Source organism: Gemella haemolysans, assembly GCF_012273215.1.
Classification (GTDB): domain Bacteria; phylum Bacillota; class Bacilli; order Staphylococcales; family Gemellaceae; genus Gemella; species Gemella haemolysans_A.
Window position 1 is genome coordinate 169,906 of the sequence record NZ_CP050965.1, and the last position, 57,671, is coordinate 227,576.

Below are 57,671 nucleotides of genomic sequence, written 5' to 3' on the forward strand. Positions count from 1 at the left end.
AGAGAATAGCTCAACAATTAACGAATAAAGAAGTAGAGGTTGTTGAAGCAAAAGAAACTAATAATTATATATTAGATAAAGAAACTAAACGTCGTGTAAGAAAACTAGAAAGAACACGTGATGAGTTGATGGAAAAGATCGAAAGTTTGGAAGAAGAAATACTATCGGTTAATAATGAACTTGCAAAAGAGGAAGTCTATACTGATATGGTAAAAACACAAGAGTTTAATGAAAAACTAAAACAATTAACGGAAGAAGTTGATGAATTAAATAATTCTTGGTTAGAAATTGAAGAGGAATTAGAAAGTATTAATGAATAGTAAAATTAAAATAACAACATATGTTGATGTCGAGAAAATCCATGAAGATTCTCATATAGGGACACATACTGAAGAAGCTACAAGTGAGAAAATAACTTATAGTGATAAAAATAACAAAAAAATAGAAATTTTTATTGACAAAATAAAAGAAAGTGTTAGTATAGAAAAAGACGATTCAAAAATGTACTTAGCATATACGAAAACAAGTAATGACTACAGTACACAATATGGTCAGATGAAATTGGAAACACAACTTATAAAAATAAGTAAGATGGCAAAAAATAGTTTTACTTTATTTGAGATAGTGTACAATATACATTTCGGAAAAAATGACAAACAGCAAAATAAATTGAAAATATTAGTGAAAAACATTTAGTAGGTAATTAGGAGGAATTTTTGGTGAAAAATAAAATAGTAGAATTATTACAAAATTCTTTAGCCAAATTAGAAATTGACGGAGTAGATATACATGTAGAAACTCCAAAAAATACAGAAAATGGAGATTTTTCTTCAAACGTAGCGATGCAATTAACAAGAGTTTTACGTAAAAACCCTAGAGTTATTGCCGAGGAAATAATCAGTAATATAGATGAAGATGAAGCGGTAGAGAAAATTGAAATAGCTGGACCAGGATTCATTAACTTCTTTGTTAAGAAATCAAGTCTAGGTAGTGTTGTTGGTAAAATATTAGAAGATGATTTTAAATATGGTGAAAACAACATTGGTCAGGGTAAGAAAGTATTATTAGAATATGTATCGGCTAACCCAACAGGGACACTACATGTAGGTCATGCTAGAAATGCTGCTTATTCTGATTCATTAGCAAGAATAATGAAAAAATCAGGATATGATTTATCTCGTGAATACTATATCAATGATGCTGGTAATCAAATTAATAACCTAGTTATTTCTGCAATCGTTCGTTACAAACAAGCGCTAGGTATGGATGCTGAGTTGCCAGATGATGCATACCACGGTGAAGATATTAAAGTTCTAGGTCAAAAACTAAAAGATGAATTTGGAGATTCATTATTAGAAAGAGAAGACTTAAATGAGTTTATTCGTGAGTATGCAGTAGCGTATGAAATGGAAAATATTAAGAAAGACTTAGGAGATTTTGGATTAGAGTATGATGTGTTCTTTAGTGAAAAATCTTTATATGAAAATGGTCTTGTGGATAAAGCTTTAGAATCTTTAAGAGAACAAGGATTCGTTTATGAGAAAGATGGAGCTTTATGGTTAGAAACAACAGCTTTAGGAACAGGTGATGATAAAGACCGTGTATTAATTAAAGCGGATGGATCACTAACATACTTAACTAGTGACATAGCTTATCACAAAAATAAATTAGATCGTGGATTTGATTTATTAATAGACGTTTTAGGTGCAGATCACCATGGATATATTGCAAGATTAAAAGCAAGTATCGTAGCGATGGGATATAAAGCAGAGCAACTTGAAGTTCTAATTATGCAAATGGTACAACTACTTAATAACGGTGAAGTTGTAAAAATGAGTAAGAGAACTGGTAAAGCAATTACACTTCGTGATTTAATCGATGAAGTAGGAGCCGATGCTGCACGTTACTTCTTAGTAATGAGAAGTGCAGATAGTCACTTAGACTTCGACTTTGCGGTAGCAAAAGAACAATCAAGTGATAACCCACTATATTATGTTCAATATGCTCATGCTAGAATTTGTTCAATCTTACGTCAAGCAGCAGAACAAGTAGAATATGATGTGAAAAATTGTGATTATGAATTATTAACTGATGAGTATTCGGTAGACTTACTGAAAAACTTAGCATATTATCCAGAAATAGTAGCACAGGCTGCTAAAAACTATGAACCACACAGAATTTGTAATTATTTACAAAGTCTTGCAAGTTCTTTCCACAAATTCTATAATAATAATAAAGTAATAACTGAAAATAAAGAGCAAACTCAAAGTTACTTAGCATTAATTACAGCCGTTAAAATAACTTTAAGAAACGCTTTAGACTTAATCGGAGTATCTGCTCCAGAGAAAATGTAATAAATAAAAAAGAAGGGAATCTAATATAAATGGTAAAGTTAAAAGATTTAAGCGCAGAAAAAATTAAGGAAATGTCACTAATAGATTTATGTTATGCATATATGGTAGAAGAAGGAATTGAAAAATTAAATATTTATGATTTCCTAGACTATATTAAACCATTAAGAAGTGTTGATGATGAAGAGTTTACAGCACAAGCAGCATACTTTTACACTGACTTAAACTTAGATGGAAGATTCGTATGTGTTGAAGATGGAAGCTGGAAATTAAGAGATAGTTTATTTGTTGAAGACATTAAAAACTTTGTTGAACCAAGTGTTCAAAAATTTGAAATTGATGATGAAGATGATATTGAAGAACTTGGTGATGAAGAACAAGAAGATATCCATGATGAAGTAGATGCTCTAATCGAGGAAGAAGATATGGAAGAAACTGAAGATGTCTACGATTTTGACAATGATGGAATTGTATCAAAATTCAATATCTCAACTGAAGAAGAAGAGTTTTAATAAAAGAGCCGAAAGGCTTTTTTATTTTATAAGTCTTATTAGTTGCATATACTTTTTAAATAGAGTATAATGAAGAAAGTCAATAAAACATATAGTAAAAATTGTAATACAGGTTCTAAGTTTTTTAAGTGAATAACACAATATCACATTTATTTTATTTATTATCTTTAACAGCAAGAATACGATTGATTATTGATAATAAAAAATATAAAGGAGATTGTAACTTATGAAACAAGGTACAGTAAAATGGTTTAACGAGGAAAAAGGATTCGGATTTATCGAAGTAGCAGGAGAAAAAGATATCTTCGTTCACTTCTCAAGCATTAAAAAAGACGGATTCAAAACTTTAAAAGAAGGCGATAAAGTTGAATTTGAAGTAGAAGATGGTGCTCGTGGACCACAAGCAGCTAACGTAGTTGTTCTTTAATTAGAAATATGAGAAAGCTATAATTAGATTTTTATATCTAGTTATAGCTTTTTTTTAATTATACGGTGAAATTATAAGAAAAGAAAATATGAAAACGAATACTATAGTTATTGAAAAATACTTCATTATATTTTATAATTGAATTGCAAGGTAAAAAATAAATGGAAATCAGGAGGATAATTTCATGAAAGGAGTAAATACTAATTTATTGCATGGATATCCTGTAATAGATGATTATACTGGTGCAGCATCGATTCCTAAATATCAAGTTACTACATTTGACCAAAAAGAAGGATATAAAGATTGTGGTAAGTATTCGTATAGTCGTTTCGGGAATCCAACGATATTAGCCTTGGAAGCAGCTGTTGCTAATTTACATAAAGCGAAATTTGGTTTTGCTTTCGCTTCAGGTATGTCAGCAATAACGACTGTTTTGATGCTATTGAATTGTGGGGAACATATAGTATTACCCAAAGATGTTTATGGAGGAACATTCCAATTTAGTTCAAAAATTTTGAAAAAATATGGAATAGAAGTTAGTTTTATTAATTATCAAAATTTAGAAGAATTAGAAGCTACTATTAAAGATAATACTGCAATGATTTATATCGAAACCCCATCTAATCCTTTGTTAAAGGTATCGGATATTAAGGCAATAGTAGAAATTGCTAAGAAACATAATATAAAAACTGTTGCAGACAATACTTTTATGACTGCTTTATATCAAAAACCTTTAGATTTAGGATGTGATATAGTAATAGAGAGTTTAACTAAATTTGTTAACGGTCATAGTGATGTTACAGCTGGTTGTGCAGTTACGAATAATGAGGACATCGCGAGTGAAATTTGTTTATTACAAAAGAATTTCGGTGGTATTTTAGGAGTAGAAGATGCCTGGTTAATCTTACGAGGAATGAAAACTATGGGATTACGAATGGAGAAATCTGTAGAGAATGCGAGAATTCTTACTAAATTCTTAGAAACTCAAGATAAAATTAAAAAAGTATACTACCCTAATCTTACAAGTTGTAAATTTTATGATATTCATACAGAGCAAGCTAGTTCGGGGGGAGCTGTCTTTTCATTTGAATTTTTCGAACAAGATGATTTAAAAACGTTCCTTAAAAAAATCAAAATTCCGATTTATGCAATTAGCTTAGGAGGGGTAGAATCTATAATTTCTCATCCAGCAACTATGTCTCACGCATGTATGAGTGAAGAAGAAAGGTTAGCTCAAGGAGTAACACAAACTTTATTAAGATTTTCTTGTGGGGTAGAAGACTCAGAAGACTTAATCGAAGATTTAAAACAAGCGTTAAATAATTAATATAAAAAATTATAATATAAATAAAGGAGATTTATTAAATGAAAATAACAGAAGTAAATACACCAAAAGCGCCAAAAGCAGTAGGACCATACGTACAAGCTAATAAAGTAGGAAATCTAATTTTCTGTTCAGGACAATTAGGTATTAATCCTGAAACTGGAAAGATTGTTGAAGGTGGAGTTATCGAGGAAGCTAAACAAGTTTTCAAAAATATTGAAGCAGTATTAGAAGAAGCTGGAAGCTCTATGAACCATGTAGTGAAATCATTAGTATTATTAAAAGATATTGCTGATTTTGCTGAAGTGAATAAAGTTTATGCAGAACAGTTTAATGATGTTCTTCCTGCAAGATCAGCATTCCAAGTAGCTGCTTTACCGTTAGGTGGAAATATAGAAATAGAAGTTATCGCTGTAGAAAAATAAAGTTATCTTATAGAACTAGGTGCTAGAAATTTTCTATAAGCTAAATCTGTAAATAAATAAAAAGAATCAAGGATACAATTTGCTATCCTTGATTCTTTGCGTTATAACTTGCTATTGCAGCATCTATTTCTTCATTTGTAAAGTTAGAAATATCACCTTTTAGCTCATTTTCTATTATACTTCTACTTGTTGCTCCCTCTTGAGTATATCGGATTGTATTGTAAGTTTCTGGAACTTGTTGACCGATAATTTGTGGGTGGATTTTTGTATTAGGTATAGAAGATGTCTTTTTAGAATCAGCTGAAGTTTGTTTTCCAGTAGTGCTTCCTTTATTCTCAGATGATTTTTCTTTTTTAGAATCTTCCTTATTGCTTAATTCTTTTTTCTCTTCTTCTTTCTTAGTAACATTAGTTTTGTGATCTTGTTCTAATTCTGAAGTTTCTGAATTTAAAAGTTTGTCTTTTAACGCACTGTATTTAAATTCATATTTTGCTAAAATTGTTTTCACTTGATCCGCATAGTTAGGAGAAGTCGAATCTAATTTTAAAATTTCGATAAGAGCATTATCGTAGTTTTCTAACTGTTCTTCTAAGTAAGTGATAGCCTTAGTAAAGGTATGACCTGTATTAAGCTTTTTAGCATGTTTTAGATGATTGTGTGCTTCTTCAATATTAGCATTGTTTAACGCTGTATCAATTTTTACTAATTCACTAGCGATGTTAATTTCGTTATCTATATTTCTTAATGTTTCTTTTGCTTTTTCAGTAGTTAGTGTCTCAAGACCTTTTAAACCAGAATTGAAATCATGAGAATCATTTATTAATGATATATATTTTGAATGTTCTTCTTTAAAATTTTTATTTTCTGAAGTAAGATAGTAATATGTTCCTCCTACTAAGAAAAAAATCACTAATATAGGCATTAAAATAGAGATTATTTTTTTCATAAAGAGCTATGCTCCTTTCTTTAATGTCTTTAACTATAATTAATTGTATAATGTTAAGAAAAAAAAATCAAGTGAATTAAATTATAAGTAATTAAACTAACTACATGAAATGTGTATATAAAGGGAGTATAAAATTATATTATGGTGAAATAATTAGTAGCTATTAATGTTGAATTTTGTAGAAAAATAATCTAATAAATATCGGTAAATATACTGATTAAAAATAAAAAGTATAATAATTTCTTGACAAGGATATGAGTTTGGTATAATATATTTAAAAGAACCGTGACAAAATATAGTAAAAAGAATTTTACTTTATGTTTTAATAGAAAGAGAGTTTGATCCTTAGGCTGAAAGATTAAATATTAATGATTAAAGTAAAGAACACTTTTTGTAAAATTTAATAAATAGAAAATAAGGTATCGGTATTCCGGTATGAATTAGGGTGGCACCACGAAGTATGTTATCGTCCCATGTAGTTAAAAGCTATGTGGGGCGATTTTTAATTTATATTGGATGCACAGGATGATTAAAAATCGAAAGGAGAAAGAAATGGTAATTAGTATGCCAAGAGGGACTCAAGATATACTACCAGACGAAAGTGTGAAATGGCAGTATATTGAAGGGAAACTAAGAGAGATTAGTAAAAACTTCTGTTATGAAGAAATAAGAACACCTATGTTTGAATCAACAGAATTATTTAGTCGAGGTGTTGGGGATACAACAGATATAGTTCAAAAAGAAATGTATACTTTTATGGATAAAGGGAATAGATCTTTAACGTTAAGACCAGAAGGTACAGCTGGAACAGTTCGTTCATATATTGAAAATAAACTTTTCGCTAAAACTATTCAACCACAAAAATTATACTATGTTGGGCCGATGTTTAGATATGAAAGAAAACAAAAAGGTCGTTATCGTCAATTTGTTCAATATGGTGTTGAGGTCATCGGTGAGGAGAGCCCAAAAATTGATGCTGAAGTTATTAGTTTAGCTTATAACATTTATAGAATGTTTGGGATAGAAAATATTAAAGTAAGTATTAACTCTTTAGGAAATCCCGAAGAAAGACAAGCCTATAATGAAGCGTTAGTTAAGCATTTTGAACCTAGAATAAATGAATTCTGTGAAGATTGTAATAATAGACTTTATAAAAATCCTATGAGAATATTGGATTGTAAAGTTGATGCTGAACACGAGCTTATTAAATCTGCACCAAGATTATTAGAGTACCTAGGTGAAGAGTCTAAACAATACTTTGCAGAAGTACTTAAACACTTAGATGCGCTAGGTGTAAAATATGAAATTGATCATAATTTAGTTCGTGGATTAGACTACTATACTCATACTGCATTTGAGATTATGATAGATAATCCAGAAGTAGAATTAAAAACACTTTGTGGTGGTGGTCGTTATAATGGATTAATTAAATTGTTAGATGGACCGGAAGATAAAAAAGGTATTGGTTTTGCTTTAAGTATTGAAAGATTATTATTAGCACTTGAAAGTGAAAATATTGAATTACCTATAGATGATACAATCGATGTGTTTGTAGTTGCTATGGGTGAAGAAGCTTCAAATGCTGGAGTCAAACTTACTAATGATTTAAGATTAGCTGGATATAGTGTACAAAATGATTATTTTGATAAAAAAATGAAAGCTCAAATGAAGATTGCAGATAGATACAATGCAAAATATTCTATAATAATTGGACAAAGTGAACTAGAAAGTGGAACACTTGTCGTAAAAGATATGAAATCATTTGAACAAGAAACAATTAAGTTAGAAAACATAGTTGATTATTTACAAGAAAAATTGAGAGGAGAAAAATAATGAGCGCATACGGAAGAACGGAATACACTGGTCGTATAGATGAAAAATATGTAGGGAAAAAAGTAACGTTAAAAGGTTGGGTTAGTAAACGTCGTGACCTTGGTAACTTAATCTTTATCGATGTAAGAGATAGAATGGGTGTAGTTCAATGTGTATTTTCAGGAGAAAAAAATGCAGAATTACATGAACTAGCAGGAACTTTAAGAAACGAATTCGTAGTTTCTATTGAAGGAGAAGTAGTATTAAGAAATGAATCTACTGTAAACGAGAAAATTGCTTCAGGTAAAGTAGAAGTTATCGCTGATAAATTAGAAATTTTATCAAAAGCAAAAACATTACCATTCGTATTAGACGATGCAAGTTTATCAAGTGAAGAATTACGTCTGAAATATCGTTACCTTGACTTAAGAAGAACGGAACTTGCAGAAGTATTACACTTACGTTCAAAAATTACTAAAGCAACAAGAGATTACTTAGACAACAACATGTTTGTTGATGTTGAAACACCAATTTTAACTAAGTCTACTCCAGAAGGAGCACGTGACTACTTAGTACCAAGTAGGGTTCACCCAGGTGAATTCTATGCTTTACCACAATCACCACAATTATTTAAGCAATTATTAATGGTTGCAGGATTTGACAGATACTATCAAGTAGCTCGTTGTTTCCGTGATGAAGACTTACGTGCAGATAGACAACCAGACTTTACACAAATCGATATGGAAATGAGCTTTATGTCACAAGAAGAAATTCTTACTATGATAGAAGGTTTAATTGCTCATGTAATGAAAGAAGTTAAAGGTATCGATGTAGTATTACCATTCCCACGTCTTGACTATGAAGAAGCAATGGAAAGATTTGGTAGTGATAAACCAGATACTCGTTTTGGTATGGAGTTAAAAGATGTTAGTGATCTTGTGAAGAACTTAGACTTCAAAGTGTTCTCTAATGCAGTAGAACAAGGTGGAGCAGTAAAATGTATCGTAGCTAAAGGATGTGCAGAGCAATATTCTCGCAAAGATATTGATGCATTAGGTAAGTATGTTGCAAACTATGGAGCTAAAGGATTAGCTTGGGTTAAAGTAACAGAAGAAGGATTAAACGGAGCGATTGCTAAATTCTTTACAGATGAAGTAGCTCAAGAATTAGTAGCTCGTGTAGATGCAGAAGTTGGAGATATTATCTTATTTGCTGCGGATAGTAAAAAAGTATGTTACGCATCATTAGGGGCACTACGTCAAAAATTAGCAGCTGATTTAGATTTAATCGATAAAAATAAATATAACTATCTATGGGTAGTAAACTGGCCTTTATTAGAGTATGATGAAGAAAAAGGGCGTTACAGTGCAGCTCACCACCCATTCACAATGCCGAAAGTAGAAGATGTAGAATTACTAGAAACTGCACCAGAAAAAGCTTATGCACAAGCTTATGATATAGTACTTAATGGATATGAACTAGGTGGAGGAAGTATCCGTATCTACGATAAAGAAGTACAATCTTCAATGTTTAAAGCATTAGGATTTACTCAAGAACAAGCTCAAGAGCAATTTGGATTCTTATTAGATGCATTCGAATATGGAGTACCACCACATGGGGGATGTGCTTTAGGATTAGATAGATTTGTTATGTTACTAGCAGGGCGTGATAACTTACGTGACACAATAGCATTCCCTAAAACAGCTAATGCTGCAGATCCAATGACACAAGCTCCATCACCAGTAGATTTAGAGCAATTATTAGAGCTAAATATCTCTTTATTAAGAAAATAGTTTACTAATAGAAAGATTCAAACTGAGGAAAAGAGAAACTTTTCCTCAGTTTTTTTTAAAAATGTATTGACATAATAAAAGACTGATGATAGAATAGTAAAAGTCTTCTCAAGAAGAAGACGAACAATATAAGATTTCTAATAATTAAAAGTTAAGAAAATATAAAAAACTTCTTGACAAAATAAAAAAGAAATGATAAACTTATAAACGTCTTGAAACAAGACAACGCTTATTATTTCAACGAAGTAAACGGTTAACAAGTTCAAAAAAATATAAAAAACTTCTTGACAAACATTCGAAGAAATGATAAAATAATTAAAGTCTTCTAATGAAGACGAAAAAACATTTTTAAAAAAAGTTCTAAAAAAGACTTGACAAAGAAATTTAAAAATGTTAAAATATAAAAGTTGTTAATCGCAACGATTTGAACATTGAAAACTAAACGAATTAAGTCAACGTTAATTCCAAAAAAGGACAGTTTTAAAAAGAAACTATAAAACTTTTTAATGAGCTAATCAAGCTAACAAATTTATTTGGAGAGTTTGATCCTGGCTCAGGACGAACGCTGGCGGCGTGCCTAATACATGCAAGTCGAGCGAAGTTTTTCTGGTGCTTGCACTAGAAAAACTTAGCGGCGAACGGGTGAGTAACACGTAAAGAACCTGCCTCATAGACTGGGACAACTATTGGAAACGATAGCTAATACCGGATAACAGCATTAACTGCATGGTTGATGTTTAAAAGTTGGTTTTGCTAACACTATGAGATGGCTTTGCGGTGCATTAGCTAGTTGGTGGGGTAAAGGCCTACCAAGGCGACGATGCATAGCCGACCTGAGAGGGTGATCGGCCACACTGGGACTGAGACACGGCCCAGACTCCTACGGGAGGCAGCAGTAGGGAATCTTCCGCAATGGGCGAAAGCCTGACGGAGCAACGCCGCGTGAGTGAAGAAGGATTTCGGTTCGTAAAGCTCTGTTGTTAGGGAAGAATGATTGTGTAGTAACTATACACAGTAGAGACGGTACCTAACCAGAAAGCCACGGCTAACTACGTGCCAGCAGCCGCGGTAATACGTAGGTGGCAAGCGTTGTCCGGAATTATTGGGCGTAAAGCGCGCGCAGGTGGTTTAATAAGTCTGATGTGAAAGCCCACGGCTCAACCGTGGAGGGTCATTGGAAACTGTTAAACTTGAGTGCAGGAGAGAAAAGTGGAATTCCTAGTGTAGCGGTGAAATGCGTAGAGATTAGGAGGAACACCAGTGGCGAAGGCGGCTTTTTGGCCTGTAACTGACACTGAGGCGCGAAAGCGTGGGGAGCAAACAGGATTAGATACCCTGGTAGTCCACGCCGTAAACGATGAGTGCTAAGTGTTGGTCTCATAAGAGATCAGTGCTGCAGCTAACGCATTAAGCACTCCGCCTGGGGAGTACGACCGCAAGGTTGAAACTCAAAGGAATTGACGGGGACCCGCACAAGCGGTGGAGCATGTGGTTTAATTCGAAGCAACGCGAAGAACCTTACCAAGTCTTGACATACTGTGAGGACACAAGAGATTGTGTTGTTCTGACCTTTGGTTAGACACAGATACAGGTGGTGCATGGTTGTCGTCAGCTCGTGTCGTGAGATGTTGGGTTAAGTCCCGCAACGAGCGCAACCCTTATATCTAGTTGCCAGCAGTAAGATGGGGACTCTAGATAGACTGCCAGTGATAAACTGGAGGAAGGTGGGGATGACGTCAAATCATCATGCCCCTTATGACTTGGGCTACACACGTGCTACAATGGATAGGAACAAAGAGAAGCGAGCTCGCGAGAGTAAGCAAACCTCACAAAACTATTCTCAGTTCGGATTGTAGTCTGCAACTCGACTACATGAAGCTGGAATCGCTAGTAATCGCGAATCAGAATGTCGCGGTGAATACGTTCCCGGGTCTTGTACACACCGCCCGTCACACCACGAGAGTTTGTAACACCCGAAGACGGTGGCCTAACCTTTTAGGAGGGAGCCGGTCACGGTGGGACAGATGATTGGGGTGAAGTCGTAACAAGGTAGCCGTATCGGAAGGTGCGGCTGGATCACCTCCTTTCTAAGGATAAGGAATACGTTGATAATTCGTTTAGTTTTGAGTGTTCAAAGAATACTCAAGCACAATGAAAACTGAATATATATATTAGATCAAAAATAATTTTCTATAAATTAAAAACAGATTTACAAAACCGAGAAAAAAGTAAGTAAGTTGTAAAACTTATTCACAAAGAGTTCAAGGAAAAGAACGAAGCGTAAAAGCTACACACGATTAAGTAGTAAAGGGCGCACGGAGGATGCCTTGGCACTAGGAGCCGATGAAGGACGTGACAAACGACGAAATGCTACGGGGAGCTGTAAGTAAGCAAAGAGCCGTAGATATCCGAATGGGGGAACCCACCGTTTTTAAAAGGGCGGTACGCGAAAGCGAGGTAACGCAGGGAACTGAAACATCTAAGTACCTGTAGGAAGAGAAAGAAAAATCGATTTCCTTAGTAGTGGCGAGCGAAAAGGAAGGAGCCCAAACCAATGTGCTTGCATATTGGGGTTGTAGGACTCTCAACAAATCGTATGACGAAGTATAGTAGAACAAGCTGGAAAGTTAGACCGTAGAAGGTAAAAGTCCTGTATACGAAATGCTAAGTTGGCGAGAGAGAGCACCTGAGTACGGCGGAACACGAGGAATTCCGTCGGAATCTACCAGGACCATCTGGTAAGGCTAAATACTACCTAGTGACCGATAGTGAACCAGTACCGTGAGGGAAAGGTGAAAAGAACCCCGGGAGGGGAGTGAAAGAGAACCTGAAACCGTGTGCTTACAAGTAGTCAGAGCCCTTTCGGGGGTGATGGCGTGCCTTTTGTAGAATGAACCGGCGAGTTACTTTATCATGCGAGGTTAAGTGGAAGACATGGAGCCGAAGCGAAAGCGAGTCTTAATAGGGCGAAATAGTATGATGGAGTAGACCCGAAACCAAGTGATCTACCCATGGCCAGGTTGAAGTTTAGGTAACACTGAATGGAGGACCGAACCAGGACACGTTGAAAAGTGTTTGGATGAGCTGTGGGTAGCGGAGAAATTCCAATCGAACTTGGAAATAGCTGGTTCTCTCCGAAATAGCTTTAGGGCTAGCCTCGTTGTGAGTTTACTGGAGGTAGAGCACTGTTTGGACTAGGGGCCCATCCCGGGTTACCGAATTCAGACAAACTCCGAATGCCAGATAAATATCAACGGGAGTCAGACTGCGGGTGATAAGGTTCGTAGTCGAAAGGGAAACAGCCCAGACCGCCAGCTAAGGTCCCAAATTGTATGTTAAGTGGAAAAGGATGTGATGATGCACAGACAACCAGGATGTTGGCTTAGAAGCAGCCACCATTTAAAGAGTGCGTAATAGCTCACTGGTCGAGTGACATCGCGCCGAAAATGTACCGGGGCTAAACATACAACCGAAGCTGCGGATATAACTAATGTTATATGGTAGGAGAGCGTTCTAACATCATAGAAGCTGAGCTGTAAGGCGAGGTGGAGAGGTTAGAAGTGAGAATGCCGGTGTGAGTAGCGAAAGATAGGTGAGAATCCTATCCACCGAATGACTAAGGTTTCCAGAGGAAGGCTCGTCCGCTCTGGGTAAGTCGGGACCTAAGGTGAAGCCGAATGGTGAAGCCGATGGACAACAGGTAGAAATTCCTGTACCACCAAATATCGTTTGAGAGAAGTGGGGACAGAGGAGGCTAATTGATCGTCCTGATGGAATAGGACGTCTAAGCACAAAGGTTGAGTAGTAGGCAAATCCGCTGCTTGTAAGACTGAAGTGTGATGGGGAGCGAAATATAGTAGCGAAGTCAATGAAGCCAAACTCTCAAGAAAAACCGCTATCGAGATAAGAGGTGCCCGTACCGCAAACCGACACAGGTAGTTGGGAAGAGAATTCTAAGGTGAGCGAGAGAACCATCGTTAAGGAACTCGGCAAAATGACCCCGTAACTTCGGGAGAAGGGGTGCCTACGAGAGTAGGCCGCAGTGAATAGGCCCAAGCGACTGTTTAACAAAAACACAGGTCTCTGCAAAACCGTAAGGTGAAGTATAGGGGCTGACGCCTGCCCGGTGCTGGAAGGTTAAGAGGAGTGCTTAGCGTAAGCGAAGGTATGAATTGAAGCCCCAGTAAACGGCGGCCGTAACTATAACGGTCCTAAGGTAGCGAAATTCCTTGTCGGGTAAGTTCCGACCCGCACGAAAGGCGTAACGATTTGGGCACTGTCTCAACGATGGACTCGGTGAAATCATAGTACCTGTGAAGATGCAGGTTACCCGCGACAGGACGGAAAGACCCCATGGAGCTTTACTGTAGCTTGATATTGAATTTTGATGCAGTATGTACAGGATAGGTAGGAGCCTAAGAATCATGCACGCCAGTGTATGAGGAGGCGTTGTTGGGATACTACCCTTGCTGTATTGAAATTCTAACCCTCGGCATAGAAAACCGGGAGACAGTGTCAGGTGGGCAGTTTGACTGGGGCGGTCGCCTCCCAAAGAGTAACGGAGGCGTTCAAAGGTTCCCTCAGAATGGTTGGAAATCATTTGCAGAGTGTAAAGGCACAAGGGAGCTTGACTGTGAGACTTACAAGTCGAGCAGGTGCGAAAGCAGGACTTAGTGATCCGGTGGTTCCGCATGGAAGGGCCATCGCTCAACGGATAAAAGCTACCCTGGGGATAACAGGCTTATCTCCCCCAAGAGTCCACATCGACGGGGAGGTTTGGCACCTCGATGTCGGCTCATCGCATCCTGGGGCTGTAGTCGGTCCCAAGGGTTGGGCTGTTCGCCCATTAAAGCGGTACGCGAGCTGGGTTCAGAACGTCGTGAGACAGTTCGGTCCCTATCCGTCGTGGGCGTAGGAAATTTGAGAGGAGCTGTCCTTAGTACGAGAGGACCGGGATGGACGTATCAATGGTGTACCAGTTGTCACGCCAGTGGCATAGCTGGGTAGCTAAATACGGAAGGGATAAGAGCTGAAAGCATCTAAGCATGAAGCCCCCCTCGAGATGAGATTTCCCACGGATATTAAGACCCCTTGAAGACGACAAGGAGAATAGGTTAGGAGTGTAAGCACGGTAACGTGTTCAGCTGACTAATACTAATAGGTCGAGGACTTAATCAAGTGAAAGTTCTTTGAAGGTAACTGTTGACAAAAAGAAAAAAGATGATATAATATGTATATGAAGTTTTCGTCTGGTGGCGATAGCGAAGAGGACACACCTGTACCCATACCGAACACAGAAGTTAAGCTCTTTAGCGTCGAATGTAGTTGGGCTTACGCCCTGTGAGACTAGAACGTTGCCAGGCTTTTGAGGTCTTTAGCTTATGCTTTAGGCTTATTATTCCACAGTAGCTCAGTTGGTAGTAGCATCTGACTGTTAATCAGAGGGTCGCAGGTTCGAGTCCTGCCTGTGGAGCCATTTTTTTGGCCCGTTGGTCAAGTGGTTAAGACACCGCCCTTTCACGGCGGTAACACGGGTTCGAATCCCGTACGGGTCACCATTTGAACGGAGGTTTAGCTCAGCTGGGAGAGCACTTGCCTTACAAGCAAGGGGTCAGCGGTTCGATCCCGTTAACCTCCACCATTTTAAATAAGTCGGGAAGATAGCGAAGAGGCTAAACGCGGCGGACTGTAAATCCGCTCCTTAGGGTTCAGTGGTTCGAATCCACTTCTTCCCACCATTCTAATATTGGGATATAGCCAAGCGGTAAGGCAACGGACTTTGACTCCGTCATTCCCCTGGTTCGAATCCAGGTATCCCAGCCATGAGCCATTAGCTCAGTTGGTAGAGCATTTGACTTTTAATCAAAGGGTCGAAGGTTCGAGTCCTTCATGGCTCATTAATTGAATAAAAGGCTAAGTTAATTAGCCTTTTATATTTTTGGCCCGTTGGTCAAGTGGTTAAGACACCGCCCTTTCACGGCGGTAACACGGGTTCGAATCCCGTACGGGTCATCTTAACCAAGTCGTAACATATGTTACGACTTTTTTTATTAACATTATATATAATAATTAAGAGCAATTCTGTATATTAGAACTGCTCTTAATTTTATTATTTTTTTAATTCTTTTGCTGTGAAGCTAAGTGGTAATACTTCTTCAAAAAAGTTGTATACTGCATATGTGTTTTTTGATGTTCCTAGAATTAACTCAAATTCTTCATCTGCAAATTCAGATATAACCTGTCGACATACTCCACAAGGAGGACAGTAGTTTTCTAGGTTACCGTTTGGACCACCTACAACTGCAATTTTTTTGAATTTTGTTACTCCTTCACTAACAGCTTTGAATATTGCAGTCCTTTCTGCACAGTTAGTAGGAGAATAGCTTGCATTTTCTATATTACATCCAGTGTATATTTTTCCATTATCTGCGAGTATTGCTGCACCAACTTTAAAGTTTGAATATGGAACGTACGCAAACTTTGTTGCTTCTATAGCGGCTTCTACTAGAGTTTGATTGATATCTTCATAGATTTCATTTTTTTCTTTTAGTAGTTTCATAACTGAATCGGCTACACCACCTTCAGAGTTTGTTTTTTCAGTGATGAATTTAGCATTATTTTGTAGTTCTTTATTTCCATTTTTCATTGCAATACTATATTCAACTATATCTAGCATTGCTTGATCATTAAGGTTATCACCTATAGCAATAGCATTTTTTAAGTTGATATCATGTATATCAGCGACTATTTTTAATGCCTCACCTTTTGTAGCTTTTTTATCCATAATTTCTACGTTATTAGCTCCTGATGAAGTAACGCTTATATTCTCATTTCCTGAAAGTAGTTCAGTTGCATGTTTTAATTTTTCTAAGTCATTTGATATTCCAATTACTTTAATAGCAGGATTGTCTTCTTGATTTAAGTATAATTCTATATTATCAACTTCGGTAATATGACCTAATGCGAGTCTATTTTTAGCTTCTCGTCTTAAGTGTTGTTCATTTGGTTCTTCACCATTTGCTCGTATTAGATCGATATATGCAGTTATATCAGTCTCTATACTATTTGTATAAATGGTATTTTTTGTATAAAGTTGATAGCTTATTTCTAAACTTTTTAATATTTCAATTGTATAGTATAAATCTTTTAATTTCATTGGAGTAATATTAATTATATTCCCATTCTTATCGTATATTATTCCCCCGTTGAAGCTTATAACATCACACTTTATATTTTCATCATTTAATGCAGGTAATGCTTCATAATAGGCTCTTCCGGTAGCTACTACAAATTGAATTCCATTTTTTTGTGCAAATTTTATAAGTTCTACATTTTCATTTGGGATTTTGTGGTCACTATTTAATAAAGTTCCATCCATATCGCTAGCAATTAATTTAATCATGTAATTATAAGAAATACGATTATTTATCGAATTTCATACCCCTTTCTTCAGTGTAATTTGATTATAACATAAGAGGAAGTATATTGTAAGTGTTTGTAATAATATACTTTATTTTGAGTTTAATTTCTATTATAAATTGTATATTTATGATAAGATAGAATGTAACTAGATTGTATGTAGAGAGTGATAAAATATGATAATTAGAGATTTAATTAAAAATAATAATTTAGAAGAGATATTTACTAATGTAAAAATCGGTTTAGAAAAAGAGGGACAACGTATCTTAAACGATGGTACGATTTCAAAAACTGATCATCCAAAAGTATTTGGAGTACGTCATGAAAATCCATATATACAGACAGATTTTGCTGAATCACAAGTTGAACTTATTACAACTCCAGAAAACAGTGAAAAAGATGTTCTTAGAGTATTAAATGCAGTTCATGAGGTTACACTTAAAAATATGCCTGCTGATGAATTCATATGGCCTTTAAGTATTCCAGCTATACTACCAGATGAAAAGGATATAAGAGTTGCTCAATTTGAGAAAAAAATCGATGTAGAGTATAGAGAGTATTTAGTAAAAAAATATGGAAAATATAAACAAATGGTCTCAGGAATTCACTATAATTTCCAACTTGATGATAAGTTTATGGAGAAAATTTCAGAAATCACTAAGGAAGATTTGGTTAGTGTAAAAAATGAAATTTATTTAAAATTAGCAAGACAATTTATTAGATATCAATGGATATTAATATACTTATATGGAGCTTCTCCATTAGCTGAAGATAAGTATTTTACAAATGGAATAAAACCGGATCATTATGTGAGAAGTTTACGTACTAGTCGGTATGGTTATGTTAACGATGATGATATTAAAGTATCGTATAGTTCATTAGAAAAATATATTGAAGATATTACAGGTTATGTGAAAAATGGGAATCTAATAGCTGAAAAAGAATTTTACTCTAGCGTTCGCTTTAGAGGAGCTGATACTATCGTGAAGTTTCCTAAAGAAGGTATTAAATATATGGAATTCCGTCTTTTCGATTTAAATCCATTTACACCTTTTGGTATTTTAGAAAAAGATATAAGATTTGTTCATTTATTCCTAAAAACATTAGTTTGGTTAGATGAAGTAAATAAAGAAACTTCAGAATCATTAGGTTATGAGTATAGTGAAAATGTCGCATTAACTCATCCATATGAAAATGTTCCTTATGAGGAAGAAGGAATATGGTTATTAAATCAAATGAAAGAACTAGTTAAGGAATTAGGTTTATTTGATAATGATATTAAATTAATCGATGAAAAAATAGAAGAACTACAAAATCCAAAAATTACTCTAGGAGCTAAGTTATTAGCTGAGTATGAAAAAGATAACAATATGTCTAGAGTTGGTATCGAACTTGCTAAAAAATATAAAGAAGAGGCATTAAGAGAATACTATTCATTAAGTGCTTTTGCTAACATGGAACTCTCTACACAGGCGGTAATAGAAGATGCTATAAAAAATGGAATTAAAGTAGATGTAATTGATGAAAATGATCAATTTATTCGTTTAGAAAATAAAGAGCATATTGAATATGTAAAAAATGGAAATATGACGAGTAAAGATAGTTATATCTCTCCATTAATTATGGAAAATAAAGTAGTAACAAAGAAAGTTCTTGCTGAAAAAGGTTTTAGAGTACCTAAAGGATATGAGGTCTCTAGTTTAGATGAAGCAATTCAGAAGTTTAATTATATAAAAAATAAACCAATAGTTATAAAACCAAAAAGCACTAATTTTGGATTAGGTATAACGATATTTAAAAATGGAACAAATTCGTTAGAAAACTATTCAAAAGCTGTTGAATTTGCATTAAAAGAAGATAAAGATATATTAATTGAAGAATTTATAGAAGGAACAGAGTATAGATTTTTCGTAATTGAAGGAAAAACAGAAGCTGTATTATTAAGAGTTCCTGCTAATGTAGTTGGTGATGGAAAACATACAATCAGAGAATTAGTTGAGATAAAAAATTCTAATCCTTTAAGAGGAGATGCGAAAAAAACTCCACTGAAAAAAATTGAATTAGAAGAAATTGAAAAATTACAATTAGCCGAACAAGGATTAAATTTTGATTCTATATTACCAGAGAATAAGATCGCATATCTTAGAGAGAACTCTAATATAAGCACAGGTGGAGATTCTGTAGATATGACAGATGATGTTCATGAAAGTTATAAAAAATTAGCTGTAGAAATTACTGATGCTATGATGGCTAAAGTATGTGGAGTTGACTTGATTATTCCAGATATAACAGAAGAAATAAATGGAGAAAATTATGGTGTTATTGAGGCTAATTTTAATCCTATGATGATGATGCATATTTATCCACATTCAGGTAAATCAAGAAGATTATCATTAAATGTACTAAAAATGTTATTCCCGGAAAGAAATATTAAATAATACAAGTATAATTGATAATTAGTTAATGAATGGGTCTGACCCAAAAGACCTAAATTTTAACAAAGTGTATATGAGAACTCATAGACGCAGTGCTTTATTGATATCTAAAATCGCTTTAGAAAAGAAAAGCTTTTTAGATATCTAATAAACTGTGCGGGGGTGACTCGATAAAATCGATTTTGAAATCACGATTTTTGAGTCACTCCCGTTTTTATATTATAGAAAAATACAAAGAATATTATGAAAGGTTGAAAATAATATTTTCATGTCATTATTTTTAAAATAAAAATTTACATATAGAGTGAGTAAAATATGACTTAATTTAACTTACAAAAGCTATATTAATACTTTTTATAATTAACTAATAAAAAAAAATATGTTTTATATCTTATCTTATAAAATAGAAATCGATTTCAGTATTTGTAAAGTAAGAAACTAAAACATTTACAAAAAAATTAATAAATGATATAATCTATTTGTATGCAAAGGTATACACGTCATAATAAAATAAGTATTATATAAAAGGAGGTACTAAGATGGTAGGAATTATCATCGCGAGTCACGGTGAATTCGCTGCTGGAATTAAACAATCAGGTTCTATGATTTTTGGTGAACAAGAAAAAGTAGAATCAGTTGTATTTATGCCAAGTGAAGGACCTGAAGACTTGCAAAGAAAACTTCAAGAAGCTATTGCTAAAGTAGATTCTGAAGAAATTCTTTTCCTTGTCGATCTTTGGGGTGGAAGTCCATTTAACCAAGCTAACAAGTTATTTGAAGAAGCACCAGAGAAAAGAGCAATCGTAGCAGGATTAAACTTACCAATGCTTATCGAAGCATATGCTAGTAGATTCACTATGACAACAGCTCACGAGATTGCAAAAGCAATCACACCAACAGCTATTGATGGGGTTAAAGTTCGTCCTGAAGAACTACAACCTAAAGCAGCTGTAGCTGAAAGTACAACAGCAACCCCTCAAGGAGAAATTCCTGAAGGTACAGTATTAGGAAACGGGAAAATTGATTTTGTATTAGCCCGTATCGATACTCGTCTACTACATGGACAAGTTGCAACTAACTGGACAAAAGCAACTCATCCAAACAGAATTATTGTAGTTTCAGACTCAGTATCAAAAGACGAATTACGTAAAAAACTTATTGAACAAGCAGCTCCTCCAGGAGTACGCGCACACGTAATTCCATTAGATAAACTTGTTCAAGTTTATAATGATCCGAGATTTGGTGATACAAAAGCATTATTATTATTTGAAACACCACAAGATGCTCTTGCAGTAATCGAAAAAGGAGTAGAGATTCCAGAATTAAACATTGGTTCTATGGCTCACTCTGTTGGTAAAGTTCAAATTAACAACGTATTATCATTAGATCAAGAAGATGTAGAAGTATACAAAAAACTTCGTGATTTAGGTGTTAAATTTGATGTACGTAAAGTATCTAACGATTCACCGTCAGATTTATTCAAACTTATTGAAGCTAAATCTAGCGAAGGTTTAAAATTATAATTTAATAGTAATTAGGAGGACACTATGGAATTTAGTATTCTAGCAGTTATATTAGTCCTTGTTGTTGCGTTATTAGCTGGTATGGAAAGTATCTTAGACCAATTCCAATTCCATCAACCAATTATTGCTTGTTCTTTAATCGGTTTAGCAACAGGACATTTATCAGAAGGTATTATTTTAGGTGGAGCTCTTCAATTATTAGCACTTGGATGGGCTAATATTGGAGCTGCGGTTGCTCCCGATGCAGCATTAGCATCAGTAGCATCTGCTATTATTTTCATTAAAGCTGGTGACTTCTCAGCTGAAGGACGTATTATCGCTATCGCAACGGCTGTTACATTAGCTACAGTAGGACTTGTACTTACAATGGTTGTTCGTACATTATCAGTAGTTATCGTTCACCAAGCTGACCGTGCGGCAGAACACGGTAACTTCCGTGGAGTTGAATTTTGGCACTACGTAGCTCTTGCAGCTCAAGGATTACGTGTTGCTATTCCAGCAGGGTTATTAATGTTTATTCCATCATCAGTAGTTCAAAAAGCTCTTGAAGCTTTACCAAAATGGTTCACTGAAGGTATGGCAATCGGTGGAGGAATGGTAGTTGCAGTTGGTTTTGCGATGGTTATTAACCTAATGGCAACTAAAGAAGTATGGCCATTCTTCTTCTTAGGATTCGCATTAGCACCAATTAGCGAATTAACACTTATCGCAACTGGTATTATCGGATTATGTTTAGCAATTATCTACCTAAACCTTTCTAAAAACAAAGGTGGCGGCGGAAGTGGAAATACTTCATCTGGAGATCCACTAGGCGATATCTTAAATGATTATTAATAAGGAGGAACTACAAAATGTCAGAGAAAAAAATTACATTAAGTAAAAAAGATCGTCGTAGCGTAATGTTACGTTCTCAGTTCCTTCAAGGTTCATGGAACTATGAACGTATGCAAAATGGTGGTTGGGCATTCGCATTAATCCCGGCACTAAAAAAACTATATCCAAATAAAGAAGATGCTACACAAGCATTAAAACGTCACTTAGAGTTCTTTAACACTCACCCATATATTGCAGCACCAATTTTAGGGGTTACACTTGCTTTAGAAGAAGATAAAGCAAATGGAGCTGATATCGATGATGCGGCAATCCAAGGGGTTAAAGTTGGTATGATGGGACCATTAGCAGGTATTGGGGATCCAGTATTCTGGTTTACAATTCGTCCTATCCTTGGAGCTATCGCAGCTTCATTAGCAACTGGTGGTTCAGTTATTGCACCATTATTCTTCTTTATCGCATGGAACTTAATCCGTATTGGATTCTTATGGTATACACAAGAATTCGGATATAAAAAAGGTTCTGAAATTACAAGTGACCTTTCAGGTGGTATTTTACAAACAATTACTAAAGGAGCTTCAATCCTTGGTATGTTCGTAATGGGTATCTTAGTTCAACGTTGGACTAACATCAGTTTCCCATTAGTAGTTTCTAAAGTACAATTAGATGAAAAAGCATTTATTCATTTCCCAGAAAAAGGAACACACATTACTGGTGAAGTATTACAAGATATTGTTACAAAAGCAACAAGTGGTAAGTTCTCATTAACACCAGAAAAAGTTACAACATTACAAGATAACTTAAATCAACTTATTCCTGGATTTGCAGCGTTATTATTAACATTCGTATGTATGTGGTTATTAAAACGTAAAGTAAGCCCAGTAGTAATAATCTTTGGATTATTCGCTTTAGGTGTAATTGCTCACGTAGCTGGTGTAATGTAATAAAGCATAGGAGGTTGAGGCAAGATGTCTCAACTTCCTTTTTAAAATTAGTAAACAAAATAGAGTGGAGGTGTTAGGTATGGTAGTATCTATGAATACTAAGGTAGTTTATACAACGAAAGCTAATTGTCTTACTGGATCAATTGGAAACAAGCATGGAGATGTGATGGTAGGAGATAAAGCTTTCGAGTTTTATAATCATAGAAATCCGGAAGATTATATTCAAATACCTTGGGCTGAGATTGAAAAAGTACGAGCACAGATGTTTTTTAGAGATAAATATATCAGAGGATTTTTTATCGATACAAAAAGAGCTGGAAGTTTCAATTTTATAGTCAAAAATTCTGGAAAGTGTTTAAAAGAAATGAGAGAATTTATTGGTAATGACAAGATAGTAAGGAACAAGCCGGTATTATCATTAAAAAAATTATTTAGAAAAAAAGATTAATACATTGATATTAGTCTTTTTTAATTTTAAAAATATTTTCATGAAAACGTAATGCAAATAGTATATTTTTCTTGCATTTTCTGAATGTTTATATTAAACTAATATAGTATTCGAAAAAACAGTATTATAACACCGTGTAGGTGTACTAATTTTAGAAGAAAAAGAAAGAGGTATATTAATGGAACTATCATTAAATTCGCCTACTCGAAGGCAAGGAATAATTATGTTTGTACTGCTAATTACTGCGTATGTAGTGTTTGCTACAAACTGGGTAGCAGGATCAAACTTATCAAAGCAGATTACAGATCATTATTTTAATGGTGAGAAAGTATCACCTATAATATCTGAAGTTGTCAACTATACAATTACGATTGCTAGAATTATAGCTAATTTATTAGCAGCATTTATTTTGATTAGATTACATCCGAGAAAAGCTGCAATGTTAGCATTATTCTGTTTATGTTTTTCATTTTTTGCTATATTTACTCATAACTATTGGCTATATACAATATCTAGAATGATAATGGCATTCGGTGGATCAATGATTATAGTTTTCATAAATTCATTTGTGGCGAAATTTATACCAAATGATAAGAAGATAATGACTAGTGCAATCATTACCGCAGCATACAATGTAGGAGCTGCTTTGGTTGCTATATTATTCCTGCTTTTCAAGGAACGTTTTGTAGACGATTGGCGTTATACAATGATAGGATTTAGTATTTTTAGTATAATCTTATTTGTCTGTTGGTTAATATTCTCTCGTGATTTTGAACCAACAATTACATGGAAACATCCAAACTATTTTGTATATAAACTATTAATTGAATCAAAAGAAGTTGTACATGAAGAAGAAGTGAAAAAATATACTTATGCCGATGGATTTAAAGATAAGTTCATTTATGTGTTTTCACTTGGGTTTGGTGGATTTTTATTCTTATATGTAATGCCATTAGTATCATTACCTAGGGTATTAGCTGAACATGCAAAAAATGCTCAATTTAAACCAGAGTTTATGATCCTAACTGTAACAGTAGGTGGAATTATTGGAACTATTTTTAGTTTATTAGTTACTAGAAAATTAAATTTCAGAAGAAAACCATTTTTAATAGCTCATGGTGTATTAATGATTGGATTTATGGGATTAGGGTTATTTTTAGTATCAACTAATGTTATTTTAGCATATACTATGTTCAGTCTGTCTGGATTTTTCATGTACTCACAATATCCTGTATATCTAAACTTACCTTATGAGTTGCCGAATATGAATTCACAAAGGTTAACTATAATGTTTGGAATTTTCTGGGCATTTGGATATGCAATTTATACATTATTTAACTTTACATGGAGTTTAGTACTAAATCATATGGGATACTCTACTTCAATCCTGTTCTATTTATTAGGAAGTGTAATCTATATTATTTTTGTTTTTACTTTCCCTGAAACAAGACCGAAGAAATAAAAAAAAATCTTTAGAGGTAAAAAATATCTCTAAAGATTTTTTTTTAGAATAATGTTAATCAAATTGAGTAGATACTTATTAACTTTGTAATTGTTATATCAGTAATAATTAATTTGTAATCACAAGATGCAAATTAGTAGGGTATATATTAAAAACATGGTATATTATCTTTAAAAGTATAAATTAAAGGAGAGAAAATATGAGTAAAGTAAAGAAAGCGACTTTAATAGGAGTTGTAGGAGCATCTGCACTGACAGCAGGTTATTATACTTTTGTAAAACCGAGTATACAAACTACTACTTCAAATCAAAAAACACAGAAGACTAACCAAGCGGAAAATAAAGAATCAAAAAATACAACCAATAATACAACTTCTTCAACAAAAGAGGGAGTAACGTATAAAGATGGTACCTACACTGGTGCAGTAACAAAAACTAACAAAGGTGATTTTCAAGTAAGTGTTGTTGTTCAGGGTGGAAAGATTTCTAACGTAAACGTACTACTTCAACCTGACGAGGAATTTTCACAAAGTATTAACAAAACAGCTTTACCTAAGTATGTAGAAGAAGCTATAGAAGCACAAAGTAGTGATATTGCATTGGTATCTGGTGCTTCTGAGACTTTTGAAGGTTTCAAAGGTTCACTACAAGATGCTTTAAATAAGGCAAAATAAGATGATTAAGTATAAAACTTATGTTTTGAAAAGAATGAATATACCTTTTACTATTTCTTTAGTAAATAATAAATTTGATGAAACTTTAGTTGTAGCGTTGGATCAAATTATTGATGAGATTGATAAATATTTAAAAAATGTAGAAGAAAAATTTTCACCGTTTCTTTCGAATAGCCTAGTTAGTAAACATACAGATATAGGTGAAGTTTTACAAGAAAATTTTTTTGATTTAGAATATCAAGAAGTTTATAGCCGTTCAATTTTTGCAAAGAAAGAAACTAAAGGATTATTTGATCCGTTTTTTGAAGGAAAATATAATCCGACAGGATTTGTTAAAGGTTGGGCTATAGAAAATACTTTTACAAAATATATAAAGCCACTAATTGATAATAATATTATAGAAGCTGGTGCAATTAATGGAGCTGGGGATATGCAAGTAGGTACTAGTTCTGATAGTGATTTTTCTTGGCAGATAGGAATAGAAAATCCTGAGGATAGAGAAAAAATAATAGCCAGATACAGCATAAAAAATGGAGCTGTGGCAACCTCGGGGATTAGTAAAAAAGGTCAGCATATTAAAACTGAAAATAAGCTTGAACATATTCAAGTTACAGTAGTTGGAAAATATTTATCGGATGTCGATGTATTGGCAACAGTAGGTGTTGCTACTGATGAAAATACTTGGCGTGAAATTGTAGAAAAAAATAAGTTATCTGGAATTTTATTAACAAAAGAAGGAATTAAAAGAGTTTTAGAGGAAGGAAAAATAATAGATGTTGAGAGAACATAAATTCATATTTAATATGATTTGGTTAATAGTATTATTAACGATACCATTACCATTGATAATAACAGTAGGAAATGGTTTACCTGAAGTGTATGGAAGCAGAGTATTAGCGATTAATTTAGGAGTATTTGCATATTCATGGATGCTTTCAGCAATATTTCTGTCAACTCAACCTAAATGGTTAGATAGAATAATAGGTTTACCTGACATGTATATAATTCATGGAGTAACAGCTATTTTTGCTGTAATCTTTATGCATTTACACGATCAACTTTTAAAATCGTCAGGACTTATAAAATTCACTGGTGAATGGTCAATGAACATATTTATCGCAATAGTTGCGTATTCTCTTGTTTTTATGGCAGGTTGGTTAACTTCAAGGATTAGTATTTTGATGAAAATAAAGAAAGTATTAGAAAAAATATTTAAACATGAATTATCTATGTGGATACATAGGTTTAATTTAGTAGCTGCGGTACTTGCATTTTTACATGTACTTCTGATTCCTTATATTAGAAGTATAGTTCCATTTACAGTATTAGTTATTTTATACACTGTTATAGTGTTTGGAGCATATGGGTACTATGCGTACAACAAATACTTAAATATTCAAGTTGGTATTTTAAAAAATGTGAGAAAAGTTGATAATAATATTACTGAATTAACAATAACTACTAGTAAATCAGTATTAAGAAAAATAGAAGCAGGAGATTTTGCATTTATATCTTTTCCTAATGTAAGAGGAATGAAAGAACCTCATCCATTTTCTATTTTAAATATTCCAGAACGTGATGGGTATGTTCAAATGTCGATAGAAGGAGTAGGAGATTTCACTAAAAATCTGTCTAACTTAGAAGTAGGAGAAAAAGTTAATTTAACTAGAGGGTATGGAGTTCTAAGTTCAATGATAGAAAAATCTGATAAGAATGAAAAATTTGTTCTTATTGGAGGAGGAATTGGGGTTGTACCTTTACTTGGATTAGCTGATAAGTTTGATGATAAAGATATTACATTTTTATATACTGCGAAAGAAGATAAGAAATTATTATATCAAGAAAAATTTGAATTGTGGAATGAAAGAAGTAATTTTAAATCATATTGTCAAAATGGGAGATTTACTTCTGAACAATTAAGTGATTATTTACCAATCGGTGATGAATATAATTATATTATTGCAGGCCCAATGGTGATGAATATTTCATATGAAAAACTATTAAAAGAAAAAGGGATAAATAAAAATAGAATATTCTATGAAGGATTTAATTTCTAACTTAAAGATTAAAAAGGTTGTGTGGGTATAGTTAGCCGTATAACCTTTTTATTTATTATGTAATCGTATAGTCTAAAATGAATTATGATGTTATAATAATCAATGATACAACATCGTAAGAAAGTAGGATAAACTTGAAAAAAATTGCAATTATATTAATAAGAAAAAGTTCAAAGGGTCTAGTAGATAAAAATATAAAGCTATTTTGTGGAAGTCCATTATGTTTTCATACTATAGATGTGGCATTAGAAAGTGGCAAATTTGATGAAGTATGGATATCTTCTGATTCAGAAGAATATTTAGATATTTGTAAAGAAGAATATGGTGAGAAATGTATTTATAAGATTCGTGATAAAATGTTTCACTAGATTCTTCAACGACATTTGATACATTAAATTACTTATTTAAAGACATACAAGAAAATTTTATATTTATGAATTTGCAAGTCACATCAGCGATAAGAAAGAAAGAGCATATACTAGATGCTTTTGATTCATTTGTAGACTGTGATCATTTAGTGTCATTTAGCAATTATAGATTAAATAAAAGTTTATTTATGGATGAAAATGATGGATATTTGATACCTTCAAGGCGTGGTGGTGACTATAGAAGACAGGATGAACCAATTAATATTTATCCAAATGGTTCAATATGGCTATCTACAAAAGATAATTATCTAAGGGATAAAACTTTTTATTCAAAAAAAAACAAAAATCTTTAAAATGGAAAAAATATATAGTTATGATATTGATGATGAGTTAGATTTTTTCATCTGTGAGAGTACATATAAGAAAATTATGAATTAATAATAAAAGAATCGTAAGAAATTTTTGTTTCTTACGATTCTTTTGTTTTATCGTCTGCGATTATTTTGGGCAGCTCTAGTTGTGTTAGCAGACGCTCTTGAATTTGCTTGTGATGTAGCGCTAGAATTTGATGTACCTTGATTTGTAGTCGCTCTAGTAGCTGAGTTTGTTAGTGAATTAAATACTGATGTTAATGCAGAACGATTTTCACGTTGTTTTTGTGCGAGCGCTGCTTGATAAACAGCATCACGATCACTACCAGCATACATATAATCGGTTTCTTTATTTCTTTCTTTAGCGTATTCAACACCGTTTTTCGACTCGATTCCTGCTGGTTTTTCAAATGCTGCAGGAACTTTATTATCGGAAGCTTTCTTCAGAACATTTGCCATTATAACTTGGGTTGTTTTTGCTTGTAGATAAGAAAGGGCTTTTGATGCTGAGTCGACTACATCAGCTCCTTGCCAAACAGCGACAGTATAGTCGGTTGTATAACCTATCATCCAACTATCTTTAGTTGAATTTGCAACATCAATTCCGTAATTGTAATATGCATTGTCATCAAAGGTACTAGAACCAGATTTACCAGCCATGTCAAAGTTTGGTATTTTACCATCAGGGGATGTTCCGTCTTCAGTTAAAACACCTTTCAAGACGTTTGTCATAAGATAAGCTGTCTCTTCTGACATTGCTTTTACAGGTTCGGATTTAATGTTTACTAATTCTTTCCCATTTGCATTAAATACTTTTACAATAGTAGATGGTTTATTATAGTAACCTTTATTACCGAATGAAGCAAAGGCTCCGGCCATTTGTAAAGTTGAAACACCGTCAACGTTACCACCTATTGCTGTAGTCGGTTCATCTTTGGTAACAGGAATTCCGATTTTTTCAGCAAAATGTTTAACTCTTTCATATCCAACAGATTCAAAAGCACGTACTGCTGGAATATTGTAAGACCAAGCTACTGCACGAGTCATAGGTACTGTTCCATGATAAATTCTATCCCAGTTTTGAATATAAAAATTAGTTCCAGCAATTTTATAAGGTGTATCAGAAAATGTTGTTTGTGGATCCCAACCATAATACTCTATACCAGGAGCATAGTCGATTAGAGGTTTAATTGAAGAACCGGGTTGTACACGTGCGTCTACTGCGAAGTTGTAACCACCAGCTTTATAATTTTTTCCTCCACCTATAGCTTCAATAAGTCCTGACTTAGTATCAAGAACAGATATAGCTGCTTGAGAAGCGTGTGGTGTCATTGGGTAAGATTGATTATCTAACATATCTTGAACATACATTTGTAATTCGGGATTTAAGTTAGTATAAATTTTTAATCCCATAGATAATGGATCTTTAACATTTTCAAAGTTTTTATTTTCTTTTAATTCTTTTGTAATTTGATCTATGTAAGCAGCAAACTTAGGATTATAAGTGTGTTGATTAGCTCTTTCTTCTTTTGTTTTGCTTACAATACCTTCAGTAATTGGTGTATTAACTGCACTATTGTATTCATCTTCTGAGATTTTTCCATTACTTAAAAGTGCATATAATACAGTATCACGTCGTTCTTTAGCTTGTTCAGGATAATCGTAAGGATTATATAATATTGGTTGTTGAGGCATACCAGTTAAAAGAGCAACTTGAGGTAAAGTTAGCTGATCTAATTCTTTATTATAGAAATATTTGGCAGCTGTTTTTACACCGTATTGGCCATCAGAGTAATATATTTTATTCATGTACATTTCCAATATATCTTTTTTAGAGTATTTATTTTCTAATTTTAAAGATAAGTATGCTTCTTGAATTTTACGTTGTAACGATTTATCTGATGTAAGTAATGAATTTTTTACTACTTGTTGTGTAATTGTACTGGCACCTTGTTGAGCAGAATTAGAACGTATGTTAACAAGAACTGCTTTGATAAGACGAATAGGATCAATCCCAAGGTGAGAATAAAATCTTGTATCCTCTGTTGAAAGAACCGCATCAGTTATATTTTTAGGAATATCTTCTAATGATACATATTCTCTTTTTTCAGCTCCAACAGTAGCAATTAAATTAAGATTTTTATCATAAATTTCCGATGATAAAGGATCTTGTAAGTTAGCCTGAGTAATATCAGGAACATCTCTTAATTCACGTGCAAACAGTATCATAACAACAAAGAATAATACTAAGCAGATAGAAAAAAAGATTGAACTTATATATTTAAACAAAGTTTTCATCTGTTATTAAAACTCACTTTCATTATTTTTTATAATATTTAAATAATCTAATCTTATTTTATAGTTGAATGATAATTCAAATGCCGATTTTTCAAATTCGCTAAGTTTAATAGATTTTCTTCCTCCGTTATTAGCTCGCTCATGAAAGAAAATAAAATTTTTAAATGGTAAAATAAAAGTTCTGTCTATTTTTTTAAAACGAACTATAATAAAAGTTATTCCACCGTGATTTAAAATTTTTTGCATATGTTCGATTTGATGATCATGGATATTATTTAGAGAAAACGAAGTGGCTGAATTAGTTTCTTTTGCCTCGAAATCAATATATTTTCCATTCCAAAGACCGTTGTAATCCGTAGTAGAAGGTGTTTTATAGAATGCTTTGGTAATCATAGCGCTAGATCTACTAGGATAATTAACTTCAACAATTTGAATAGGAATTGGCTTTTTATGAATTACGGCTATGTCATTATTTAAGTAATATTTATTCGCAAAATTTATATCCTCTTCAAGTTCCATACCTCGATTAGAATATTTAGTTTTTTGAATAAAATTACCTTTTTTATTAGGATAATTAAACATATATCCCTCCATAAATAATTATCTTATTAATTATACTATATTATCGAAAAAAATTAAATTAGTAACAACTAAAAATATGATATTTTTGAAAAATATTAAAAAATAAATAACACAAGATAAAGATTAAGAAGTGTTGATAAATTAGTAATAATGAAAATCGCTATTAGTATGATAAAAAAAGATATATAACAGTATTAAATTTAGGAGAATGTGTTTAATAAAAAATTACAATAGAAAGTGAGAGCAACATTGATTATAGTTTTAAATGTAATATTTAAAATTTAATAACAATAAATTGCAGGTGAGTAATACAGTAATATATTTATAAAAAAGTGAATATTTTTGAAAAAAAGTATAAGATTTGTGATATAATATAGGTAATTTTAAAAATGAGAGGTGGTATTGTTATGAGACAATCAAGAACATTTATTCCAACAACTAGAGAAGTACCATCCTCTGCAGAAGCAACAAGTCACAAGTTGCTTATTAAAGCGGGGATGGTGAAGCAGGTATCTGCAGGAGTTTACACTCATCTTCCCTTAGCTACAAGAGTAATTCAAAAAATTGAAAAAGTTATAAGAGAAGAACATGAAAAAATTGGTGCTGTAGAATTATTAATGCCAATTTTACAATCAGATGAATATTGGAAAAAATCTGGTCGTTGGAACAAAATGGGAGACGAGTTAATTCGTGTTACAGATAGAAAAAATGCTGGGTATGCATTAAGTCCAACGGCTGAAGAAATTATATGTCAAACAGTTAGTAATATGGTAACTTCATATAAACAACTTCCAGTAAACTTATACCAAATTCAAACTAAATTCCGTGATGAAATTCGTCCACGTTTAGGTTTATTACGTTGTAAAGAGTTCATCATGAAAGATGGTTATTCTTTCCACGATACTCCAGAATCTTTAAGAGAAACTTATAAAGATTATTATCAAGCATATAGTAATATTTTTGATAGATTTGAACTTAAATATCGTGCGGTAAAAGCTGACTCTGGAAATATTGGAGGAAGTTATACTCATGAGTTCCAAGCTTTAGCAGAAGTTGGGGAAGATACTATTGCATATACTGAAGAGAGTGATTACGCAGCAAATATTGAAACCGCAGCAGTAGTTGAACAAAACTACACTATGCCAACTGGTTTTGAGAAAAAAGAGCGTAGTTTATTAGAAACTCCAAATCAACAAACTATTGATGATATCGCTGCATACTGTGGTGTTGATGTGAATCGTGCGATGAAAGCATTAGCTTTAAAAGCGGATGGAGAATTCTATTTAGTTCTTATGCGTGGTAACGATCAACTTAACGATATTAAATTCATGAAAGCTACAGGAACTTCTGAAGTAGAAATGGCAACTGAGCAAGAAATTGAAGAAGTTATGGGTGGAGTAGTAGGTTACATGGGACCATTTGGCATTAAAAACTGCAAAGTAATCGGTGATAATGCTATTAAATACATGTACAACCACAGCTGTGGAGCTAACAAAAAAGGATTCCACTATATTAACGTAAATCCAGGAGATTATGAGATTGATGCTCACTATGATCTTCGTATGATTGAAGAAGGAGACTTAGCTGAAGACTTATCAGGACCAATTAAATTTGCTAAAGGTATCGAGGTAGGACAAGTGTTCGAACTTGGTAAAGGATATTCAGAATCTATGGATATTACTTACTTAGATGCTAATGGTCGTGCAAATCACTTCTATATGGGTTGTTATGGAATTGGGGTAACTCGTGTTATTTCAGCAATCATTGAACAACACAGTGATGACAAAGGAATTATCTGGCCTAAAGAAGTAGCTCCATATCAAGTTCACTTAGTGTGTGTAGATGTTAAGAAAGAAGAACAAGTAAAACTTAGTGAAGAATTATACGCTCAATTAACTGCAGCTGGTTATGAAGTTCTTTATGACGACAGAGCAGAACGTGCTGGAGTTAAATTTAACGATGCGGACTTAATCGGTATTCCATTACAAGTAGTTGTAGGTAAAAAAGCTGGTGAAGGAATCGTAGAAGTTAAAGAAAGAAAAACTTTAGAAAAAGTTGATACAGAAGTTGCTGATGTATTAGCTAAAGTAGAAGCATTCTACAAATAATAAGAAAAAGTTAAAATAATAAATACCAATTAAAAATAAATAGTTAATAGAAAATAACCATTTGTTTTTAGTTGGTATTTTTAGTATAATTTAAATAAGTGTAAAATTATATTGTGTTGATAATTTATAATAATGTATTATTGAAAAGCTAGTTCATTTTGTTAAATTAGTAATAAAATGAATGGATTTTTTTCGTTTAGTCGATAATTATTATAAAAATTTGTCGATTTAGTAAAACTATAGGAGGAAGCATGAGTAATAAACATTTTTCTTTATTGGTTAAAACATTAGAATTAGAAGAAAGATTAGCCGGCTCAAAACTTATTAATTTTTCTTTAGATAATATAGAAAAAGATAATAAAAATAAGATATGGACATTTAATTTCAGTGGTGAAACTTTGCCATTAGTGGATGAATTAACATTACTTATACAAAAATTACGAGAAAGTTTTATGGGTGATTACATAGTTAATTATCGATTAAAAACAAGCAATATTGCAACTGATGAGCAAATAAAAGAATTTTGGAAATATATAATACTAGAGAATTTTTCAGAAATATCTCAAGTTCTATTAGAGAGTATTTTATTTAGTGAAATAGATGTAAACAACAATGTTTTAACTATGAAGATAATGGCTCCATCTATTTGGAATAATTTTATTAATGAGAGAAAACAACAGATAATAAGTAGTTATTCTAACATTGGCATTTCAATTAAAGATATCATTCCTAATTTTTCTAAAACTGATGTAGAAGCGGTGTTAGAAAGTCAGGAAGAGAAAATTTCCCAGGAAATCGTAAAACTAGAAGAAATTGATAAGAAAAATGCGGAGAGAAAACCAAAAGAACCTGAGAAAAAATATGCTGCCTTCGGTGGAGGTGGAGGAACTCGTTATGGTCAAGAAATCCGAGATGAAGATATTGTAGAGATTAAGGATGTTATTGGTTATGCTGGCGATGTAACAATAATGGCTCAAGTTTTTGGAACTGAAGAAATTATTCATAGAAATGGTTCAAGTCAGTACCGCTTAAAACTTACTGACTATAGTGATTCTATTATATTAAGACTATTTGGTAATAATCCTAATTCTAAGTTTCAAAATAAAAGAAGAAATGAACTTATCGATTTAGTAAAAGGAATAAAAAAAGGGCAATGGCTTAAGATTCATGGAAGTGTTAGTAATGATCCATATTTAAGAGATACAATTATAGAACCAAAGTCCATTGAAGTTGCTCACAAAGATGAAAAGAAAGATAATTATAGCGGTAAAAAGAGAATAGAGTTAAATACTCATACAAAAATGAGTCAGCTAGAAGGTATTTCTTCTGCGAAAGAATATATAGCTAGGGCTATGGATTGGGGACATGAAGCTATTGCTTTCACTGATACTTATGGAGTTCAAGCATATCCAGAAATTTGTCTAAGTTCAAAAGGAAAAGATATTAAACCTATTTATGGTCTTAATGCCTTTATTATGGATGATAGTATTACTGCTACAACTAACCCAAAGAATCTTAAATTAAAAGATGCAACTTATGTTGTGTTTGACGTTGAGACTACAGGTCTTTCTGCCGAGCGTGATAGACTAATCGAGATTGCTGCGGTTAAGGTGAAAAATGGAACTGAAATAGATAGTTTTGAAAGTTACATTAATCCTCAAAGACCTATTTCAGAATTAATCACAAGGTTAACTAGTATTACTAATGATGATGTTAGAGATGCCCCATTAGAAAAAGAAGTTATGACTAACTTTTATAATTGGTTAGACAAAGATGATATATTAGTAGCGCACAACGCTAAATTTGACCTTGGGTTCTTAGATACATGTTTTGAGCGCCTAGGTTTAGAGAATAAAAATAATGCTAGTATAGATACGTTATTTGTCTCTCGTGCTGAAAATAAAGAGGCCAAAAGGCATGGTCTTAGTAATTTAGCTAAACTATACAAAGTACGTTTAGTGCAACACCACAGAGCGATTTATGATACTAAAGCTACTGCAGAGATTTTTGTGAAAATGTTAGATCAATTGTATGAACTTGGCATTGAGTATCATAATGAAATTGATGAAAAAATCGATTTAGAACTTGCACATAAACGCTCTAGAACTTTTCCATGTTCAATTTTAGTTAAGAACGCAAAAGGATTGAAAGATTTATTTAGATTGGTGTCTTATAGTTGTACTAAATATTTAAATTCAGCTAAGCCTACAATTCCACGTAGTTTATTAGAACAATATCGTGAAGATTTATTAATCGGTAGTGGTAATGGTGATAATGAAGTATTTGAAGAATTATTAAACTCAAAAGAAGCTAAGGTGGAAAATATAATTGATTTTTATGATTATATAGAGATACAACCTAAACATCATTATGCTAATTTTATAAGAAATGAGAGAATATCAGATAATGCTGAATTAGAAGAAATTCTGAAAAAATTAATAAAATTAGCTGAGAAAAAAGAAAAAATAGTTGTAGCAACAGGAGACTGTTATTATTTGGATGAATATCAACATGTTTATCGACAAATATTAAGACTAACGGTGAAAAGTAATCCTGGAGCACATGACTTAAAACCTATGGCAACATTTCTAACGACAGATGAGATGTTAAAAGAATTCTCTTATCTTGATGAACAATTAAGAGAAGAAATAGTTATAGAAAATACTCATAAAATTAACGATATGATTGAATTAGTAATTCCGTTAAAAGACAAGCTGTATACACCAAATATTGAAGGAGCAGCAGATGAAGTTCGTAATCTAAGTTATGATATGGCTCATAAAATATATGGGGAACAGTTACCAGAAATAGTAGAGAAAAGATTAGAAAAAGAACTTTCATCTATCATCGGTAATGGATTCAGTGTGGTATATTTAATTTCACATAAGCTAGTTAAGAAATCATTAGATGATGGTTATCTTGTAGGATCAAGGGGATCTGTTGGTTCATCATTAGTAGCTACGATGATGGAGATTACAGAGGTTAATCCACTAGCTCCGCATTACGTATGTCCGAAGTGTAAACATAGTGAATTTTTCCTAAATGCAGAATATGCTTCAGGATTCGACCTTCCGAATAAGAATTGTCCTCATTGTGATGTGAAGATGATTAAAGACGGTCAGGATATTCCGTTTGAGACTTTCCTAGGATTTAATGGGGATAAAGTACCCGATATAGATTTAAACTTCTCTGGAGAATATCAAGCTACTGCACATAACTTTACGAAAGAAATTTTTGGAGAAGATTATGTATATCGTGCAGGAACGATTTCGACAGTTGCAGAAAAGACTGCTTATTCATTTACTCGAGATTATTATGAGAAAAATGAAGTAGAAAAAAGAAGTATTGATATAGAGAGAATAGCAGCAGGATGTGAAGGCTCTAAGAGAACTACTGGTCAACACCCAGGAGGTATACTAGTGGTCCCTAATGATATGGATATTTTTGATTTCACGCCATATCAATTCCCGGCGGATGATGAAACGAGTCCATGGCGAACTACTCACTTCGATTTCCACTCTATTCATGATAATATCTTAAAATTCGATATACTTGGGCACGATGATCCGACTATGATAAGAAAACTTCAAGATTTATCAGGAATAGATCCTAAAACAATAGATGTATCTGATCCTGAAGTAATGGGAATTTTTTCAACAGTTGAGGCACTAGGTGTAACTCGAGATCAAGTAGATTCAGCGAGTGGAACTTTTGGAATACCTGAATTTGGAACAAACTTTGTTATTCAAATGTTAGATGATACGAAGCCGACTACATATTCAGAGTTAGTTCAGATTTCTGGATTATCTCATGGTACCGATGTTTGGTTAGGTAATGCGCAAGAATTAATCAAAAATGGTACATGTGAACTTAAAGATGTAATCGGATGTCGTGACGATATCATGGTATATTTAATTCATGCAGGACTAGAAGAAGGTTTATCTTTCAAAATAATGGAAAGTGTTAGGAAAGGTAAAGGTCTTACAGAAGATTTTGAAAAAGCGATGATAGACAATAATGTACCAGAGTGGTATATTGATTCATGTAAAAAAATCAAATATATGTTCCCTAAAGCCCACGCCTGTGCATACGTATTAATGGCCTTAAGAATTGCATGGTTTAAAGTTCATCAACCGCTTACTTATTATTGTGCATATTACTCAGTTAGAGCGAGTGATTTTGATATTATAACGGTTGTTAAGGGAGCAGAAACACTAAAAGCAAAAATTAAAGAAATAAAAACTACAGATAAGAATGAATTATCGAATAAAGATAAAGATGCTCTAGTAAGTTATGAAATTGCAAATGAGATGATGGAGAGAGGATTTACATTCTCAAAAGTTGATTTAGAAAAATCAGCAAGCCATGATTATATCATTGAAGGAAATACTCTGATTCCACCATTTTCAATAGTTCCAGGTCTTGGAGATAACGTAGCGAATAAAATAGTTCAAGCGAGAGAAGAGAAAGCCTTTCTTTCAATTGAAGATTTTTCAAAACGAGGAAGTGTTTCATCTACAGTAGTAGAGTATCTAAGAGAGATGGGGACATTAAAAGGATTACCTGAAAAAGCCCAATTATCTTTCTTTGATGAATTGTAATTGATAGTTTTATTCATCAGAAATGTAGTAAAGTAAATAAAAAAGTGTTATTCTACAAAATTATAAAATCATAAAAAGTATTTTTTATGAAATTATCATTTTTTGTAGAATAACTTTTTAAGAGTTAGAATTAAAAGTGATAAAAAATAATAATTATTCATTTATGTAACTTAAATTAGTTTTTTATTATTCGATAAAAGAAACTATATTTTTTAATAAAATAAATATTAAAATAATTATTCAAACTTTATTTATTCTTTAATTTGTGGTAGTATTATATGTGATATAAAATGTAAATATAGAGATGGAGGAAACAACTTGGAAAAAATAGTTGTTAAAGGTGGAACACCTTTAATAGGAGAAGTACAAGTTTCTGGTGCAAAGAATGCAGCTTTACCAATATTAGCAGCTGGATTATTGGCAACAGAGGGTACAAGTAAATTTTATAACGTTCCTAAGTTATCAGATATTAAAACAATCGGATTGTTATTTGAGAGTCTAGGAGTGAAAATAGATTATAGACCAGATGAAAATACATTGGAAATGGATGCTAGAAATCCATTATTAACAGAGGCATCATTTGAATTTGTTAGTAAAATGCGTGCATCATTTTTAGTTTTAGGTCCAATGCTAGCACGTGAAGGAAGTGCTAAAGTAGCAATGCCAGGAGGATGTTCAATTGGAAGTAGACCAATTGATCAGCATTTAAAAGGATTTGAAGCACTAGGTGCAACAATTATTCAAGATGCAGGGTTTGTAGAAGCTCGTGCAGAAAAAGAATTAGAAGGAACAACTATCTTCTTTGATTTCCCAAGTGTAGGAGGAACTCAAAACGTAATTATGGCTAGTTGTTTAGCAAAAGGGAAAACTACAATTGTTAATGCTGCACAAGAACCAGAAATTGAAGATATGATTAATTTCTTAATTAAAATGGGAGCTAAAATCGAAGGAAAAGGAACTTCTATTTTGGTTGTAGAAGGTGTTGAGAAATTAGTAGGTACAGAATATTCAGTTATGCCAGACCGTGTAGAAGCGGCAACATACATGATTGCAGCTGCAGCAACTAAAGGAGATGTTCTTATTAAAGGAGCTCCATACAAAGATAATGTTGCTTTAGTGAGTAAAATGCGTGAAATGGGAGTTAACATTGAAGTAGTAGATGAAAACTCTATGCGTGTAAGTAATAAGTTGGATAGTTTAAAACCTGTAGATGTTAAAACTCTACCACACCCAGGTTTCTTAACTGATATGCAATCTATTATGTGTGTGTTAACACTTTTAGCTGATGGTACAAGTACAATAACAGAAACAGTTTTTGAAAATAGATTCATGCACGTAGAAGAACTACGTAGAATGAATGCTAAGATTAGAATCGAAGGTAGAAGTTCACTAATTGAAGGATTACCTCATTTAGAAGGAACTACTGTAAGAGCAACAGACTTACGTTCTGGAGCGGCATTAGTTATTGCGGGATTAATGGCAACGGGAACTACTAAAGTTATTGATATTTATCATATTGATAGAGGATATGTTGACATCGAAGAAAAAATGAGAAAATTAGGTGCAGATATTCAAAGAATAGACGAGTAGGATTTCATTATGAAACTAAATGATAAGTTAACAAGATACTTGCGTAATATAGCCTTAATGATAATTATATTTTATATTGGATTATTGCTAGGCTACACAATTTTAGGTAAGGGAAGTTTATTTGACGCTTTAAGCTTAAAGCCGATAAGACATATTAAAGATATTATATACAATTAGGAGGAAATGAAGATGGCAAATGATTTATTTGTAGAACTTCAACAAAAATTAGAGGGGAAAAATGTACGTATCGTACTACCAGAAGCATATGATGAGCGTGTATTAGAAGCGGCTGTTAAATTAGGCGCTACTAGTTATGTTAAACCTGTGTTAGTTGGGAAAAAAGAAAAAGTAGAAGAAATCGCTAAAGGATTATCTTTAGATGCTTCTAACCTAGAAGTTATCGATCACGAAAACTACGAAAAATTAGAAGAATTAGTTGCTAAGTTTGTAGAACGTCGTGCAGGAAAAGTAACTGAAGAAAAAGCACGTGAATTATTAAAAGATGTTAACTACTTCGGAACTATGTTAGTGTACACTGGTGAAGTTGAAGGATTAGTATCTGGAGCAATTCACTCTACTGGAGACACTGTTCGTCCAGCATTACAAATTATTAAAACAAAACCAGGTACAAAACGTACAAGTGGTGCATTCATCATGAGTAAAGAAGACAAACGTTATGTATTTGCTGACTGTGCGATTAACCCAACATTAGATGCTGAAGGATTAGCAGAAATCGCAATTGAAAGTGCTAAAACAGCTAAAAGCTTCAACGTTGATCCAAAAGTAGCAATGTTAAGTTTCTCTACTTTAGGTTCAGCTGTTACTGAAGATACTACAAAAGTAGCAGAAGCTACTAAGTTAGTTAAAGAAAATGCACCTGAATTAGCGGTAGAAGGGGAATTACAATTCGACGCTGCAGTTGTACCTTCAGTTGCTAAATTAAAAGCTCCTAATTCAAAAGTACAAGGGGATGCTAATGTATTTGTATTCCCAAGCTTAGAAGCTGGTAATATTGGATACAAAATTGCACAACGTCTAGGTGGATTTGAAGCTGTAGGACCAATCTTACAAGGATTAAACGCACCTGTAAATGACTTATCTCGTGGATGTAATGCAGAAGATGTATACAAACTTTCATTAATTACAGCTGTTCAAGCAATTGAAAAATAAGATTTAAAATTTAGAGGTTGACCTTGGTTAACCTCTTTTTCTTCATGGAATTTTTTGATATCGCTTACTTAATTTTGTATAATTAAGTAAAGAATATATGTTGACTTTATTGTAATGAATACTGTTCGTTTCTACAAATAAAAAAGGGAAAATTAAGGAAAAATAGGTTATTAAAATTTAAAAGAAGAGACATTGATAATAATTTATTTTAGAATATTGTAAGGAATAGTATTATGATAAAGTAGTAAAAAAGGAGATGTGAATTATGAATGATTTAGATTATTTTTATAAGGCAATTACTAGTCCGATTGGTAATATTATTGGTTTTGTTGTATTTTTATACATGGTCTATATTGCTATAGATTTCATACGAAAAGGATTAAAAAAATAGAACAAAAAATTTTTAATAGATGATAAAAATAGTAAATTCGATAAGAGTCAGAGTTTTCTATTATTCAGATGGATTTAGTTCATTTTAAGCTATGTGGGAGTAACTTTGTATTAGTGATTTTTATAAAATCATGATTAATAAGGTTACTTCCTTTTTTAGTCTTTATAATTGCATTTATACCAACTTATATGGTATTATATAATGATGTATAAATATGGAGGTAAACATGGTTGCGATAGAATCAAAAGATGACTTATACGTTATAGATTTGTTAGAAGACTTTGATGAATTTTACTTAGAATTAGAGAAATTTGCTGAAGATAATAGAGTTCCAATAATTGATAAAATCGGAATAAGATTTTTAATTCAAATGCTGAAAGTTAAGAAAGCTAAGAATTTATTAGAAATAGGAACTGCAATTGGTTATACATCAATTAAATTAGCTGAGAGAATAGGCTGTAATGTTACTACTATTGAGCGAGATGATAAGATGTATAACGAAGCAAAAAACAATATTGAAAAGCGAAATCTTACTGATAAAATAACATTACTTCATGCTGATGCATTAGAACTTCAAGGTGAAGTTATAACAAATGCACCATATGATGTAGTGTTCATCGATGGTGCTAAGAGTCAAAGTAGAAAGTTTTTTGAATTATATGAACCATATTTTGCTGAAGATGTTGTAGTTATTACGGATAATGTGCTATTCAAGGGAATGGTTGCAGATCCAAGTATTATTAAACATAGTAGAGACTTAAAACAACTTTCTAGAAAAATTAATAATTACAACGAATGGTTACTAAAACATGAAAACTATGAGAGTGTAATATTGCCATTTGGAGATGGAATAACTATAACAACGAGAAAATAGAGGAGTATATGTTAATGAAAAAATTTAATTTTTTTATAGCTGCATACTTTATCTTCTTATTTTTATTATTTATAATAAATGCTATATTAGAAGCTAGTACGGAGTATGCGTTGATAATGATATATTATCCATACTTATACTATATAGCCGTATTATTAATTATTATAAAAGGCTGGGAAATGCTCATTAGGATAATGAACACTTTTGGTAGTAATTCTTTAGCTTCATTATTTGGTAAATTTATTATTATAGGTATAGGTTTATTTGCTACTCTTTGGATTTTTGTAATGGTTTTATTTTTCGGAGGTTATGCTTCATCTAAAAAATATGAGGATTTAAACTTGCTAGCATATGATTCACCTAATAAATTGAATAAGACTGAGTATATAGTAATAGAAAGAGGAGCTTTTGCAGCAACAACAAATTATTATCATGAAAGATATAATTTATTTTTAATGAAGAAAAAAGAGAGTTATTCTCATAAAATTTAATTAACGAGAGGATTTAAAATGACTGTAGAGTTAGTAGTAACTCCGAAAAGTGTAGACCATATTTATGAACTTATCAATGTTGGAGCTGATAGCTTCGTCATCGGTGAAGAAAAATATGGTTTACGACTTGCAGGAGAATTTAAAAGAGACGAATTAAAAAAAGCTATCGAGATTATTCACCAAGCAGGGAAAAAAGCATATGTTAGTGTTAATGCAATTTTCCACAATGAAGACATTGATGATTTAGTTGATTATTTACATTACCTATCAACGTTAAATGTAGATGCTTTAATATATGGAGAACCAACAATTATTACAATTTTAAGAGAAGAGAATTTAGATTTCAAACTTCAATGGGATCCACATACATTAGCAACAAATTCATTCTCATGTAATTATTGGGGGAAACGTGGAGCATATAGAACATGTCTTTCAAAAGAATTAACAATCGATGAAATTCTTGAAATTACTGGAAAAAGTGAGTATGAGATTGAAGTTCAGGTACAAGGAATGCTTTGTATGTTCCAATCAGTAAGAAAATTAGTTGATAATTACTTCATGTACAGTGGTAAAGAAAAATATATCGAGGAATATAGCAATTCGAAAAAATTATTCTTATATAGCCAAGATAGAAATGAACGTTACCCAATTTTTGAGGACTCTAACGGAACACATATTATGAGTGCAAACGATATTTGTGCTATTGAAGAATTAGATCGTCTAATTGAAGCAGGAGTATCAGCATTCAAAATTGAGGGTGTTTTAAAAGATGAAGATTACATTACAGAAGTAGTAACGATTTATCGTGATGCTATTGATCTTTATTACGAAGATAAAGAAGCATACGAAGATGAAAAACAAGATTTCTATAATGATATAGAAAGAATTAAACCAAAATATAGAGAAGTTGACTTAGGATTCTTCTACAAGAAAACTATGTACTAATCATATTTTTGGATTTTGAAAAAGGATAAGGTTTCCTATATAAAAACCTAATAAAAAAGACAAGGAGGATGGGTCATACTTGAATGTGACCTAAACTTATGGCAATACCAAATATTTCAGAAATTAGAGACGGCAAGAGAGTAATAACAAAAAAACCAGAACTACTGCTTCCAGCAGGAAACTTAGAAAAATTAAAAATAGCTATTCACTACGGAGCAGACGCTGTGTTCTTAGGTGGACAGGAGTTTGGACTTCGTAGTAATGCAGATAACTTTACGATTGAAGAAATAAAAGAAGGTTGTGAATTTGCTGCAAAATATGGAGCTGATATTTATGTAACAGCGAATATTATCGCGCACGATGAAAACTTTGAGGGATTAGATGAATTTTTAATGGCACTTCAAGATGCAGGTGTTAGAGGAATAATCGTTGCAGATCCATATATTATCGAAAGATGTAAAGCAGTTGCTCCGAAAGTAGAGGTACATATCAGTACACAACAATCTATCTCAAACTATAAAGAAGTTAGATATTGGGAAAGTGAAGGAGTACACCGTGTTGTATTAGCACGTGAAACAGGATATGAAGAAATAAAAGAAATTCGTGAAAAAACAGATGTTGAGATTGAGATGTTTGTACACGGAGCAATGTGTATAGCATATTCAGGACGTTGTACTTTAAGTAACTACATGACGGCACGTGATAGTAACCGTGGAGGTTGTTGTCAATCATGTCGTTGGAACTATGACCTTTATGAAGAAGGAACTGATGAAGATACTAAGTTATTCGATGAAGGTGCAAATCCATATGCGATGAGTCCTAAAGATTTAACTTTAATTGAAGCAGTACCGGAAATTATTGAGTTGGGTATAGATTCATTAAAAGTTGAAGGGCGAATGAAATCTATTCACTATGTTGCGACAGTTGCAAGTGTGTATAGAAAACTAATTGACGATTATTGTGCAGATCCAGATAACTTTGAGATGACGCCAGAATATAAATTAGAATTATATAAATGTGCTAACCGAGATACAGCGATGTCATTCTTCTATGAAATACCTAAGTATTCTGAACAGATGTTTGGAAATGAGGGTGGTAAGAAAACAAATTATGATTTCGTTGGACAAGTTCTTCACTATGATGAAGAAACTCAAATCGCAACAATTCAACAACGTAACTTCTTTAAAACAGGTCAAGAAGTTGAATTTTTTGGACCTGAGATTGATACTTTTAGACAGGTTATCGGGGAAATTTATGATGAAGATGGTGAATTGTTAGATGCAGCAAGACATCCACTTCAAATTATTAGAACAAAATTAGACTCTAGAGTATTTAAAAGCAATATGATGCGAAAGGAAATGGGACGATAATGACTACAAAACGACCAAAAATTATTGGTATTGTTGGGGGGAGCGGTAGTGGTAAAACAACCGTTACTAAAAGAATTATAGACGAGCTTACTCAAGATAAAGTTGCTTTAATTGAGCAAGATTATTATTATAAAGATCAAAGCCATATGACTATGGATGAAAGAGTTAAAACAAATTATGATCATCCTAGTGCATTTGACAATGAATTACTTTATAATCATTTATTAGAATTAATTGAAGGGAAAGCTGTTGAACTTCCGGTTTATGATTATGTAAATCACACTCGTAGTAAAGAACAAAAACACCAAGAACCTAAAGATGTAATTATAATTGAAGGTATGTTTGGATTGTATTCAGAAAAACTACGTGAGTTAATGGATATTAAAATTTTCGTTGACACGCCAAGTGATCTGCGTATTCTAAGACGATTATTACGCGATATTAATGAACGTGGAAGAACTGTAGAATCAGTAATTAATCAATATTTAGTGTCTGTAAGACCGATGCATGAAAAATATATTAAACCAACTAAACAATATGCAGATATTATTGTTCCTGATGGTGGATATAACGATATAGCTATCGACATTTTAATAACAAAAATTAAATCGCTACTAGCAAAATAATTAAAAAAAAGATATAATATAGAGTAGACTAAAAAAAGGAGTACCACTATGGCTTTAGAAGAAAAATTAGAATATCAAATGACCCAAGAAGGTTATGACAAACTTGTTGAAGAATTAGAATATTATAAAAAAGTAAAACGTCCAGAAGTAATTGAAAAAATTAAAATTGCACGTAGTTTCGGGGATTTATCTGAGAACTCTGAGTACGATGCAGCAAAAGATGAACAAGGATTTATCGAACAAAGAATCCTAGAAATGGAACAAATGATTCGTTATGCTGTTATTATCGAATTAGATGAAAAATCAAGTGCAATTCGTCTTGGTAACACAGTAACTTATCAAGAATTACCTGATGGTTTAACTGAAACTTATAAAATCGTAGGTAGTGCGGAAGCTAACCCATTTGAATACAAAATTTCAAATGAATCTCCAGTAGCACAAGCTTTATTAGGAAAAGAAGTAGGAGATGTTGCGAAAGTATCATTACCAACTGGACCTGAAGATTCAATGGATATCAAAATTCTAGCGGTAGAATAGTATTATGATAGCATTAATCGGTGCAATGCCAGAAGAAGTGGCTATAATAAAAGAAAAAATAGAAAATTTACAAGAGAAAAAAATAGCACATGTAACATTTTATGAAGGTAAATATGAAGGACGAGATATTGTTCTTATGTTAAGTTTACCTGGGAAGGTGAATGCTGCTATTGCTACAACTCTATTATTAGATCACTATAAACCAGAGTATGTGATTAATATTGGTACATGTGGTGCACTTCAAGGTGATATGGAAATTGGTGATATGATTGTTGCCACAGAGGTGAGACATTTTGATGTTGATGCAACAGAATTTGGCTATGAAATTGGTCAAGTTCCACAAATGCCAGCAGTATATAAGAGCGATGAAGAGTTACAAAAACTAGCTTCGGAGATAAGATTACCAGATCATAATATTCATTTTGGTTTAGTGGGTACATCGGATTCATTTATCTCTAATAAAGAGTTGAAAAAAGGAATATTAAAAAACTTTCCTAATATGCAAGTAGTTGAGATGGAAGCAGCAGCGATTGCTCAAACTTGTTACCAATTTGGAACAAAATTTATAGTTTGCCGTAGTGTAAGTGATAAAGCGGAAGAAGGAACGCGAGTTACCTTTGATGAATTCTTACAAATAGCGGCAGTAAACTCATCTATATTAACTACAGAACTAATTAAAAAACTTTAAAATTAATTATAGATCAGCAAAGGAGAGCAAAAGCTTTTCTTTGCTGTAATATTTATGTGAAGTAGGAGAGAAAGTATGATAACTATATTATCGAAATTATTTTTAGTATTAACAGCTGAAAAACTTCCGCGATATACTTTAAAATCAATTAAAAGTGGTGGCTATACAAAAGAAGAACTAGATATAATCTGTAAAATTGTAAAAGATGATTATACAAGATATAAAAAAGGTTTCAGAGCTGCAGTAGCAGCAGGTTTTTTTTCAGTTGCACTTATATTAGCTCTTGGAGTCTATCAAGGAGCCCCTGGAACATTTTTAATTGAGATGTTAATTTTGTATATTGTAATATTTACATTGATGTTTATTTTGATTTATGTACAAAAAGTTAATAAAATTCGAAAAACATTTTTAAAAGTAGTTAAAAAAGGTTATCCAGAATTATATAATGAATATGAAGATAAGTTATATGAATATGTAGATTAGAAAATGTTATAGTCATAATTTTATGTAATTAATTGTATTGAAAAAAAAGCTATAAAATGTTAAGATAAAGTAGATAAATATTATTTAAGGAAAAGAAAAATGAAAAATATTACTGAAAGAAGATCCTTTAATTATTTGAAGAATTTAGTTCAGATAAGTTTGGGATTATTGATATTTTATTTAATTTTTTCCTATTTTAAAAAAGAGATAGTTAGTTTAGATTTTAAAAAAATACATCATCTTACCTTAACTATAGGAGAGGTGAAATTTTTAGTAGTTTTATTATTCGGTTTATTCGGTATAAGTATTTTGTGTCTTTATGATTATTTTGTCCTTAAAGCCATTAATTTAACGAAAAATATGTCTTCATTCCGTATTTTTAAAATCAGCTTTATGACTAACACACTGAATATGGTTCTGGGTTTTGGTGGCTTTATTGGTGCTGGACTTAGATATTATATGTATAAACCTTATACAAAAAACGGAAAAACATTAGTTACTGCAATAGGAATGATTTTAATTTCTATGCTTTCAGGTATTAGTTTGTTATCAATTTTTGTGGTTCTTAATGTATTTCCAGGTCAGGCGTTATATGCTGATAATAAAATTTTTTATTATTCTTTAATTCTGATGTCATTATTTTTACCTTTGTATCTATTCTTTAATTTAAGAAAACCGAGAATTAGAACGGATAGATACTTAAGTGTTAAATTAACAGTGATTTCTTTTTTAGAATGGGTTTTTGCGGCTCTTATCATACTAATGATTTTATATTTTTATACAGGTGATTTAGTTGCTGATAAGGAATTGCAAATAATGGGAGTTATAATAGTAGCTTCAATAGTGGGCTTATTAACTATGATTCCTGGAGGATTAGGTACTTTTGATACATTAGTCCTAATTGGTCTTAAAAACTTAGGAATTAATCCAGAAATAATAGGAGCAACTATTGTAATATACAGATTATCATATTATGTTGTTCCATTTTCTATAGGATGTCTAATGTTTTTAAGTGAAGGAATAAGAATTATAAAAAATAAATTTACGAGAGGAGAAAAGTTATGATTTCAATAGTAATTTACGCGATTTTAGCCTACCTTATTGGGAATATAATGGGTGGGAAATTATTAGAAAAAATATATAAAGAAGAATTTACTAATAAAGGATCAGGTAATGCTGGTGCTAGAAATGCAGGACGAATTTTAGGTCCTAGATCGTTTTTATTTGTATTAGCTGTAGATTTCTTCAAAGGATTTTTCGTAGTTATCCTTTTAAAGATTTTAGCTGTTGATTCTAAAATAATATATATATGCATAGTTTTAGTATTATTAGGGCATATAAAACCTATTGTCTTTAAGTTTAAAGGTGGGAAAGGTGTTGCTACATTTTTTGGCTGTCTAGCAGCTTTATCAATTAATTTATTCTTAATTATGATACTTTGTACATTAGTTATTGCAATTATCGTAAAAAGTTTAACGATTGGATTCTATTCAAGTCTTCCATTCGTAACGTATATTAACTATGTTGAAAACCCATCATTTTTAATTTTAGGAATATTTATTTTAACCGTTGTATTAATAGGTGTAGTAGCGGTTGAAGACATAGAAAATTCATTTGATAAATATTTTAGTGTAAGAAAAATTAAGAAATCAGTTCGATAGTGAGCTGATTTCTTTTTTGTTATTTAGAATTGTTTTTTCGTAGTTCTTGTCTTATAAGCAGAGTACGTTTGATATAAATTACTGCATATAATAGGAGTAAGATCGCAGAAATTATAAATGCAATATAGGTGTATTCTACGCTTTTAATTTCACTGATAAAACCAAAAGAAGATGTTGAGTACATTGTTAGTACTGCTACAGTGTACATAGTAAATTCATACTTTAATAGATTCAAAACTTTATTTGTTTTTATTAATAACTTATTTTTTTCTTGATAATATCTTACAAAGCTCACGTACACACATATCGGAATAGTTAAGTAGAAATAGATGATGTTTTTTGCATAAAAAAATGTCGAAACTAGTATGATTAAAATAGGAAAAGTGATGATTAAGTATTTGTTATATTTCATATAATTCCCTCCCTTTTTATGTGAAAAGTAATATATAAAGAATAATAAAGGTAGAATTTATTAAGTTCTAAGAGCTTTATTTCAATTTAATTATAGCATAATAACCATAAGCAAGCGAGTAATATATAGTAAAATAATGGGTAGATTTATAATATTAAAGTATGATTCTGTCTATTATATTTAATGATTTTAAAAACGTCTTCATTACGATTTGCGGCGCCATAAATCGTAATAGTTACTTAAGACGAGAATCTATTGACTTGTTATATAAAACAATATAAAATTTAAGTATAGAATAAAAATACGGAGGCGGTAAAGATGACTAAATGTGAATGCGAACACCACTGTCACTGTCATGATGCAGTAGAAGACTGTAAATGTGGAAACTGTGTTGAAGGAACTTGTGACTGTAAAGAAGGTTGCGAGTGTGGATGCCACAATGCAAAAGCAGATTGTGAATGTGGAAATTGTAAAACAGGTGATTGTCACTGTGACAAACATGCTGCATAGTTAAAGATGAGATCTGAGAAAGTGTCAGATCTCTCTTTTTTTAGGGTATACTATTATGAACTGGGAATAATTATAATGAATGATATTTTTATATGATGAGTAGCTTAATCACAATCAAAAATCTTAATAATTAACACACATTAGTGCATTTAATAGGTTGCTTCATGAAAATTTAAAGTTTATATAATTGCTGAAGAATAATTAATTAACTTCAATTTTTAAGTGTTAAAAAGTATACAAACCTATAGGAAAACGCTTTACATCAAACTTATTATTCTTGATTAATTACTTAATAAACAACATAATTTTTTAAAAAAACTATTCTTATTATCTTTAATTAGTTTATTTTTATTCTGTATCTATAAAAATTTAAAGAGAGTTTATATAAAGTGTAGAACAAGAAAAATGATATTATATGCAAATGAAAGAAATCTGTCTCACTCTGTTTTTTAAGTATAATGGATTGTAGTAGTACAGAGTTAAAAAACATTACTGAGATAAATATTGTTATTTTATTGAGTTCATTGATTTGACTTTTTTTCGAAAACGTTGTATATTATTATAGTAATATATGATTAAAACATAATTTATACACATTTAATAAATATATATACAAACTTTGGAGGTTATTATGGTAAAAACATCAAAAGATTTAACTAAACAAGAGCATTTAGAAATGTATGAACTAATGCACCTTATTAGAGATTTTGATATGGAGTTAAGTAAACTATACTCTCGTGGTCTAGTTCACGGTATGACTCACTATTCAGTAGGAGAGGAAGCTGCTAACGTTGGAGCTATTTATCCGTTAAGAAAAGAAGACTTAATGTTTTCTAACCACCGTGGTCACGGTCAAACAATTGCTAAAGGTATTGAAATTGACCGTATGATGGCTGAAATCCTTGGTAAAGAAACAGGTCAATGTAAAGGACGTGGAGGAAGTATGCACGTTTATGACCTTGAACAAGGAAACATGGGATGTAACGGTATCGTTGGTGGAGGACACGGTCTAAGTACTGGTGCCGCTCTAGCTCAAAAAATGAAAAAAACTGGTAATATTGTAATTTGCTGTATGGGTGATGGAGCTACTAACGAAGGAAGCTTCCACGAATGTTTAAATATGGCATCTAACTGGGATTTACCACTTATTTTCTACGTGATTAACAATAAATATGGTATCTCAATGGCTCAAGAAAGATGTATGCGTGTTGAAAAAATTACTGAACGTGCTGCTTCATACAGAATCAAAGGAATCCATGTTGAGGATGGTAACGATGTGTTAGCTGTATATGATGCAATGCAAGAAGCTATTGAACACACTAGAAGTGGAAAAGGTCCTGTTTTAGTTGAAGCAGTATCTTATAGATGGTTTGGACACTCAGCTTCAGATGCTGGTAAATACCGTAGTCGTGAAGAAGTAGCAGAATGGAAACTTAAAGATCCTAACGTAAAATATAAAAACTACTTATTAGAAAATGGAATTGCTACAGAAGAAGAATTAAAAGAAATCGAAGATAGATCAAAAGCAACTATCGATGATGCTGTAGAATTTGCTAAAGAATCACCATTTGCTGATGGTTCAATTGCATTCCAAGATAACTACGCTGACTAATATTTTAGGTTAAAATAATTTAAATAATATTTTATATAATAGGAGATTAATAGTTATGACTAAAGAAACAAAAATTATGACAGTTCGTGAAGCCATAAAAGAAGCTATGACTCACGAAATGCGTGAAGATGAAAATGTATTTTTAATGGGTGAAGATGTTGGTATCTTCGGTGGTGACTTCGGTACTACAGTAGGAATGTTAGAAGAATTCGGTTCTGAACGTGTTATCGATACACCAATCAGTGAAGCTGCTATTTGTGGTGCTGCTGCAGGTGCTGCTTCAGTTGGTATGCGTCCAATCGTAGACGTAACATTTATGGACTTCGTAACAATTGGTATGGATGCTATCGTTAACCAAGCAGCGCCAATGCGTTATATGCTAGGAGGAGAAGTACAAGTACCAGTTACTTATCGTTGTGCATCTGGTGCAGGTACAGGGGCTGCAGCTCAACACTGTAAAGCTCTAGAAGCTTGGTTCTGTCACATTCCTGGTCTTAAAGTAGTAGCGCCAGGTACAGCAGGAGATGTTTACTCAATTTTAAGAGCTGCAATTAGAGATAACAACCCTGTTATCTACATCGAACCAAAAGCGTTATTCGGACGTAAAGGTGAAGTAGAAGTAGGTAAAATTGGTGTAATCGGAAAAGGTGACATCAAAGCAGAAGGTACTGATGTAACATTAGTATCATGGGGAAGAATGTTAGAGCGTAGCTTAAAAGCTGCTGAAGAGTTAAAAGAAGAAGGAATTTCAGTAGAAGTAGTTGACCCAATTACATTAGTACCATTAGATACAGACTTAATCGTTAAATCTGTACAAAAAACAGGAAAATTAGTTGTATGTCATGACTCATTCAAAACTGGTGGATTCGGTGGAGAAATCGTTGCTCGTATCGCAGAAAGTGATGCTTTTGATTTCTTAGATAGCCCAATTTACCGTGTTGCAGGAGCTGACACACACATTCCATCAGCTAAAAACTTAGAAAAATTAGTTGTGCCTGATGTAGAAGACATCAAAGAAACAATTAAAAAAGCTGTAAATAAAAAATAAAAATTTAGTTAGCGAAGGATGTGAATAAAACATGGCAGTAGAGGTTATTATGCCAAAAGCCGGTAGTGAAATGGAAGAGGGCGAAATCGTACAATGGTTCAAAGATGAAGGTGACCATGTCGAAGCAGGTGAAGTCCTATTAGAAATCGTAACAGATAAAGTAAATATGGAAGTTGAAGCTGATGCCAGCGGAACATTATTAAAAATATTAGCACAAGCGGGAGATGTTGTACCAGTAGTTCAAACAATCGCATGGATTGGTGAACCAGGTGAAGCAATTCCTGGGGCAACTTTAACAGGAGAAGTAGCTCCAGCAGAAACTGTTGTTGAGAAAAAAGTTGATCACACACCAGTTAAAGAAGTAGAAGTAATTGATTATTCAGGTCTTCGTGCTACACCAGCAGCTAGAGCGTATGCTCGTGAAAAAGGAATTGACCTATCTAAAGTTAAAGGTACTGGGGCAAAAGGTCGTATCCACAAAGATGATGTTTTAGATTACAAACTAAACTCTAAAGTTAAAATTTCTCCACTTGCAGCACGTATTGCTCAAATTGAAGGAATCAATACTGAAAGTATCGCTGGAACAGGACCAAATGGTAAAATTATGAAAGCTGACGTTCTTGCAGTACTTAACGGTACACCTAAAGCAGAACCAACTAAAAAAGAAGAAATTGCTCAACCAGGTAAAAAATCTGTTAAAGCGCCAAATGAAAATCAATGGGGAATCGTTGAAACTGTACCAATGTCACCAATGCGTAAAGTTATTTCTAAACGTATGAGTGAATCTTACTTCAGTGCACCAACATTTGTAGTTAATGTAGAAGTTGATATGACTGAATTATTAGCATTACGTAAAAAAGTTGTTGATGCAATCATCGAAGAAACTGGTAAAAAAGCAACAGTTACAGACTTTATTTCATTAGCGGTAATTAAATCATTAATGAAACACCCATATGTAAATGCTTCATTATCAAGTGATGAAAAAGAAATGTATTTACACCACTATGTAAACTTATCAATCGCTGTTGGTATGGATAGTGGATTAGTAGTACCAGTAATTAAAGGTGCAGATAAGATGAGTCTTAAAGAGCTTGTAGTAGCATCTAAAGAAATTACAACTAAAGCTCTTGCTGGTAAATTAAAACCAGATGAAATGGCAGACTCAACATTTACAATCAGTAACTTAGGTATGTATGGAGTTAAAAGCTTCGTGCCAATCATCAACCAACCTAATACAGCTATTTTAGGTGTAAGTGCTACTGTTCAAAAACCTGTAGTATTAAATGGTGAAGTTACTGTAAGACCAATCATGACATTAACATTAACAGCGGACCACCGTGTTGTTGACGGATTAGAAGGAGCTAAATTCATGAAGACTCTGAAAGAAGCTATCGAAAATCCACTATCATTACTAATTTAATAAAGTTATATGATATAATAGAAGAAAATAAGAGAAAAGTGTATTAAGGAGTGATTATAACATGGCAGTAGAAGTTATTATGCCAAAAGCCGGAAGTGAAATGGAAGAAGGCGAAATCGTACAATGGTTTAAGCAAGAAGGTGACGAAATAAAAGAAGGTGAAGTCCTACTTGAAATCGTAACTGACAAAGTTAATATGGAAGTTGAAGCTGAAGCAAGTGGAACATTATTAAAAATTCTTCACCCAGCTGGATCTACAGTACCAGTAGTTCAAACAATTGCTTGGATTGGACAACCTGGTGAAGCAGTACCAGGAGCTGATGGAGCAACTGCAGCAGCTCAAGAAGTTGTTAAAGAAGTAGCAGCTGATGTTAAGGTACCTGAAACTAAAGCAGAAGAAGTATTACCAAAACGTGAACGTCGTGGAGAATATGACGTAGCAGTTATCGGTGGTGGTCCTGCTGGATATGTAGCAGCTATTAAAGCAGCTCAATTAGGAGGAAAAGTAGCATTAGTAGAAAACCGTGAACTTGGTGGAACATGTCTAAATCGTGGATGTATTCCAACAAAAACATTCTTACACAATGCTGAAATCATTAACTACATCCGTTCTGCAAAAGATCGTGGTATCAAACTTGTAAATGATGCATTTACAGTTGATATGGAACAAACTGTAGCAGTTAAAAACAAAGTATCTAAAACTCTATCTGGTGGGGTAGCTGGATTACTTAAATCTTACGGTGTTAAAGTATTTAACGGTGTAGGAAGTCTAACAGCTGATAAGAAAATCGTTGTTGATGAAAAAGAAACTATCGATGCTGATAACGTAATTTTAGCTGGTGGTTCTAAAGTAAGTAGAATTAACATTCCAGGAATGGATAGTGATAAAGTACTTACAAGTGATGAGTTCTTAGATATTACTGAAGTACCATCTCGTTTAGCAGTAATCGGAGGAGGAGTAATCGGTTCTGAATTAGGACAAGCATTCTCTACATTCGGTTCTAAAGTAACTATCGTTGAGATGGCTGATCGTCTAATTGCTAACATGGATAAAGATGCATCTGTAGCATTAGAAAAACAATTCAGAAAACAAGGTATCGAAGTTCTTACATCAACTAAATTATTAGAAATCGTTGACAAAGGTCATGAAGTAGTAGTTAAAGTTGAAGGAAAAGAAGATATCGTAGTTGATAAAGTATTACTATCTATCGGACGTGTTCCAGATAACACATGTCTTGGAGAATTAGCTGATAAATTCGAAATGGAACGTGGACGTGTTAAAGTTGACGAATACATGGAAACTTCTATTAAAGGAATTTACGCTCCTGGAGATATTAACGGAGTTAAAATGTTAGCTCATGCAGCATTCAAGATGGGAGAAATCGCAGCTGAAAATGCAATGGGTCACCACAAAAAAGTTGATCTTAAAGCTACTCCAGCAGCAATCTACACTCACCCTGAAATCGCAATGGTTGGTTTAACTGAAGACCAAGCTCGTGAAAAATATGATGTTAAAGTTGGTAGATTCAACTTTGGAGCTAACGGACGTTCATTAGCATCTAACCATGGAGAAGGATTCGTTAAAGTAATTATGGATACTAAATACAGAGAAATCTTAGGTATCCACATTGTAGGACCAGTTGCAGCTGAAATTATCAACGAAGGTTCAACATTAATCCAAACAGAAATGACAATTGATGATGTTATGGATATTATCCATGGTCACCCAACATACTCAGAGGCTTTATATGAAGCAATGGCTGACTGTATCGATATGTGTATCCATGCACCTAAGAAAAAAACTAAATAAGTTTAATAATGAAGAAAGCAACTAGATTCCTAGTTGCTTTTTTTTATGATTTCTTTATTATATTTGTACTATATAATTAATTTCAGTTATTACTATAAATATATAAAAAACAAAAATCCCCAAAGCAAGATTAAATTGCTTGGGGATGAGTTTTAGCGAGAACTTTCAGCTTCATGAACTTCTTTATGTAATGTTTTTAAATTAATATTTACATCTTTATATTCTTCACTTTGAGGTAATTCTAGTGTGAAGTTTAATGGTTTAGATACTTCAATTGTAGCATCTTTAATATCGAAGTTAAATATATGTCCGCCTTGAGTACGATCATCACTAATATAATGAAGATGGAATCCTCCTACACCAACTCCTTGAGTATATTCAGGAGAAAAGAAACCAACTATTGTACCTTTACTATTTTTGTAATTAAATATACTTTGTGTTTCTAATATTTCTAGAAGAGTAGGATAAGGTTTTTCATGTTTTTTAGGTGAACGAGTATCAATTTTATCAAATACACCAGTAATTTTTATTGCATAGAAATAATTTGGATTTAAATATTCACTAATATCATTGTTTAAATTTTCAAAACTTGTTGTAGTTACTTTTTTAAAGTTTGTAGAAAACTTAGTAACGTTTGAAAAAGGTGAAGTTGCTTCTTTAGGCTGTAAAGTAGAGAATCCATTACTATCAGTTTTATAAACTTCTCCATTTAGTATAATCATTTCTCCATCAACACCTTCAAAAGTACCAATACCAAAATCACCATGTTCTAGTAATTTTTTTACAGTTGTAGTTCCACTAAATGCTCCACCCATTAGTGCAGCCATAGTGCTATATTGATATAACATAATAAATCTCCTTTTATGACTTATATTTTAGAAACAAGAGAAACTTGAATCATATTTAATAGAAACTAGTAGCTTTTTAAAACTAGTTTAAGTAGCTGTCTTGAAGAGTTTCACCAAGTTTGATGTTATCACTGTAGTCAACTGGAACATCAATAACAACTGGGCCTTCAATTTTGAACGCTTCTTTTAAGCATTTTGCAAATTCTTCTTTTGTAGTTGCACGCATTCCTACAGCTCCATAAGATTCAGCATGTTTTTTGATATCTACTTGACCAAGATGTACAGCAGAATCACGACCGTATTTCATCTCTTGTTGGAAGGCAACCATATTATAAGATGAATCATTCCATACTACATGAACGATTGGTGATTTTAATCTAACGGCAGTTTCAAGTTCCATTGCTGAGAATAAGAATCCTCCATCTCCAGAAATTGATAAAGTTTTTTTATTAGGATAAAGTAATCCTGATGCAATCGCCCATGGTAAAGCTACTCCTAAAGTTTGCATACCGTTAGAGAATAGTAGGTGACGAGGTTCGTAAGAGCGGAAGTGTCTAGCTAGCCAAATTCCATGAGATCCAATATCACAAGTTACAATAGTATCGTCAGATACTGCATTTTGAGTTTGTTGAATAATTTCTAGTGGGTGAAGACGTCCTTCGATTTTTGATTTAGGTGGTTCATCACGTTTTACTATTTCTTCTTGAAGTTGTTTTAAGTAAGACAGATTTTCTTCAGATATTCTAACTTTAGGATTTCCATTGTAAATACATTTTAATGTTTCTGAAATATCACCGATAAGTTCAATATCAGGTTGATAATCACGGTCAATAACAGCAATAGTATCATCAATGTGAACTAGAGTAGCATTTTTATTTGTATTCCAATATACTGGATCATATTCAATTGGATCATATCCGATAGAGATTATTAAATCTGCTTTATGTAATAATCTATCTCCAGGTTGATTTCTAAATAATCCAACACGTCCATAGAAATGTTGAACTAAACCACGAGAAATTACTCCAGCAGCTTGGAACATTTCAACAACAGGTATACCTGTTTTAGCGACTAATAAACGAATAGCTTCTGTTGCTTCTTTTGTTGATGCATTCATTCCTAGTAAAAGAACTGGAAGCTCAGCATTTTCTATTTTTTCAACTAAGTCACTAACGTGTTTTGGATCTGCAATCCCTAATACAGGTTCTCTAAGTCGTTTGATAGCTTTCACAGAAGTTTTTTCATTTATAACGTCTGCAGGTAGTGATACGAATGTAGCTCCTTTTTTAGGTTCTTTAGCTTTTCTAAATGCATTAGTAATGGCTTCAGAAATGCTATCTTGATGACCAACTTCAACAGCTGATTTAGTTACTGGACGAAGCAAGCTAACATTATCCATACTTTGGTGCGTTTGTTTTAATAAATCAGAACGCTTAACTTGACCTCCGATTGCGACAACAGGATCACCTTCAGAG

General features: G+C 32.7%; 47 protein-coding genes, 7 tRNA genes and 3 rRNA genes (2 of these 57 only partly in view). 51 read left to right on the plus strand and 6 right to left on the minus strand.

Annotation, left to right across the window (positions count from 1 at the left end; all coding sequences use genetic code 11):
- From FOC48_RS00865 to FOC48_RS00895, 7 genes are all read left to right on the plus strand, one after another.
- Positions 1-320, plus strand: partial view of an ABC-F family ATP-binding cassette domain-containing protein gene (locus FOC48_RS00865; RefSeq protein WP_003147864.1) — the final stretch only. 1,600 nt of this gene lie to the left of the window's left edge; the window shows 320 of its 1,920 coding nt (coding positions 1,601-1,920); its start codon lies off the left edge, out of view; its stop codon occupies positions 318-320.
- Positions 313-696: a hypothetical protein gene (locus tag FOC48_RS00870; RefSeq protein ID WP_003147863.1), complete on the plus strand. Its 384-nt coding sequence runs from the start codon at positions 313-315 to the stop codon at positions 694-696. The genes FOC48_RS00865 and FOC48_RS00870 overlap by 8 nt, the downstream gene beginning before the upstream one ends.
- Positions 697-719: 23 nt before the next feature.
- Positions 720-2,354 carry an arginine--tRNA ligase gene (gene argS, locus FOC48_RS00875; RefSeq protein ID WP_003147862.1) on the plus strand — a complete coding sequence of 545 codons (1,635 nt, stop codon included), beginning with the start codon at positions 720-722 and terminating at the stop codon, positions 2,352-2,354.
- Positions 2,355-2,383: 29 nt separating this feature from the next.
- Positions 2,384-2,863, plus strand: a complete 480-nt coding sequence (gene rpoE / locus FOC48_RS00880) for a DNA-directed RNA polymerase subunit delta (protein ID WP_003147861.1) — start codon at positions 2,384-2,386, stop codon at positions 2,861-2,863.
- A 226-nt stretch (positions 2,864-3,089) separates the two neighbouring features.
- Positions 3,090-3,290 carry a cold-shock protein gene (locus tag FOC48_RS00885; RefSeq protein WP_003144740.1) on the plus strand — a complete coding sequence of 67 codons (201 nt, stop codon included), beginning with the start codon at positions 3,090-3,092 and terminating at the stop codon, positions 3,288-3,290.
- 184 nt (positions 3,291-3,474) lie between these two features.
- A complete protein-coding gene (locus FOC48_RS00890; RefSeq protein WP_003147860.1) occupies positions 3,475-4,617 on the plus strand; it encodes a trans-sulfuration enzyme family protein in 1,143 nt (380 codons plus the stop codon).
- Between the two features lie 38 nt (positions 4,618-4,655).
- Positions 4,656-5,039: a RidA family protein gene (locus tag FOC48_RS00895; protein ID WP_003147859.1), complete on the plus strand. Its 384-nt coding sequence runs from the start codon at positions 4,656-4,658 to the stop codon at positions 5,037-5,039.
- 82 nt (positions 5,040-5,121) lie between these two features.
- Here FOC48_RS00895 and FOC48_RS00900 read toward each other — a convergent pair whose 3' ends face one another.
- Positions 5,122-5,985 carry a hypothetical protein gene (locus FOC48_RS00900; protein ID WP_003147858.1) on the minus strand — a complete coding sequence of 288 codons (864 nt, stop codon included), beginning with the start codon at positions 5,983-5,985 and terminating at the stop codon, positions 5,122-5,124.
- A 552-nt stretch (positions 5,986-6,537) separates the two neighbouring features.
- Here FOC48_RS00900 and hisS point away from each other — a divergent pair.
- The 12 genes from hisS (at position 6,538) to FOC48_RS00960 (ending at position 15,602) form a co-directional block, all read left to right on the plus strand.
- Entirely contained in the window at positions 6,538-7,818 is a 1,281-nt protein-coding gene (gene hisS / locus FOC48_RS00905) for a histidine--tRNA ligase (protein ID WP_003147857.1), read from the plus strand.
- Positions 7,818-9,590, plus strand: a complete 1,773-nt coding sequence (aspS, locus tag FOC48_RS00910; RefSeq protein WP_003147856.1) for an aspartate--tRNA ligase — start codon at positions 7,818-7,820, stop codon at positions 9,588-9,590. The genes hisS and aspS overlap by 1 nt, the downstream gene beginning before the upstream one ends.
- Before the next feature lie 530 nt (positions 9,591-10,120).
- A 16S ribosomal RNA gene (locus FOC48_RS00915) occupies positions 10,121-11,677 on the plus strand.
- Between the two features lie 208 nt (positions 11,678-11,885).
- Positions 11,886-14,768: ribosomal RNA gene (locus FOC48_RS00920) — 23S ribosomal RNA — on the plus strand.
- Positions 14,769-14,838: 70 nt separating this feature from the next.
- A 5S ribosomal RNA gene (gene rrf / locus FOC48_RS00925) occupies positions 14,839-14,953 on the plus strand.
- Together the 16S, 23S and 5S rRNA genes with 7 tRNA genes alongside form the textbook arrangement of a ribosomal RNA operon.
- Positions 14,954-14,989: 36 nt before the next feature.
- Positions 14,990-15,066: transfer RNA gene (locus FOC48_RS00930), tRNA-Asn, on the plus strand.
- A 7-nt stretch (positions 15,067-15,073) separates the two neighbouring features.
- Positions 15,074-15,148: transfer RNA gene (locus tag FOC48_RS00935), tRNA-Glu, on the plus strand.
- A gap of 7 nt (positions 15,149-15,155) precedes the next feature.
- Positions 15,156-15,231, plus strand: a tRNA-Val gene (locus FOC48_RS00940).
- Positions 15,232-15,244: 13 nt separating this feature from the next.
- A tRNA-Tyr gene (locus FOC48_RS00945) sits at positions 15,245-15,328 on the plus strand.
- A gap of 9 nt (positions 15,329-15,337) precedes the next feature.
- Positions 15,338-15,413 (plus strand) — tRNA-Gln (locus FOC48_RS00950).
- 1 nt (position 15,414) lies between these two features.
- A tRNA-Lys gene (locus tag FOC48_RS00955) sits at positions 15,415-15,487 on the plus strand.
- A gap of 43 nt (positions 15,488-15,530) precedes the next feature.
- Positions 15,531-15,602 (plus strand) — tRNA-Glu (locus FOC48_RS00960).
- A gap of 97 nt (positions 15,603-15,699) precedes the next feature.
- Here the strand turns inward: FOC48_RS00960 and FOC48_RS00965 are convergent.
- Complete coding sequence (locus tag FOC48_RS00965) at positions 15,700-16,992, minus strand: cytidine deaminase (RefSeq protein ID WP_003146816.1); 1,293 nt, start codon at positions 16,990-16,992, stop codon at positions 15,700-15,702.
- Between the two features lie 193 nt (positions 16,993-17,185).
- Between FOC48_RS00965 and gshAB the strand changes: the two genes are divergently transcribed.
- The 11 genes from gshAB (at position 17,186) to FOC48_RS01020 (ending at position 28,103) form a co-directional block, all read left to right on the plus strand.
- Complete coding sequence (gene gshAB / locus FOC48_RS00970; RefSeq protein WP_003146815.1) at positions 17,186-19,447, plus strand: bifunctional glutamate--cysteine ligase GshA/glutathione synthetase GshB; 2,262 nt, start codon at positions 17,186-17,188, stop codon at positions 19,445-19,447.
- A 536-nt stretch (positions 19,448-19,983) separates the two neighbouring features.
- On the plus strand, positions 19,984-20,967 hold the full coding sequence (locus FOC48_RS00975; RefSeq protein ID WP_003146813.1) for a mannose/fructose/sorbose PTS transporter subunit IIA: 984 nt from the start codon (positions 19,984-19,986) through the stop codon (positions 20,965-20,967).
- A gap of 24 nt (positions 20,968-20,991) precedes the next feature.
- The gene (locus FOC48_RS00980; RefSeq protein WP_003146812.1) at positions 20,992-21,801 is read left to right on the plus strand and encodes a PTS mannose/fructose/sorbose transporter subunit IIC; all 810 of its coding nucleotides are present in this window, start codon (positions 20,992-20,994) and stop codon (positions 21,799-21,801) included.
- A 17-nt stretch (positions 21,802-21,818) separates the two neighbouring features.
- Positions 21,819-22,742, plus strand: coding sequence for a PTS system mannose/fructose/sorbose family transporter subunit IID (locus FOC48_RS00985; RefSeq protein WP_003146810.1), 924 nt, complete (start codon positions 21,819-21,821; stop codon positions 22,740-22,742).
- Between the two features lie 79 nt (positions 22,743-22,821).
- Entirely contained in the window at positions 22,822-23,190 is a 369-nt protein-coding gene (locus FOC48_RS00990) for a DUF956 family protein (protein ID WP_003146809.1), read from the plus strand.
- Between the two features lie 178 nt (positions 23,191-23,368).
- Positions 23,369-24,652 (plus strand): MFS transporter, encoded by a 1,284-nt coding sequence (locus tag FOC48_RS00995; protein WP_003146807.1) that lies wholly within the window; start codon positions 23,369-23,371, stop codon positions 24,650-24,652.
- Between the two features lie 199 nt (positions 24,653-24,851).
- The gene (locus FOC48_RS01000) at positions 24,852-25,325 is read left to right on the plus strand and encodes an FMN-binding protein (protein WP_003146806.1); all 474 of its coding nucleotides are present in this window, start codon (positions 24,852-24,854) and stop codon (positions 25,323-25,325) included.
- 34 nt (positions 25,326-25,359) lie between these two features.
- Positions 25,360-26,115, plus strand: a complete 756-nt coding sequence (locus FOC48_RS01005; RefSeq protein WP_155801213.1) for an FAD:protein FMN transferase — start codon at positions 25,360-25,362, stop codon at positions 26,113-26,115.
- 13 nt (positions 26,116-26,128) lie between these two features.
- Positions 26,129-27,382, plus strand: a complete 1,254-nt coding sequence (locus FOC48_RS01010) for a ferric reductase-like transmembrane domain-containing protein (RefSeq protein ID WP_254263186.1) — start codon at positions 26,129-26,131, stop codon at positions 27,380-27,382.
- A 134-nt stretch (positions 27,383-27,516) separates the two neighbouring features.
- Positions 27,517-27,750, plus strand: a complete 234-nt coding sequence (locus tag FOC48_RS01015; RefSeq protein ID WP_003146802.1) for a cytidylyltransferase domain-containing protein — start codon at positions 27,517-27,519, stop codon at positions 27,748-27,750.
- Between the two features lie 65 nt (positions 27,751-27,815).
- Positions 27,816-28,103 carry a glycosyltransferase family protein gene (locus FOC48_RS01020; RefSeq protein ID WP_003146801.1) on the plus strand — a complete coding sequence of 96 codons (288 nt, stop codon included), beginning with the start codon at positions 27,816-27,818 and terminating at the stop codon, positions 28,101-28,103.
- Positions 28,104-28,235: 132 nt separating this feature from the next.
- On the opposite strand, the gene FOC48_RS01025 is transcribed toward FOC48_RS01020, so the two are convergent.
- Together FOC48_RS01025 and recU are read right to left on the minus strand one after the other, a co-directional pair.
- Positions 28,236-30,419 (minus strand): transglycosylase domain-containing protein, encoded by a 2,184-nt coding sequence (locus FOC48_RS01025; protein ID WP_003146800.1) that lies wholly within the window; start codon positions 30,417-30,419, stop codon positions 28,236-28,238.
- Positions 30,420-30,425: 6 nt separating this feature from the next.
- Entirely contained in the window at positions 30,426-31,001 is a 576-nt protein-coding gene (gene recU, locus FOC48_RS01030; protein WP_003146799.1) for a Holliday junction resolvase RecU, read from the minus strand.
- Between the two features lie 407 nt (positions 31,002-31,408).
- On the opposite strand from recU, the gene FOC48_RS01035 reads away from it, so the two are divergent.
- From FOC48_RS01035 to lpdA, 21 genes are all read left to right on the plus strand, one after another.
- Positions 31,409-33,109 carry a proline--tRNA ligase gene (locus tag FOC48_RS01035; RefSeq protein WP_003146798.1) on the plus strand — a complete coding sequence of 567 codons (1,701 nt, stop codon included), beginning with the start codon at positions 31,409-31,411 and terminating at the stop codon, positions 33,107-33,109.
- 251 nt (positions 33,110-33,360) lie between these two features.
- Entirely contained in the window at positions 33,361-37,710 is a 4,350-nt protein-coding gene (locus FOC48_RS01040) for a PolC-type DNA polymerase III (RefSeq protein ID WP_003146797.1), read from the plus strand.
- A 318-nt stretch (positions 37,711-38,028) separates the two neighbouring features.
- Positions 38,029-39,300 carry a UDP-N-acetylglucosamine 1-carboxyvinyltransferase gene (gene murA, locus FOC48_RS01045; RefSeq protein WP_003146796.1) on the plus strand — a complete coding sequence of 424 codons (1,272 nt, stop codon included), beginning with the start codon at positions 38,029-38,031 and terminating at the stop codon, positions 39,298-39,300.
- A 57-nt stretch (positions 39,301-39,357) separates the two neighbouring features.
- Positions 39,358-39,477: a DNA-directed RNA polymerase subunit beta gene (locus FOC48_RS01050; RefSeq protein WP_224207478.1), complete on the plus strand. Its 120-nt coding sequence runs from the start codon at positions 39,358-39,360 to the stop codon at positions 39,475-39,477.
- A gap of 12 nt (positions 39,478-39,489) precedes the next feature.
- On the plus strand, positions 39,490-40,470 hold the full coding sequence (pta, locus tag FOC48_RS01055; protein ID WP_003146794.1) for a phosphate acetyltransferase: 981 nt from the start codon (positions 39,490-39,492) through the stop codon (positions 40,468-40,470).
- A gap of 265 nt (positions 40,471-40,735) precedes the next feature.
- Positions 40,736-40,861 (plus strand): hypothetical protein, encoded by a 126-nt coding sequence (locus FOC48_RS10080; RefSeq protein ID WP_003146792.1) that lies wholly within the window; start codon positions 40,736-40,738, stop codon positions 40,859-40,861.
- Positions 40,862-41,087: 226 nt separating this feature from the next.
- Complete coding sequence (locus FOC48_RS01060; RefSeq protein WP_003146790.1) at positions 41,088-41,735, plus strand: O-methyltransferase; 648 nt, start codon at positions 41,088-41,090, stop codon at positions 41,733-41,735.
- A 14-nt stretch (positions 41,736-41,749) separates the two neighbouring features.
- Positions 41,750-42,226: a hypothetical protein gene (locus FOC48_RS01065; RefSeq protein WP_003146789.1), complete on the plus strand. Its 477-nt coding sequence runs from the start codon at positions 41,750-41,752 to the stop codon at positions 42,224-42,226.
- 18 nt (positions 42,227-42,244) lie between these two features.
- Positions 42,245-43,171, plus strand: a complete 927-nt coding sequence (locus FOC48_RS01070) for a peptidase U32 family protein (RefSeq protein ID WP_003146787.1) — start codon at positions 42,245-42,247, stop codon at positions 43,169-43,171.
- 98 nt (positions 43,172-43,269) lie between these two features.
- Entirely contained in the window at positions 43,270-44,541 is a 1,272-nt protein-coding gene (locus FOC48_RS01075) for a peptidase U32 family protein (protein ID WP_003146785.1), read from the plus strand.
- Positions 44,541-45,167, plus strand: a complete 627-nt coding sequence (udk, locus tag FOC48_RS01080; RefSeq protein WP_003146783.1) for a uridine kinase — start codon at positions 44,541-44,543, stop codon at positions 45,165-45,167. The genes FOC48_RS01075 and udk overlap by 1 nt, the downstream gene beginning before the upstream one ends.
- A gap of 48 nt (positions 45,168-45,215) precedes the next feature.
- Positions 45,216-45,704, plus strand: a complete 489-nt coding sequence (gene greA / locus FOC48_RS01085; protein WP_003146782.1) for a transcription elongation factor GreA — start codon at positions 45,216-45,218, stop codon at positions 45,702-45,704.
- Between the two features lie 4 nt (positions 45,705-45,708).
- Positions 45,709-46,392: a 5'-methylthioadenosine/S-adenosylhomocysteine nucleosidase gene (mtnN, locus tag FOC48_RS01090; RefSeq protein ID WP_003146781.1), complete on the plus strand. Its 684-nt coding sequence runs from the start codon at positions 45,709-45,711 to the stop codon at positions 46,390-46,392.
- Between the two features lie 75 nt (positions 46,393-46,467).
- A complete protein-coding gene (locus FOC48_RS01095; RefSeq protein ID WP_003146780.1) occupies positions 46,468-46,875 on the plus strand; it encodes a hypothetical protein in 408 nt (135 codons plus the stop codon).
- A 99-nt stretch (positions 46,876-46,974) separates the two neighbouring features.
- Positions 46,975-47,940 (plus strand): lysylphosphatidylglycerol synthase domain-containing protein, encoded by a 966-nt coding sequence (locus FOC48_RS01100; RefSeq protein WP_003146779.1) that lies wholly within the window; start codon positions 46,975-46,977, stop codon positions 47,938-47,940.
- A complete protein-coding gene (locus FOC48_RS01105; protein WP_003146778.1) occupies positions 47,937-48,536 on the plus strand; it encodes a glycerol-3-phosphate acyltransferase in 600 nt (199 codons plus the stop codon). The genes FOC48_RS01100 and FOC48_RS01105 overlap by 4 nt, the downstream gene beginning before the upstream one ends.
- Positions 48,537-49,266: 730 nt before the next feature.
- Positions 49,267-49,458, plus strand: coding sequence for a hypothetical protein (locus tag FOC48_RS01110; RefSeq protein ID WP_003146775.1), 192 nt, complete (start codon positions 49,267-49,269; stop codon positions 49,456-49,458).
- A 631-nt stretch (positions 49,459-50,089) separates the two neighbouring features.
- Positions 50,090-51,070 (plus strand): thiamine pyrophosphate-dependent dehydrogenase E1 component subunit alpha, encoded by a 981-nt coding sequence (locus FOC48_RS01115; protein WP_003146774.1) that lies wholly within the window; start codon positions 50,090-50,092, stop codon positions 51,068-51,070.
- 55 nt (positions 51,071-51,125) lie between these two features.
- Positions 51,126-52,118 (plus strand): alpha-ketoacid dehydrogenase subunit beta, encoded by a 993-nt coding sequence (locus FOC48_RS01120; protein WP_003146773.1) that lies wholly within the window; start codon positions 51,126-51,128, stop codon positions 52,116-52,118.
- A gap of 31 nt (positions 52,119-52,149) precedes the next feature.
- Positions 52,150-53,538, plus strand: coding sequence for a dihydrolipoamide acetyltransferase (locus tag FOC48_RS01125; RefSeq protein WP_003146772.1), 1,389 nt, complete (start codon positions 52,150-52,152; stop codon positions 53,536-53,538).
- 61 nt (positions 53,539-53,599) lie between these two features.
- Positions 53,600-55,348: a dihydrolipoyl dehydrogenase gene (lpdA, locus tag FOC48_RS01130; RefSeq protein WP_003146771.1), complete on the plus strand. Its 1,749-nt coding sequence runs from the start codon at positions 53,600-53,602 to the stop codon at positions 55,346-55,348.
- Between the two features lie 152 nt (positions 55,349-55,500).
- Here the strand turns inward: lpdA and budA are convergent, their stop codons facing one another.
- Positions 55,501-56,196 (minus strand): acetolactate decarboxylase, encoded by a 696-nt coding sequence (gene budA / locus FOC48_RS01135; RefSeq protein ID WP_003146770.1) that lies wholly within the window; start codon positions 56,194-56,196, stop codon positions 55,501-55,503.
- Positions 56,197-56,278: 82 nt separating this feature from the next.
- Positions 56,279-57,671: the 3' portion of an acetolactate synthase AlsS gene (gene alsS, locus FOC48_RS01140; RefSeq protein WP_003146769.1), read on the minus strand. Its footprint extends 284 nt past the window's final position; only the last 1,393 of its 1,677 coding nucleotides appear in the window; its start codon lies off the right edge, out of view; its stop codon occupies positions 56,279-56,281.

Coding starts and splice junctions, on each gene's coding strand:
- FOC48_RS00890 (WP_003147860.1), top strand. CDS start 3,475: ATGAAAGGAGTAAATACTAATTTATTGCATGGATATCCTGTAATAGAT.
- hisS (WP_003147857.1), top strand. CDS start 6,538: ATGGTAATTAGTATGCCAAGAGGGACTCAAGATATACTACCAGACGAA.
- FOC48_RS01115 (WP_003146774.1), top strand. CDS start 50,090: ATGGTAAAAACATCAAAAGATTTAACTAAACAAGAGCATTTAGAAATG.
- FOC48_RS01010 (WP_254263186.1), top strand. CDS start 26,129: ATGATTTGGTTAATAGTATTATTAACGATACCATTACCATTGATAATA.
- FOC48_RS01095 (WP_003146780.1), top strand. CDS start 46,468: ATGATAACTATATTATCGAAATTATTTTTAGTATTAACAGCTGAAAAA.
- FOC48_RS00885 (WP_003144740.1), top strand. CDS start 3,090: ATGAAACAAGGTACAGTAAAATGGTTTAACGAGGAAAAAGGATTCGGA.
- FOC48_RS00900 (WP_003147858.1), bottom strand. CDS start 5,985: ATGAAAAAAATAATCTCTATTTTAATGCCTATATTAGTGATTTTTTTC.
- FOC48_RS00990 (WP_003146809.1), top strand. CDS start 22,822: ATGGTAGTATCTATGAATACTAAGGTAGTTTATACAACGAAAGCTAAT.
- FOC48_RS00895 (WP_003147859.1), top strand. CDS start 4,656: ATGAAAATAACAGAAGTAAATACACCAAAAGCGCCAAAAGCAGTAGGA.
- recU (WP_003146799.1), bottom strand. CDS start 31,001: ATGTTTAATTATCCTAATAAAAAAGGTAATTTTATTCAAAAAACTAAA.
- aspS (WP_003147856.1), top strand. CDS start 7,818: ATGAGCGCATACGGAAGAACGGAATACACTGGTCGTATAGATGAAAAA.
- FOC48_RS01125 (WP_003146772.1), top strand. CDS start 52,150: ATGGCAGTAGAGGTTATTATGCCAAAAGCCGGTAGTGAAATGGAAGAG.
- FOC48_RS00985 (WP_003146810.1), top strand. CDS start 21,819: ATGTCAGAGAAAAAAATTACATTAAGTAAAAAAGATCGTCGTAGCGTA.
- FOC48_RS01120 (WP_003146773.1), top strand. CDS start 51,126: ATGACTAAAGAAACAAAAATTATGACAGTTCGTGAAGCCATAAAAGAA.
- FOC48_RS01025 (WP_003146800.1), bottom strand. CDS start 30,419: ATGAAAACTTTGTTTAAATATATAAGTTCAATCTTTTTTTCTATCTGC.
- FOC48_RS01005 (WP_155801213.1), top strand. CDS start 25,360: ATGAATATACCTTTTACTATTTCTTTAGTAAATAATAAATTTGATGAA.
- FOC48_RS01040 (WP_003146797.1), top strand. CDS start 33,361: ATGAGTAATAAACATTTTTCTTTATTGGTTAAAACATTAGAATTAGAA.
- mtnN (WP_003146781.1), top strand. CDS start 45,709: ATGATAGCATTAATCGGTGCAATGCCAGAAGAAGTGGCTATAATAAAA.
- FOC48_RS00980 (WP_003146812.1), top strand. CDS start 20,992: ATGGAATTTAGTATTCTAGCAGTTATATTAGTCCTTGTTGTTGCGTTA.
- FOC48_RS10080 (WP_003146792.1), top strand. CDS start 40,736: ATGAATGATTTAGATTATTTTTATAAGGCAATTACTAGTCCGATTGGT.
- lpdA (WP_003146771.1), top strand. CDS start 53,600: ATGGCAGTAGAAGTTATTATGCCAAAAGCCGGAAGTGAAATGGAAGAA.
- FOC48_RS00975 (WP_003146813.1), top strand. CDS start 19,984: ATGGTAGGAATTATCATCGCGAGTCACGGTGAATTCGCTGCTGGAATT.
- rpoE (WP_003147861.1), top strand. CDS start 2,384: ATGGTAAAGTTAAAAGATTTAAGCGCAGAAAAAATTAAGGAAATGTCA.
- FOC48_RS01105 (WP_003146778.1), top strand. CDS start 47,937: ATGATTTCAATAGTAATTTACGCGATTTTAGCCTACCTTATTGGGAAT.
- FOC48_RS01060 (WP_003146790.1), top strand. CDS start 41,088: ATGGTTGCGATAGAATCAAAAGATGACTTATACGTTATAGATTTGTTA.
- FOC48_RS00870 (WP_003147863.1), top strand. CDS start 313: ATGAATAGTAAAATTAAAATAACAACATATGTTGATGTCGAGAAAATC.
- budA (WP_003146770.1), bottom strand. CDS start 56,196: ATGTTATATCAATATAGCACTATGGCTGCACTAATGGGTGGAGCATTT.
- udk (WP_003146783.1), top strand. CDS start 44,541: ATGACTACAAAACGACCAAAAATTATTGGTATTGTTGGGGGGAGCGGT.
- FOC48_RS01000 (WP_003146806.1), top strand. CDS start 24,852: ATGAGTAAAGTAAAGAAAGCGACTTTAATAGGAGTTGTAGGAGCATCT.
- FOC48_RS01035 (WP_003146798.1), top strand. CDS start 31,409: ATGAGACAATCAAGAACATTTATTCCAACAACTAGAGAAGTACCATCC.
- FOC48_RS01065 (WP_003146789.1), top strand. CDS start 41,750: ATGAAAAAATTTAATTTTTTTATAGCTGCATACTTTATCTTCTTATTT.
- pta (WP_003146794.1), top strand. CDS start 39,490: ATGGCAAATGATTTATTTGTAGAACTTCAACAAAAATTAGAGGGGAAA.
- FOC48_RS01110 (WP_003146775.1), top strand. CDS start 49,267: ATGACTAAATGTGAATGCGAACACCACTGTCACTGTCATGATGCAGTA.
- FOC48_RS01050 (WP_224207478.1), top strand. CDS start 39,358: ATGATAATTATATTTTATATTGGATTATTGCTAGGCTACACAATTTTA.
- FOC48_RS00995 (WP_003146807.1), top strand. CDS start 23,369: ATGGAACTATCATTAAATTCGCCTACTCGAAGGCAAGGAATAATTATG.
- greA (WP_003146782.1), top strand. CDS start 45,216: ATGGCTTTAGAAGAAAAATTAGAATATCAAATGACCCAAGAAGGTTAT.
- FOC48_RS01020 (WP_003146801.1), top strand. CDS start 27,816: ATGAATTTGCAAGTCACATCAGCGATAAGAAAGAAAGAGCATATACTA.
- FOC48_RS00965 (WP_003146816.1), bottom strand. CDS start 16,992: ATGATTAAATTAATTGCTAGCGATATGGATGGAACTTTATTAAATAGT.
- FOC48_RS01100 (WP_003146779.1), top strand. CDS start 46,975: ATGAAAAATATTACTGAAAGAAGATCCTTTAATTATTTGAAGAATTTA.
- FOC48_RS01070 (WP_003146787.1), top strand. CDS start 42,245: ATGACTGTAGAGTTAGTAGTAACTCCGAAAAGTGTAGACCATATTTAT.
- FOC48_RS01075 (WP_003146785.1), top strand. CDS start 43,270: ATGGCAATACCAAATATTTCAGAAATTAGAGACGGCAAGAGAGTAATA.
- gshAB (WP_003146815.1), top strand. CDS start 17,186: ATGATAATTAGAGATTTAATTAAAAATAATAATTTAGAAGAGATATTT.